This is a genomic window from Streptomyces sp. JH14, from assembly GCF_029428675.1.
In the GTDB taxonomy this organism is placed as follows: Bacteria; Actinomycetota; Actinomycetes; order Streptomycetales; family Streptomycetaceae; genus Streptomyces.
Genome location: NZ_JAJNEL010000001.1, coordinates 1,202,901 through 1,260,571, shown reverse-complemented (window position 1 = coordinate 1,260,571; position 57,671 = coordinate 1,202,901). Strand labels below are relative to the sequence as shown.

Annotated in this window: 49 protein-coding genes and 3 rRNA genes (2 of these 52 cut by a window edge); 38 read left to right on the top strand and 14 right to left on the bottom strand. The window is 69.8% G+C overall.

The genetic code is table 11. The annotated features are described in order from the left end of the window. The 4 genes from LRD69_RS05670 to LRD69_RS05655 form a co-directional block, all read left to right on the top strand. Window positions 1-1,130: the 3' portion of an MFS transporter gene (locus tag LRD69_RS05670; protein WP_277325450.1), read on the top strand. Its footprint begins 178 nt before the window's first position; only the last 1,130 of its 1,308 coding nucleotides appear in the window; its start codon lies beyond the left edge, outside the window; it ends in the stop codon at window positions 1,128-1,130. 17 nt (window positions 1,131-1,147) lie between these two features. Continuing rightward, window positions 1,148-1,264, top strand: coding sequence for an SGM_5486 family transporter-associated protein (locus tag LRD69_RS05665; protein WP_277325449.1), 117 nt, complete (start codon window positions 1,148-1,150; stop codon window positions 1,262-1,264). 179 nt (window positions 1,265-1,443) lie between these two features. Further along, entirely contained in the window at window positions 1,444-1,650 is a 207-nt protein-coding gene (locus LRD69_RS05660) for a hypothetical protein (RefSeq protein ID WP_277325448.1), read from the top strand. 74 nt (window positions 1,651-1,724) lie between these two features. Then, complete coding sequence (locus LRD69_RS05655; RefSeq protein WP_277325447.1) at window positions 1,725-2,243, top strand: histidine phosphatase family protein; 519 nt, start codon at window positions 1,725-1,727, stop codon at window positions 2,241-2,243. 93 nt (window positions 2,244-2,336) lie between these two features. Here LRD69_RS05655 and serB read toward each other — a convergent pair whose 3' ends face one another. Further along, on the bottom strand, window positions 2,337-3,593 hold the full coding sequence (gene serB / locus LRD69_RS05650) for a phosphoserine phosphatase SerB (RefSeq protein ID WP_277325446.1): 1,257 nt from the start codon (window positions 3,591-3,593) through the stop codon (window positions 2,337-2,339). A 165-nt stretch (window positions 3,594-3,758) separates the two neighbouring features. Further along, the gene (locus tag LRD69_RS05645) at window positions 3,759-5,402 is read right to left on the bottom strand and encodes a streptophobe family protein (protein ID WP_346771898.1); all 1,644 of its coding nucleotides are present in this window, start codon (window positions 5,400-5,402) and stop codon (window positions 3,759-3,761) included. A 307-nt stretch (window positions 5,403-5,709) separates the two neighbouring features. Between LRD69_RS05645 and LRD69_RS05640 the strand changes: the two genes are divergently transcribed. Further along, window positions 5,710-8,247, top strand: a complete 2,538-nt coding sequence (locus LRD69_RS05640) for an FHA domain-containing protein (protein ID WP_277325444.1) — start codon at window positions 5,710-5,712, stop codon at window positions 8,245-8,247. Window positions 8,248-8,345: 98 nt separating this feature from the next. On the opposite strand, the gene LRD69_RS05635 is transcribed toward LRD69_RS05640, so the two are convergent. The 3 genes from LRD69_RS05635 to LRD69_RS05625 all read right to left on the bottom strand — a co-directional run bounded on the left by LRD69_RS05635 (window position 8,346) and on the right by LRD69_RS05625 (window position 11,235). Next, entirely contained in the window at window positions 8,346-9,122 is a 777-nt protein-coding gene (locus LRD69_RS05635; RefSeq protein WP_277325443.1) for a transglycosylase SLT domain-containing protein, read from the bottom strand. 299 nt (window positions 9,123-9,421) lie between these two features. After that, window positions 9,422-10,525, bottom strand: coding sequence for an S-adenosylmethionine:tRNA ribosyltransferase-isomerase (locus tag LRD69_RS05630; RefSeq protein ID WP_277325442.1), 1,104 nt, complete (start codon window positions 10,523-10,525; stop codon window positions 9,422-9,424). Continuing rightward, entirely contained in the window at window positions 10,522-11,235 is a 714-nt protein-coding gene (locus LRD69_RS05625; RefSeq protein WP_277325441.1) for an SDR family oxidoreductase, read from the bottom strand. Before LRD69_RS05625 ends, LRD69_RS05630 begins: the two co-directional genes overlap by 4 nt. A gap of 205 nt (window positions 11,236-11,440) precedes the next feature. Here LRD69_RS05625 and LRD69_RS05620 point away from each other — a divergent pair, with 205 nt between their 5' ends. The 3 genes from LRD69_RS05620 to LRD69_RS05610 all read left to right on the top strand — a co-directional run bounded on the left by LRD69_RS05620 (window position 11,441) and on the right by LRD69_RS05610 (window position 13,626). Beyond that, window positions 11,441-12,586, top strand: coding sequence for a GAF domain-containing sensor histidine kinase (locus tag LRD69_RS05620; protein ID WP_277325440.1), 1,146 nt, complete (start codon window positions 11,441-11,443; stop codon window positions 12,584-12,586). Continuing rightward, entirely contained in the window at window positions 12,579-13,223 is a 645-nt protein-coding gene (locus LRD69_RS05615; protein WP_277325439.1) for a response regulator transcription factor, read from the top strand. The genes LRD69_RS05620 and LRD69_RS05615 overlap by 8 nt, the downstream gene beginning before the upstream one ends. Window positions 13,224-13,371: 148 nt before the next feature. Continuing rightward, window positions 13,372-13,626: a chaplin family protein gene (locus LRD69_RS05610; RefSeq protein WP_277325438.1), complete on the top strand. Its 255-nt coding sequence runs from the start codon at window positions 13,372-13,374 to the stop codon at window positions 13,624-13,626. A gap of 100 nt (window positions 13,627-13,726) precedes the next feature. Here LRD69_RS05610 and LRD69_RS05605 read toward each other — a convergent pair whose 3' ends face one another. Next, on the bottom strand, window positions 13,727-14,509 hold the full coding sequence (locus LRD69_RS05605; RefSeq protein ID WP_277325437.1) for a hypothetical protein: 783 nt from the start codon (window positions 14,507-14,509) through the stop codon (window positions 13,727-13,729). A 123-nt stretch (window positions 14,510-14,632) separates the two neighbouring features. Here LRD69_RS05605 and LRD69_RS05600 point away from each other — a divergent pair, with 123 nt between their 5' ends. The 3 genes from LRD69_RS05600 to LRD69_RS05590 all read left to right on the top strand — a co-directional run bounded on the left by LRD69_RS05600 (window position 14,633) and on the right by LRD69_RS05590 (window position 16,983). Then, window positions 14,633-15,430, top strand: coding sequence for an ABC transporter ATP-binding protein (locus LRD69_RS05600; protein WP_277325436.1), 798 nt, complete (start codon window positions 14,633-14,635; stop codon window positions 15,428-15,430). A 53-nt stretch (window positions 15,431-15,483) separates the two neighbouring features. Further along, window positions 15,484-15,912 carry an NfeD family protein gene (locus tag LRD69_RS05595; protein WP_277325435.1) on the top strand — a complete coding sequence of 143 codons (429 nt, stop codon included), beginning with the start codon at window positions 15,484-15,486 and terminating at the stop codon, window positions 15,910-15,912. A 141-nt stretch (window positions 15,913-16,053) separates the two neighbouring features. Next, complete coding sequence (locus LRD69_RS05590; RefSeq protein WP_277325434.1) at window positions 16,054-16,983, top strand: SPFH domain-containing protein; 930 nt, start codon at window positions 16,054-16,056, stop codon at window positions 16,981-16,983. Between the two features lie 109 nt (window positions 16,984-17,092). Here the strand turns inward: LRD69_RS05590 and LRD69_RS05585 are convergent, their stop codons facing one another. The 3 genes from LRD69_RS05585 to LRD69_RS05575 all read right to left on the bottom strand — a co-directional run bounded on the left by LRD69_RS05585 (window position 17,093) and on the right by LRD69_RS05575 (window position 19,111). After that, window positions 17,093-17,599: an HNH endonuclease gene (locus LRD69_RS05585; RefSeq protein WP_277325433.1), complete on the bottom strand. Its 507-nt coding sequence runs from the start codon at window positions 17,597-17,599 to the stop codon at window positions 17,093-17,095. Window positions 17,600-17,754: 155 nt separating this feature from the next. Then, a complete protein-coding gene (locus LRD69_RS05580) occupies window positions 17,755-18,285 on the bottom strand; it encodes a YbhB/YbcL family Raf kinase inhibitor-like protein (protein ID WP_277325432.1) in 531 nt (176 codons plus the stop codon). Between the two features lie 43 nt (window positions 18,286-18,328). Further along, window positions 18,329-19,111: a sporulation protein gene (locus LRD69_RS05575; protein ID WP_277325431.1), complete on the bottom strand. Its 783-nt coding sequence runs from the start codon at window positions 19,109-19,111 to the stop codon at window positions 18,329-18,331. Between the two features lie 73 nt (window positions 19,112-19,184). Between LRD69_RS05575 and LRD69_RS05570 the strand changes: the two genes are divergently transcribed. The 6 genes from LRD69_RS05570 to LRD69_RS05545 all read left to right on the top strand — a co-directional run bounded on the left by LRD69_RS05570 (window position 19,185) and on the right by LRD69_RS05545 (window position 27,862). Then, window positions 19,185-19,826: a DNA-3-methyladenine glycosylase gene (locus LRD69_RS05570; RefSeq protein ID WP_277325430.1), complete on the top strand. Its 642-nt coding sequence runs from the start codon at window positions 19,185-19,187 to the stop codon at window positions 19,824-19,826. Between the two features lie 657 nt (window positions 19,827-20,483). Continuing rightward, window positions 20,484-22,009, top strand: a 16S ribosomal RNA gene (locus tag LRD69_RS05565). A 308-nt stretch (window positions 22,010-22,317) separates the two neighbouring features. Next, window positions 22,318-25,440: ribosomal RNA gene (locus tag LRD69_RS05560) — 23S ribosomal RNA — on the top strand. A gap of 108 nt (window positions 25,441-25,548) precedes the next feature. After that, window positions 25,549-25,665 (top strand): 5S ribosomal RNA (rrf, locus tag LRD69_RS05555). The 16S, 23S and 5S rRNA genes sit together here, the layout of an rRNA operon. A gap of 212 nt (window positions 25,666-25,877) precedes the next feature. Beyond that, window positions 25,878-27,191, top strand: a complete 1,314-nt coding sequence (locus LRD69_RS05550; protein WP_277329634.1) for a hypothetical protein — start codon at window positions 25,878-25,880, stop codon at window positions 27,189-27,191. Then, the gene (locus tag LRD69_RS05545) at window positions 27,188-27,862 is read left to right on the top strand and encodes a tetratricopeptide repeat protein (protein WP_346771930.1); all 675 of its coding nucleotides are present in this window, start codon (window positions 27,188-27,190) and stop codon (window positions 27,860-27,862) included. The genes LRD69_RS05550 and LRD69_RS05545 overlap by 4 nt, the downstream gene beginning before the upstream one ends. 63 nt (window positions 27,863-27,925) lie before the next feature. Here LRD69_RS05545 and LRD69_RS05540 read toward each other — a convergent pair whose 3' ends face one another. After that, the gene (locus LRD69_RS05540) at window positions 27,926-29,203 is read right to left on the bottom strand and encodes a DUF1015 domain-containing protein (protein WP_277325429.1); all 1,278 of its coding nucleotides are present in this window, start codon (window positions 29,201-29,203) and stop codon (window positions 27,926-27,928) included. Between the two features lie 73 nt (window positions 29,204-29,276). On the opposite strand from LRD69_RS05540, the gene LRD69_RS05535 reads away from it, so the two are divergent. The 4 genes from LRD69_RS05535 to LRD69_RS05520 all read left to right on the top strand — a co-directional run bounded on the left by LRD69_RS05535 (window position 29,277) and on the right by LRD69_RS05520 (window position 33,485). Continuing rightward, window positions 29,277-30,305, top strand: a complete 1,029-nt coding sequence (locus tag LRD69_RS05535; protein ID WP_277325428.1) for an HAD hydrolase-like protein — start codon at window positions 29,277-29,279, stop codon at window positions 30,303-30,305. Window positions 30,306-30,547: 242 nt separating this feature from the next. After that, complete coding sequence (locus tag LRD69_RS05530; protein ID WP_277325427.1) at window positions 30,548-31,519, top strand: iron chelate uptake ABC transporter family permease subunit; 972 nt, start codon at window positions 30,548-30,550, stop codon at window positions 31,517-31,519. Beyond that, window positions 31,516-32,589 carry an iron chelate uptake ABC transporter family permease subunit gene (locus tag LRD69_RS05525; protein ID WP_277325426.1) on the top strand — a complete coding sequence of 358 codons (1,074 nt, stop codon included), beginning with the start codon at window positions 31,516-31,518 and terminating at the stop codon, window positions 32,587-32,589. Before LRD69_RS05530 ends, LRD69_RS05525 begins: the two co-directional genes overlap by 4 nt. 77 nt (window positions 32,590-32,666) lie before the next feature. Then, window positions 32,667-33,485 carry an ABC transporter ATP-binding protein gene (locus tag LRD69_RS05520; RefSeq protein ID WP_277325425.1) on the top strand — a complete coding sequence of 273 codons (819 nt, stop codon included), beginning with the start codon at window positions 32,667-32,669 and terminating at the stop codon, window positions 33,483-33,485. A 168-nt stretch (window positions 33,486-33,653) separates the two neighbouring features. On the opposite strand, the gene LRD69_RS05515 is transcribed toward LRD69_RS05520, so the two are convergent. Continuing rightward, entirely contained in the window at window positions 33,654-34,001 is a 348-nt protein-coding gene (locus tag LRD69_RS05515; RefSeq protein WP_277325424.1) for an SCP2 sterol-binding domain-containing protein, read from the bottom strand. Between the two features lie 42 nt (window positions 34,002-34,043). Here LRD69_RS05515 and LRD69_RS05510 point away from each other — a divergent pair, with 42 nt between their 5' ends. The 6 genes from LRD69_RS05510 (at window position 34,044) to LRD69_RS05485 (ending at window position 40,038) form a co-directional block, all read left to right on the top strand. Beyond that, window positions 34,044-34,343, top strand: a complete 300-nt coding sequence (locus tag LRD69_RS05510; protein ID WP_277325423.1) for a hypothetical protein — start codon at window positions 34,044-34,046, stop codon at window positions 34,341-34,343. Between the two features lie 7 nt (window positions 34,344-34,350). Continuing rightward, window positions 34,351-35,166, top strand: a complete 816-nt coding sequence (locus tag LRD69_RS05505; RefSeq protein ID WP_277325422.1) for a TlyA family RNA methyltransferase — start codon at window positions 34,351-34,353, stop codon at window positions 35,164-35,166. Further along, entirely contained in the window at window positions 35,163-36,068 is a 906-nt protein-coding gene (locus LRD69_RS05500; RefSeq protein WP_277325421.1) for an NAD kinase, read from the top strand. Before LRD69_RS05505 ends, LRD69_RS05500 begins: the two co-directional genes overlap by 4 nt. A gap of 117 nt (window positions 36,069-36,185) precedes the next feature. Continuing rightward, the gene (gene recN / locus LRD69_RS05495; RefSeq protein ID WP_277325420.1) at window positions 36,186-37,931 is read left to right on the top strand and encodes a DNA repair protein RecN; all 1,746 of its coding nucleotides are present in this window, start codon (window positions 36,186-36,188) and stop codon (window positions 37,929-37,931) included. Window positions 37,932-38,012: 81 nt separating this feature from the next. Next, entirely contained in the window at window positions 38,013-38,774 is a 762-nt protein-coding gene (locus LRD69_RS05490) for a hypothetical protein (RefSeq protein WP_277325419.1), read from the top strand. A gap of 166 nt (window positions 38,775-38,940) precedes the next feature. Further along, window positions 38,941-40,038 carry a glycosyltransferase family 4 protein gene (locus LRD69_RS05485; RefSeq protein WP_277325418.1) on the top strand — a complete coding sequence of 366 codons (1,098 nt, stop codon included), beginning with the start codon at window positions 38,941-38,943 and terminating at the stop codon, window positions 40,036-40,038. 73 nt (window positions 40,039-40,111) lie between these two features. Here the strand turns inward: LRD69_RS05485 and LRD69_RS05480 are convergent, their stop codons facing one another. The 3 genes from LRD69_RS05480 to LRD69_RS05470 form a co-directional block, all read right to left on the bottom strand. Further along, on the bottom strand, window positions 40,112-41,737 hold the full coding sequence (locus LRD69_RS05480; RefSeq protein WP_277325417.1) for a PucR family transcriptional regulator: 1,626 nt from the start codon (window positions 41,735-41,737) through the stop codon (window positions 40,112-40,114). A 95-nt stretch (window positions 41,738-41,832) separates the two neighbouring features. Further along, window positions 41,833-43,242, bottom strand: coding sequence for an FAD-binding oxidoreductase (locus tag LRD69_RS05475; RefSeq protein WP_277325416.1), 1,410 nt, complete (start codon window positions 43,240-43,242; stop codon window positions 41,833-41,835). Between the two features lie 156 nt (window positions 43,243-43,398). Then, complete coding sequence (locus LRD69_RS05470; RefSeq protein WP_277329632.1) at window positions 43,399-45,201, bottom strand: glycoside hydrolase family 15 protein; 1,803 nt, start codon at window positions 45,199-45,201, stop codon at window positions 43,399-43,401. Window positions 45,202-45,600: 399 nt separating this feature from the next. On the opposite strand from LRD69_RS05470, the gene LRD69_RS05465 reads away from it, so the two are divergent. The 11 genes from LRD69_RS05465 to LRD69_RS05415 all read left to right on the top strand — a co-directional run. Then, entirely contained in the window at window positions 45,601-47,274 is a 1,674-nt protein-coding gene (locus tag LRD69_RS05465) for a CTP synthase (RefSeq protein ID WP_277325415.1), read from the top strand. A gap of 88 nt (window positions 47,275-47,362) precedes the next feature. Next, on the top strand, window positions 47,363-47,989 hold the full coding sequence (locus tag LRD69_RS05460; RefSeq protein ID WP_277325414.1) for an NUDIX hydrolase: 627 nt from the start codon (window positions 47,363-47,365) through the stop codon (window positions 47,987-47,989). A 213-nt stretch (window positions 47,990-48,202) separates the two neighbouring features. Next, on the top strand, window positions 48,203-50,266 hold the full coding sequence (locus LRD69_RS05455) for a tetratricopeptide repeat protein (protein WP_277325413.1): 2,064 nt from the start codon (window positions 48,203-48,205) through the stop codon (window positions 50,264-50,266). 144 nt (window positions 50,267-50,410) lie between these two features. Beyond that, the gene (ald, locus tag LRD69_RS05450) at window positions 50,411-51,526 is read left to right on the top strand and encodes an alanine dehydrogenase (RefSeq protein WP_277329630.1); all 1,116 of its coding nucleotides are present in this window, start codon (window positions 50,411-50,413) and stop codon (window positions 51,524-51,526) included. A gap of 369 nt (window positions 51,527-51,895) precedes the next feature. Continuing rightward, window positions 51,896-53,014: a ParA family protein gene (locus LRD69_RS05445; RefSeq protein WP_277325412.1), complete on the top strand. Its 1,119-nt coding sequence runs from the start codon at window positions 51,896-51,898 to the stop codon at window positions 53,012-53,014. Next, the gene (locus LRD69_RS05440) at window positions 53,011-53,616 is read left to right on the top strand and encodes a hypothetical protein (protein WP_277329629.1); all 606 of its coding nucleotides are present in this window, start codon (window positions 53,011-53,013) and stop codon (window positions 53,614-53,616) included. The genes LRD69_RS05445 and LRD69_RS05440 overlap by 4 nt, the downstream gene beginning before the upstream one ends. Window positions 53,617-53,723: 107 nt before the next feature. Beyond that, window positions 53,724-54,908, top strand: coding sequence for a segregation/condensation protein A (locus LRD69_RS05435; protein WP_277325411.1), 1,185 nt, complete (start codon window positions 53,724-53,726; stop codon window positions 54,906-54,908). Further along, on the top strand, window positions 54,905-55,555 hold the full coding sequence (gene scpB, locus LRD69_RS05430) for an SMC-Scp complex subunit ScpB (RefSeq protein WP_277325410.1): 651 nt from the start codon (window positions 54,905-54,907) through the stop codon (window positions 55,553-55,555). The genes LRD69_RS05435 and scpB overlap by 4 nt, the downstream gene beginning before the upstream one ends. Continuing rightward, complete coding sequence (locus LRD69_RS05425) at window positions 55,555-56,670, top strand: pseudouridine synthase (RefSeq protein WP_277325409.1); 1,116 nt, start codon at window positions 55,555-55,557, stop codon at window positions 56,668-56,670. Before scpB ends, LRD69_RS05425 begins: the two co-directional genes overlap by 1 nt. Before the next feature lie 130 nt (window positions 56,671-56,800). Beyond that, the gene (gene pnuC / locus LRD69_RS05420) at window positions 56,801-57,454 is read left to right on the top strand and encodes a nicotinamide riboside transporter PnuC (protein WP_277325408.1); all 654 of its coding nucleotides are present in this window, start codon (window positions 56,801-56,803) and stop codon (window positions 57,452-57,454) included. Beyond that, window positions 57,451-57,671 carry the beginning of an AAA family ATPase gene (locus LRD69_RS05415; protein ID WP_277325407.1) on the top strand. It continues 859 nt past the right edge of the window, so the window shows 221 of its 1,080 coding nt (coding positions 1-221); the start codon lies at window positions 57,451-57,453; its stop codon lies off the right edge, out of view. Before pnuC ends, LRD69_RS05415 begins: the two co-directional genes overlap by 4 nt.

Genomic DNA, 57,671 nt, shown 5'->3' with positions numbered 1-57,671 from the left:
GCCCCGCCATCACCAGCCTCGGCGCCCTCCTCGAAGACGTACGGGACGGGCTGCACATGAGCGGCAGCGTCGCAGGCGTCCTCACCTCCGTACCGCCGCTCTGTTTCGCGATCTTCGGCATCATGGCGCCGCGCCTCGCGCGCCGCTTCGGCCCCGGCGCGGTCGTCTGCGCCGGCATGGCCGCCATCGCGGCCGGCCTGGTGATCCGGCCGCTCGTCGGCTCCACGGCAGGCTTCCTCGCAGCCAGTGCGCTCGCCCTCATGGGCATAGCCGTCAGCAACGTCCTGATGCCCGTGATCGTCAAGCGCTGGTTCCCGGACCGGGTCGGTTCCATGACCGGCCTCTACTCGATGGCGCTCGCCCTCGGCACCGCACTCGCCGCAGCGGTCACCGTGCCCATGACCGACGCCCTCGGCGGCAACTGGAAGGCCGGCCTCGGCATCTGGGCCGCGCTCGCCGCCGCCGCGGTCCTGCCCTGGATCCCGCAGGTACGGGACCGGAAGAACGCCCCCGGACGGGCCGCCGCCCCGCAGCAGGGGGACGCCCCGGTCCTGCGGATCACCCGCAGCCGCACCGCCTGGGGTCTTGCCTGCTTCTTCGGCCTGCAGGCCACCGCCGCGTACATCACCATGGGATGGCTGCCGCAGATCTTCCGCGACGCCGGGGTCTCGGCCGGCACGGCGGGTGTCCTGCTCGCCGTGACCATGGCCATGGGCGTGCCGCTCGCCTTCGTCATCCCCCGGGTCGCCGGCCGGATGAAGAGCCAGGGCCCGATCGTCGTCCTCCTCAGTGCCTGCGGCCTCGTCGGCTACGCGGGCCTCTACCTCGCACCGGTCGGCGGCGCCTGGGCCTGGGCGCTGCTCCTCGGCATCGCCAACTGCGCCTTCCCGCTCGCCCTCACCATGATCGGCATGCGGACCCGCAGCGGCGCCGGGGTGGTCCGGCTCTCCGCGTTCGCCCAGTCCACCGGCTATCTGATCTCGATCCCCGGCCCGCTGCTCGTCGGCGTGCTGTACCAGCACAGCGGCGGCTGGGGGCTGCCCATCGCGCTGATGGCCGGGCTGATGGTGCCGCAGACGGTGGCAGGCATCCTCGCCGGACGGGACCGGACGATCGAGGACGAATGCTGAGATGCGAGACTGGCTCCATGCCAGTCCTTGACCCGAATCCGCAGAACGGACAGAAGAAGCTTCTCCTCGTGCTCGGGGCGATGCTCTTGATCTCGGTGATCATCGGAGTGATCGCCTCGATCGCTTCCCCCTGACACCTCGCGCGCAACCGACACCTCGCGCGCAACGCCGCCTCCGGGGCCGATGGTGGGGCCAGCACCACCTTCCCCTAGGGGGCCAGGGTCAGGGTGAAGTGGGTGGGTCACCGGATGGGACCGGCGCCCCCGTATCCGTAGGTTCTGGGTATCAGCACCGATGACCCACGGAGGCGGACATGGCGGCCCGTACGCACACCCGATCCCCCCGCCCGGCCTCGGCCGGTGTCGAGGTCAGGCTGCCGTGGTGGGCCATCGCGCTGCCCGCGGTCGCGTTCGCCGCGCTGCTGCTGCTGATCTCGGGTTCCGGCGAGGCGCACGCCGCGACGACCGATCCGGCGATCGGTCAGTTGCTCGCGCGCATCGTCGACCTGCTGACCCTCTGACGTCGTTCACCCTCGGTGGGGAAGCCCTCCAACACCCTGCGCCGGGCGGCACATTTCGTGCGAAGCTGAGGTGTATGAGCGTCGATACACCTCGCAGGATCGTCCTACTCAGGCATGCAAAGGCGGAATGGTCGCAGGACTCCGACCATGAGAGGCCGCTCGCGGAGCGCGGCCGCAAGGATGCGCCGGTAGCCGGCCGCAAACTCGTCGATTCCGGCGTCACCATCGATCTGGCCCTCTGCTCGACCGCCGCCAGGACGCGCGAGACCTGGAAGCTGGCGGTGCACGAGATGCCTCACCGGCCCAGGACCGTGTACGAGGAGCGGCTGTACGAGGCCTCCCTCGGCGAGCTGATCGCCCTGCTCAACGAAACCCCCGACGACGTACGCAATCTCCTGCTCATCGGCCACAACCCCGGCATGCACGCCGTCGCGGACGCCCTCGCCGGATCGGCGGAGGGCGACGCCCTGGCCCGGATGAGCCGCGGCGGCTTCCCGACCGCGGCGTTCGCCGTGATCGAGTTTTCCGGCTCCTGGAAGGGCGTGGAGCACGGGGTGGGCAAGCTCGTCGAGTACTGGACGCCGAACGACTGACGCGCCGCCGTACAGAGAAAGACCCCGGCACCGGGACGCTTCGGTCACGAGTGCCGGGGCCTGTGCCGTGCGCACGGGCACGAGGCCGGTCGGTCAGACCTGGTGACCGTCGGCGGCCTCGACCTCCTCGCGGGTGATCCCGAGCAGATACAGCACGGTGTCCAGGAACGGCACGTTCACCGCGGTGTGCGCGGCCTTGCGGACGACCGGCTTCGCATTGAAGGCGACCCCGAGGCCGGCCGTGTTCAGCATGTCCAGGTCGTTCGCACCGTCACCGATCGCGACGGTCTGCGCCAGCGGCACCCCGGCCTGCTCGGCGAAGCTGCGCAGCAGCCTGGCCTTGCCCGCCCGGTCCACGATGTCGCCGACGACCCGGCCGGTGAGCTTGCCGTCGACCACCTCCAGGGTGTTGGCGGAGGCGAAGTCGAGCCCGAGCCGTTCCTTGAGATCGTCGGTGACCTGGGTGAACCCGCCGGAGACCACGCCCACTTGGTAGCCGAGCCGCTTCAGCGTACGGATCAGCGTGCGGGCACCGGGGGTCAGCCGCACCTCGGCGCGCACCTTGTCCACCACCGACGCATCGAGCCCCGCCAGCAGCGCCACCCGTGCGTGCAGCGACTGCTCGAAGTCGAGCTCGCCGCGCATCGCCTGCTCGGTCACCTCGGCGACCTTGTCCTCGCAGCCGGCGTGGGCCGCGAACAGCTCGATCACCTCGTCCTGGATGAGCGTCGAGTCGACATCCATGACGACCAGCCGCTGCGCACGGCGGCTCAGTCCGGCCGATACGACGGCCACGTCGACCCCGATTCCTGCGGCCTCGGTCGCCAGCGCGGTCCGCAGTTCCTCGGTCCCGGTGCCGGACACGGCGAACTCGACGGCCGTGACCGGGTACTTCGCCAGCCGGAAGATCCGGTCGATGTTGCCGCCCGTCGACGTGATCCTGGCCGCTATGGCAGCCGTCGACTCGGCGGTCAGCGGGTGCCCGAGCACGGTCACATGGGAGCGCCCGTATCCGCGGGGCCGGTTGTCACCGGTGCCGGAGATGATCTCGGCCTGCAGCTTCAGCGATTCGGCCCAGCTGTGCACGGTCGCCCGCAGATCGCCCTCGGTGGTACCGCCCGCGGTCGGGGTGGTGACCAGCGCGCACAGGACGATGCGGCCACGGGTGACGACCTGCTCGATGTCGACGACGTCGACCGAGTAGGCGGCGAGTGTGTCGAAGAGCCCGGCGGTGATTCCGGGACGGTCCTTCCCGAAGATCTTGACGAGAAGGGTGGGGGTGTCGGTGCCCTGAGGAGGCTCAGGGTGCTCAGGAGACAGGGGAGACTGAGGGGGCTGAGATGCGCTCATGGTGCCTCCACCGTATCGGTACGCCTCTTGCCTCCGAAGCCCGTCCCGCGGACCGGACACCGGCAGCGGATCCCCGACCGGCGCGTTTCCCGGCAGGTCCGGTGCGTGGGGGCGAAAAGTTCACGCGGTGTTCCCGCAGCCATCGGTGTCAGGGAGGACGAACGTTCATTCTCGCGCGGGGGGCCGGTCCGACGGCGCCGGCCCCTCCCGGCCGCCGTTCTCCGGCGCCGGTCCGGGCCCCGGGGGCGGCACCGTCGGCGGGGCGAGCGGACCGATCGGCCCCACCACCGTCGGCGCCCCATGGATCGCGTCGGACGGATGCGGACGCAGATACGGGTTGGTCTCCTCGTGCGGCGGCCGGTAGGGCCGCGACGGCGCATACGGACCGGGCACCCCACCGGCTCCGCTCCCGCCGGCACCGTCGGCCCCACCACCGTTCCGGCCCGCCGCCCCCGGCGCGAGCGCCGCGGCCGCGGGCATCGCGGGAGTCGCCCCCGCCGCGCACGCCACCAGCGCACCCACCCCACCCGCACCCGCGCCCCACACCGCACCCAGCGCCGCTGCCGTCCCCATCTCCCCGTGCAGTTCGATCCCGGCCCCGAACGCGTCGAAGCCCAGCACCGACAGCGAGGCGCCCGCCGACACCTGCGTCAGCCACACCAGCAGAGGGAGCGCCACCGCCGATACGCCCGCGAGCCGCAGCGCACACCGCCCCGCGAACGCGGCGACGGTAGCCTCCCCCCGGTCGGTACGTGTGGCGGCCAGCACTCCCGCGTACAGCATCATCACCGCGGCGGCGACCGCCAACAACCAGACCCGGGCGTCCAGTTCGGCCAGCCGCCCGACCGTCACCGGCTCGTCGGCGGAGATCCGCAGCAGTTCGTCCAGCGGATCGGGAAGCAGCTTCGCCAGCTCGCCGGTCGCCTGTCCCTGCCACGGCACGAAGAGGCCGATCGGTATCCCGAGCCACGCCCCGTTCGGCGCCCCGAGCAGCGCGGCACCCGCGATCCGCTTCGGGTGGTCGTCGCCGGCCGCCGCGTACGCCGCGGCCGCGCACCCGGCGACCACCGCCACCAGCAGGACCGACACCAGCGCGGACACCGCCGGGCGTACGGTCCGGTGGAGCCTCGCCGGAGCGGACGGCAGCGGTGTGCGACGCGAGGCCAGCACCGCGATCACCAGCACGCCGAGCACCCAGCAGGCCCCGCCCACCAGCGACTTCAACGGGTCGACCGTGAACCCGACATGGGCCTGCGCCCGCGCGAGATCCGCCAGCCGGTCCGGCAGCAGCCCGCCGAGGTCGCCCAGATCACCGAGCCCGTCCGGCAGCAGGTCGCCGATGCCTCCCGCCCCACCGGGCCCGTCGCCACCCGCCCCCGGCACGCGGTCCAGTCCCAGCGATCCGCCGTCGATCGTCACGACGTCGTGCCCCGCCCAGGCGAGCCCACCGAGCACGGCGACGAACATCGCCACCACCGCCCCTGCGCGGACCGCGAGTTCGGCACCGGAGAGAACCGGCCCCGCCCCGCGCAGCGACCGCAGGAAGAAGAAGGAGAGGAACAGCGCACCGGCCAGCCCCACCCCCAGCGGCGTGACCGACAGCGCGGTGTGCGCCTCGGCCGCGTCCAGTCCGAACGCCGACACATCGCCCGACGGAGAGACCGATCCGCCCGCCCCCAGCACCACCACGGCCGCGGTCATCGGCCCCAGCGCCCCCGCCGAGTCGGCGCCGAGCAGATGCAGTCCGAGGGCAGCCGTCCCCGCCATCGCGACCATCGCCCAGCTCACCGAGGCGATGGCTGCCAGCACTGCATCTCCCCAAGGGATGTGTCCCGTACCGCCGTCGCCGCCCCCGCGCACGTCCCTGGCCATGAGGCCCCCCTCAATCCGCGCCGAGATGACCCGAGTTGACCTGTTCGCTCATGATCCGTACGTACTCATGGGCGCTTACCACTCTCCGAGCCCGTATCTCCCGAGTCAACGGCGCGTACCGGGAGGTCTCGTCACGGTCCTGTCCCCGCCCGACTTTCGTATCGAGGACTGCTCCTGGAATAGTTCCCCACGATGTTCAGCATCCCTAGACTCCCTGTGATGGGGGTAACTCGGGGGACAACTAGTGGGGCGCGGAGTGCCGGAACTCGTACTGGAATTGAATGGAAGAACCTGGACGCTCGATCCGTCCAGGCCGTACACCCTCGGGCGCGATCCGCAGGGCGACCTGTCGATCGACGACGCCAGGGTGTCGTGGCGGCATGCCACGATCAGCTGGGGGGGCCGCAGTTGGTTCATCGAGGACCACGGCTCGACCAACGGCACGTATGTGCAGGGCCGGCGCATCCACCAGATGGAAATCGGGCCCGGCTCGTCCGTGCACCTGGGGAACGCCACTGACGGGCCGCGGCTGAACTTCAGCGGCGCCGATGTGTACAGCGGCCAGGGTGCGGGCGCGCAGCAGCCGCAGCAGGGCGGCGCCGGCTGGCCGGGCCAGCCGGACCCTGCGCCGCAACAGCCCCAGCAACAGCAGCAGGCCTGGCAGCAGGGCGGGCAGCCGCAGCAGCCGCATGTGCCGCAGCAGCAGGGCGCGGCGAAGACACCCGGTGCGGGAGCGCCCGGCGGCGCCGCGGGGGCTCCGCCGGTCTACGGCGACCGCAGCCCGACCACGTTCCACCAGCTGGACCTCGGCCGTGTGATGCGCATCGGCCGTGCGCTGGAGAACGAGCTCGTGGTCTCCGATCTCCAGGTCTCGCGCCACCACGCCGAGTTCCATGCGACCCCCGACGGCCGCTTCGAGATCCGCGACCTCGGTTCCCACAACGGCACGTACGTCAACGGTCAGCCGCTCCACAAGTCGGGCTCCGCGCTGATCGGCCCGAACGACATCGTCGGTGTCGGCCACTCGACGTTCCGCCTGGTCGGCGACCGGCTCGAGGAGTTCGTCGACACCGGTGAGGTCTCCTTCTCCGCCCGCCACCTCACGGTGACCGTCGACGGCGGGAAGCAGATCCTCAAGGACGTCTCGTTCGGCGTCCCGGAGAAGTCGCTCATCGCGGTCATCGGCCCGTCCGGCTCCGGCAAGTCGACCCTGCTCAAGGCGCTCACCGGCTACCGGCCCGCCAACCAGGGCGATGTCCTCTACGACAACCGGAACCTGTACAAGCAGTTCGCCGAGCTGCGCCAGCGCATCGGTCTGGTCCCGCAGGACGACATCCTGCACAAGGAACTCACGGTCACCAAGGCCCTCAAGTACGCGGCCAAGCTCCGCTTCCCCGCGGACACCACCGAGGCCGAGCGGCAGGCCCGGATCCATGAGGTCCTCGCCGAGCTCAAGCTCGACATCCACAAGGACAAGAAGGTCACCTCGCTCTCCGGTGGCCAGCGCAAGCGTGTCTCCGTCGCCCTCGAACTGCTCACCAAGCCGTCACTGATCTTCCTGGACGAGCCGACCTCCGGCCTCGACCCGGGCATGGACCGCGACGTCATGCAGCTGCTGCGCGGCCTCGCCGACGACGGCCGTACGGTCCTCGTCGTCACGCACTCGGTGGCCGAGCTGGCGATCTGCGACAAGCTGCTCGTGATGGCGCCCGGCGGCTCCGTCGCCTACTTCGGTCCGCCGGAGGAAGCGCTCAACTTCTTCGGCTACACCACCTGGGCCGACGTCTTCTCCGCGTTCGAGAACTACCGCGACTACGACTGGGCGGGCCGCTGGCGCGGCTCGCAGCACTACCAGATGTACGCCGCGGACATCGACGCCGTCGCCGCACAGTCCGTACACATGCCGCCGCCGCAGCAGATGCGTCCGCCGAAGCCGCAGGGCTGGATGGCGCAGCTGTGGACGCTCATCCGTCGATATGTGTCGGTGATCGCGTCCGACAAGGGCTTCATGGGTCTGATGGTGATCCTGCCCGCGGTGCTCGGCATCGTCAGCGTGGTCATCCCGGCCGACTTCGGCCTGGCCCCGCCGAAGCCGCCGTCGAAGTTCAACGCAGACGCCGGAACGATCATGCTGATCCTCGCGGTCGGCATGTGCTTCTCCGGTGCGGCCAACTCCGTACGAGAGCTGATCAAGGAACGCGTCATCTACGAACGGGAACGGGCCACCGGTCTCTCCCGCTCCGCCTATCTGATGTCCAAGGTGATCGTCCTCGGTCTGATCACGGCCATCCAGGGCGTCATCATCTGCGGCATCGGCTTCGCCTCCCGCGATCTGCCCGAAGAGGGCCTGATCATGCCGCCGGCCGTCGAGCTCTGCGTCACGATCACCGCCCTCGGCTTCACCTCGATGATGTTCGGCCTGGTGATCTCCTCACTGGTGAAGACCGCCGAGAAGACCATGCCGCTGCTGGTCATGTTCGCGATCGTCCAGGTCGTCTTCACCGGCATCCTCTTCCAGGTGTACGGATCGCCCGGCCTGGAGCAGTTCGCCTGGCTGATGCCGTCCCGCTGGGCCATCGCCGCCGCGGCCGCGACGCTCGACCTCGCGCACCTGATGCCGCCGTGGGACCAGAAGAACCCGACCGACCTGGACCCGCTGTGGGAGCACACGGCCGGCCAGTGGGGGATGAACATCGCGGTTCTGCTGTTCCTCGGCCTCATCTGCGGCTTCGCGGTCGCGCGGCTGCTGCGGCGCCACGAGCCGGAGGTCATGCGCAAGTAGGGCAGGGGCGCAGCGTGCACGGCATGCACGGAACGCCGAAGGGCGGCACCCGGAATGGGGTGCCGCCCTTCGGCGTTGTCCATGCTGACATGGGTCGGTCAGTACGCGCTGTTGACGTTGTCGATCGAGCCGTACCGGTCGGCGGCGTAGTTGGCCGCGGCGGTGATGTTGGCGACCGGGTCGTAGATGTTCGACGAGGTGCCGGAGACGTGGTACGCGTTGAACGTCGGCTGGATGACCTGCAGCAGGCCGCAGGACGGGGTGCCGTTCTGGGCGTTGACGTCCCAGCTGTTCACCGCGTTCGGGTTGCCGGTGGACTCGCGCATGATGTTGCGGTACAGACCGTTGTACGAACCGGGGATGCCCTTGGCCTTCATGATGTCCAGCGCCTCGGTGATCCAGCCGTTCAGGTTGTTGGCGTAGACCGGGGTACGGGCGGCGGAGCGGCTGGCGGCCTGGGTGGACCGCTTCGCGACGTCGGCCTTCGCCTTGGCGGCGGCCTTGGCCTTGGCCTTCGCGGCGTGCTCGGCCTTCGCCTTGGCCACGGCGGCCTTGGCCTTCGCTTCGGCCTTCGCCTTGGCGGCGGCCTTCTTCGCCTTGACGGCGTCGGCGGCCTTCACCAGCTTCTCGGCGGTGGAGTGCTGCTCGATGATGCTGGCCTGGATGGTCCTGGCCTGCGGAGCGCTGGCGGCGAAGACCACCGGGGCTGCCGAGGGAGCCTGCGGCTCGGTCTGCGGCTTGGCCTGGGTCTCGGCGTGGGCCGGGACGAGGGAGAGCGAGAGAGCGGCGGCGGCGACGGCGGAGACACCCGCGGCGGAGAGCTTCTGCGTCTTGTTCAGACGGTGAAGACGGCTGGTGATGCTGAACCCGGACATACAGTCGTACCTCTTCGAATTGCGGGGTCCTCACGGAGGACGGCGACGGGTGCGACGGGTTCGCATCTCCGTCGGGGACGAGAGCAATTCTTAGCGACCGCAAAATCTTGTGGCAATCATGTGATCTACGACCTCGGGTAGTGGATCACGGTCCCGCCGGCGCAGGGCGGCTCGCGCCCCTCGCCGGTGGTGCGCTGTGCCGCTGCGCCATCGGGTCGTCCACTAGCGCGCCTCGTAAGTGACGTGGGTCCTATGCGCGGCCTCACATCGGCCGCGTAACAATCTCGCCAACCGTTGCTTCAGCAATTCGGAGTGTTACGTTCCAGATCTGGGAGCAGCAGATGTACGTCCCCGAACTCGTGCCAGAGGTACCGGTGGCGCAGCGCCTGGGTGTATCCGCTCTGCAGCGACGCCCGCCCGGCGATCGCCTCCAGCATCAACAGATGCGAGGCCTCGGGCTCGTGCAGCCCGGTCAGCAGCCCGTCCACCACTCGCACGCCGCGCTGCGGCGTCACGACCAGATCCGTCCAGCCCGCGGCCTCCCGCACCACCCCGTCCGCCCCCACCGACGACTCCAGCGCCCGCACCGATGTCGTACCCACCGCGACCACGAGCCCACCCGCCGCCCGCGCCGCATTGACCAGCCAGGCCGTGGTGCGCGGCACCGCGAAGCGCTCCGGGTAGGGCGGCTCGTGCGCCTCCGCCGACGCCACCCCCGTATGCAGCGTCACCGACGCGAACTGCACACCGCGGCTCACCAGCGCGGCCACCATCCGCGCGGTGAACGGCCGGGCGGCGCTCGGCATCTCCGCCGAACCGCTTCCGTCGGGGGAGTCCACCGCGAAGACCGTCTGATACGCGGAGAGCGGCTGGTCCCGCTCCGTGTACCCGTAACGGATCGGCCGCCCGTACCGCCGCAGCAGCCCCGCCACCTCCACCGACACCCGCGCCCACCACAGCCTGGTCCCCGCCGTCGCGCCCAGCGCCCCCGGCCCGTACCCACGCGGGCCGCCCAGCGGCTCCTCCAGCACGAGCCGCGAGCCATCGGGCAGACGGACGACCGCCCCGGCCGGACCACCGCGGCGCGGCACCGTCGCACCCGTACCGTCCGGCCGCCGCAGCTCCACCGCCCACCGCCCGTCCTCACCCCGCGTCGAGAAGTGCACGACTGCGCGCTCACCGCCCACCCGCCCGTTCACCGCGGCGGCCAGCGTCGGTGACGTATTGACGACGAGCACGTCCCCGGCCCGCAGCTGCCCCGGCAGCTCCCGGAACGCATGGTGCGAGACCTCCTGTCCCCGGGACACCAGCAGCCGTACGTCGTCACGCCCCGTACCCCGTTGCTCCGCAGGAACCCGCGCCAAGAGTTCCGCAGGAACCCGCAACGCCTCCAGCGCGGTCACGCTCCCTCCCCGTGCAGCTCCGGCCCGGCCGAACCCGGTGCCGTGTACCGCCCGCTCGGCGGCCGGTGCTCCAGAAGTCGCAGGAACACGGGCACCGCACTCTCCGGAAGCGGCCGCGGAGCGTCGTCCTCAGGTACCGCCGCCGCATAGAGACCGGTCTGCATGTCTCCCGGGTCGACCGCCCACACCCGCAGCCCCGGCTCCTCCACCCCCAGAACGGCGGCCAGCTGGTCGAGCGCCGCCTTCGACGCCCCGTAACCGCCCCAGCTCTCGTACGGCTCCGCCGCCGCGTCCGAACTCACCACCACGACCGTGCCCGCCGCCGCAGCCCGCAGCAGCGGCAGCGCCTCCTGCACCAGACCGAGCGCCGCCACCGCATTGGTCTCCAGCGCCTGCCGCAGCCCGTCCAGCGGCAGCGCATCGAGCCGCACGAGCGGCTCCGCACCCAGCGCACTGGCATTGCTCAACAGCAGATCGAGCCCGCCGAGCTCCCCGGCGGCGGCCACCAGCTCCGCACGGTGCCCGGCATCCGTGACATCGCCGGGAACCGCGACCACCCGCGCCCCGAACCCCGCGAGCTCCTTCGCGGTCTCCTCCAGCGCCGCCGTGGTCCTGGCGTCCAGCACCAGATCCCAGCCCTGCTGAGCGAGCGCCGCGGCCAGCGCACGCCCCAGCCCCTTCGAAGCACCCGTGATCAATGCGACAGGCATGCCAACCGTCTCCTTGCTGCTCACGTCCGATGACGTCGGTCCCTACCGGTGGACCCCGGCACACCCAACGTAGGAACGCCCCCGCTCCCCGCGCCTCGTCCGCGAGCCGCACCCGCACAAGGCACTTCGGCCTAGTCCCAACGCCCTAAGCACCGGCCGTCCACAGGCCGATACGGCCAGGCCACGCCGCCGGTACCGTGAGGCCATGAGCCACAGCCCACCCTCGGGCCTCGCAGCGGTGAGTGCCGCGCTGCTCGCGATGAGCCGGCACCTCGAAATGCGTGACGTCCTGAAGACGATCGTCGTCTCGGCCCGCGAACTGCTGGACGCCGAGTACGCGGCCCTGGGTGTCCCCGACGACCACGGCGGCTTCGCCCAGTTCGTCGTCGACGGTGTCAGCGACGAGCAGTGGAAGGCCATCGGCCCGCTGCCCCGTCAGCACGGCATCCTCGCCGCGATGCTCCACGAGGCGAAGCCCGAGCGCCTCGCCGACGTCCGCAAGGACCCCCGCTTCGAGGGCTGGCCGGCCGCCCACCCCGACATGTCCGACTTCCTCGGACTGCCCATCAGGGACGGCGACGAGATCATCGGTGCGCTCTTCCTCGCCAACAAACGGTGCCCCAAACCACAGGGCAGCTGCGGCTTCACCGCACAGGACGAGGACCTGCTGTCGATACTCGCCCAGCACGCGGCGATCGCCCTCACCAACGCCCGGCTGTACGAGCGCAGCCGCGAGCTCACCATCGCCGAGGAGCGGTCCCGTCTCGCCCACGAGCTGCACGACGCGGTCAGCCAGAAGCTGTTCTCGCTGCGGCTGACGGCCCAGGCCGCCGCCGCCCTGGTCGACCGCGATCCGGCCCGCGCCAAGGGCGAGCTCCAGCAGGTCGCCGCGCTGGCCGCCGAGGCGGTGGACGAGCTGCGGGCGGCCGTCGTCGAACTGCGCCCGGCCGCGCTCGACGAGGACGGACTCGTCGCGACGCTCCGCACCCAGATCCAGGTCCTGGACCGCGCCCACACCGCCCGCGTCACCTTCGAGAGCCTCGGTGTACGGGCCCTGCCCGCCGCCCAGGAGGAGGCACTGCTCCGGGTCTCCCAGGAGGCCCTGCACAACGCGCTGCGCCACTCGGGCGCCGGCCGGGTCGACGTCACACTGGCCCGTCACGGCTCGGGCGCGGTGCTGCGGATCACCGACGACGGCAGCGGATTCGAGCCCGGGGCCACGCGGCAGGCAGGACGCCATCTGGGCCTGGTGTCGATGAGGGACCGGGCGAGCGGCGTCGGCGGAAGGCTCAGCGTTGAATCGGCGCCCGGCAGGGGCACCACGATCGAGATGGAGGTACCCGGTGGCTGACAGGATCATCAGGGTGCTGCTGGTCGACGACCACCAGGTGGTCCGCCGCGGTCTGCGTACGTTCCTGGAGATCCAGGACGACATAGAGGTGGTCGGCGAGGCGGCCGACGGCGCGGAGGGCGTGGCCAGGGCGGAGGAGATGCGCCCCGACGTGGTCCTGATGGACATCAAGATGCCGGGTACGGACGGCATCGAGGCACTCCGCAGGCTCCGGGAGCTGGACAACCCCGCCAAGGTGCTGATCGTCACCAGCTTCACCGAGCAGCGCACGGTGGTGCCCGCCCTGCGCGCGGGCGCCTCCGGTTACGTGTACAAGGACGTCGACCCGGACGCGCTGGCCGGCGCCATCCGCTCGGTGCACGCGGGCCATGTCCTGCTCCAGCCGGAGGTCGCCGGGGCGCTGCTCGCCCAGGAGGACGCGGGCGGCGGTACGGGCCGGGGGAACACCCTCACCGATCGCGAGCGGGAAGTGCTGGGCCTGATCGCCGACGGCCGCTCCAACCGTGAGATCGCCCGGGCGCTGGTCCTCTCCGAGAAGACCGTCAAGACGCATGTCTCGAACATTCTGATGAAGCTGGATCTGGCGGACCGCACCCAGGCGGCCCTCTGGGCCGTCCGGCACGGGGCGGCGGGCTGATCAGCGCCGAATCGGGAGACGGTTCCCTCCAGGCCGAGATTCATACTGTCGGGTGTATGTCACCCATACGGCGCATCCTGCCGGGCCCGGGGGCGTTCTCCATGCATGCTGCGGCGGCCGGCCGCAGCAACGCGAGGAGGATCCTGAAGTGAAGAACCTGAAGAAGGCCGCTGCCGTCACCATGATCGCCGGTGGCATCATCGCCGCAGGCGCGGGCGCGGCCTCTGCCACGGGCCACGGCTCGGGCGCGGGCGCCCACGGTGTGGCGACCCACTCCGGGGGTGTGGTCAGCGGCAACGTCATCCAGGTCCCGGTCCACGTCCCGGTGAACGTCGTCGGTAATACGGTCAACGTGATCGGACTGCTCAACCCGGCCTTCGGCAACTTCGGCCTGAACGGCTGACCGTTCCAGGTCCGCCGACTCCGGACGGGCAGGAAGCCCGTCCGGCGTCGGCGGGGAGACGGGCCACCGGAACGGCCCGGACACTCCGTCCGCCGGCCGGCTACCCCCGTTCCCGGTCCTCCACATACGCGTTGTACGCCGCCACCTGAGCCCGCCGGGCGACCCGCTCGACCGGCCGCAACGCTTCCGCCCGGGCCGCGATCTCCGACGCGCTCACCGCCCCGCCGTGCCCGGTCTCGTACGCCACCGAGATCAGCAGCCCCACCCGCTGGGCCAGTTCCAACACCCGTACCGCCCGCGGCGGATACCCCGGTGCGAGCACTTCGCGCCCCCGCTCCGCCCGTGCCCGGTACGCGTCCACCGCCGCCTCCGCCACCGGTCCCGAGCCGGCCACGTCCAGCCGCGAGAGCACGGCCGTCGCATCCCGCAACGCCTCCGCGAGCTCCCGCTCCGCCTCGCTCAGCGACGGCACATCGGCCGGCGGCGCCTCCCGTACCGGCAGACAGTGCCAGACCACCTCGACGTGGAGGTCCCCGGCCGGTCCCACCTCCCGCACCCCGGGCACCAGTCCGTACGGCACACCGGACGCGACCACCGCCTCCTCGGCCTCCAGCGCCCGCGCGTTGAACTCCGGCGGACCGCTGAGCCCCAGCGGATGCCCCGGCGCCGGCAGCGCGACCCTGAAGCCCGTCGCCCCCAGTCTCCGCAGCCGCCCCAGCGCAAGCGTGAGCCCGACCGGCCCCGTCTCACCCGGCAGCCCCTCGACGCGGTGCACCGCGTCCTCCCCGACAATCGCGTGCGCTGCGTCGTCCGGCGACACAAGTCCGGCCAGAAGCGCGTTTCCCCATGCGGCCAGCAGCCCTGAGCGTGGTTCCGAAAGCATGGGAACAGCCTAGGGAACCGGACCTAAGAGCTGGACCACTCCGCGGGTGGCGTAGGTTTTCCCTGGGAGCTGTGCCCACAGGCACGCGACGATCTCGAGACTGCATGGGGAGACAACGCGCTCATGAGCGATGTACTGGAGCTGGTGGACGTATCCGTGGTCCGCGACGGACGCGCTCTGGTGGACGACGTCTCCTGGTCGGTCAAGGAGGGGGAGCGCTGGGTCATCCTCGGCCCGAACGGCGCCGGCAAGACCACCCTCCTCAACATTGCGTCCAGCTACCTCTTCCCGACCCGGGGCAGCGCCAGGATCCTCGGCGAGCAGCTCGGCGGCGTCGGTACCGACGTCTTCGACCTGCGCCCCCGGATCGGCATCGCGGGCGTCGCCATGGCCGAGAAGCTGCCCAAGCGCCAGACCGTTCTGCAGACGGTGCTCACCGCCGCGTACGGCATGACCGCCACCTGGCACGAGAACTACGACGCCGTCGACGAGGACCGCGCCCGCGCCTTCCTCGACCGGCTCGGCATGACCGAGTACCTCGACCGCAGGTTCGGCACCCTCTCCGAGGGCGAGCGCAAGCGCACGCTGATCGCCCGCGCCATGATGACCGACCCCGAGCTGCTCCTCCTCGACGAGCCCGCCGCCGGTCTCGACCTCGGTGGCCGCGAGGACCTGGTCCGCCGCCTCGGCCGGCTCGCCAGGGACCCCCTCGCCCCCTCCATGATCATGGTCACCCACCATGTCGAGGAGATCGCCCCGGGCTTCACTCACGTCCTCATGATCCGCCAGGGCAAGGTCCTCGCCGCGGGCCCCATGGAGACCGAGCTCACCTCCCGGAACCTCTCCCTCTGCTTCGGTCTGCCGCTCATCGTCGAGCACGCGAGCGACCGCTACACCGCGCACGGCCTTCCGCTGTCCTGAATGTCCTGATCGCTGCCCTGTCGGCGAAGGGGCCGCGGTCCTACCATGACCACGTGGACATCGACGCGTGGGTGTGGTGGCTGATCGGTGCTGTCGGACTGGGTATTCCCCTCGTCCTGACCGCGATGCCCGAGTTCGGGATGTTCGCCGTCGGAGCGGTTGCCGCGGCAGTCGTCGCGGCGCTCGGCGGCGGCATCGTGGCCCAGGTGCTGGTCTTCGTCGTGGTCTCCGTCGCGCTCATCGCGGTGGTCCGCCCGATCGCCGCCAGACACCGCGCCGACCGGCCTCAACTCGCCACCGGTATAGATGCGCTGAAAGGCCGTCAGGCCGTCGTCCTGGAACGGGTCGACGGCGGCGGCGGCCGGATCAAGCTGGCCGGGGAGATCTGGTCGGCCCGCGCGTACGACGGGGGCCAGAGCTTCGAACCCGGCCAGCAGGTGGACGTCGTGGAGATCGACGGGGCTACGGCCGTCGTCATGTGACCGAACCGCACACACGGCGGACCGCGGTCTGCCAGACTCGATGTCGATCATCGTGAAGTCCGGCCCCCGCAGATCCGGACTTCAGGGAATCCGACCTCGATCATCGCGATCCGCCGGCAACCGAAGGGCACGAGGAACACGATGCAACCGATCATCATCGTCCTGATCATTCTGGTGGTGCTCGTCTTCATCGCCCTGATCAAGACGATCCAGGTCATCCCGCAGGCCAGTGCCGCCATCGTGGAGCGCTTCGGCCGCTACACCCGCACGCTCAACGCGGGCCTGAACATCGTCGTTCCGTTCATCGACACCATCCGCAACCGGATCGACCTCCGTGAACAGGTCGTCCCGTTCCCGCCGCAGCCCGTGATCACCCAGGACAACCTGGTCGTCAACATCGACACCGTCATCTACTACCAGGTGACGGACGCGCGGGCCGCGACGTACGAAGTCGCCAGCTACATCCAGGCGATCGAGCAGCTGACCGTCACCACCCTCCGCAACATCATCGGCGGCATGGATCTGGAGCGGACCCTGACCTCCCGCGAGGAGATCAACGCGGCCCTGCGCGGAGTTCTCGACGAGGCCACCGGCAAGTGGGGCATCCGGGTCAACCGCGTCGAGCTCAAGGCGATCGAACCGCCCACCTCCATCCAGGACTCGATGGAGAAGCAGATGCGCGCCGACCGTGACAAGCGCGCCGCGATCCTCCAGGCCGAAGGAACGCGGCAGTCCGCGATCCTCACCGCGGAGGGCGAGAAGCAGTCCGCGATCCTGCGCGCCGAAGGCGAGGCCAAGGCCGCGGCCCTGCGTGCGGAGGGCGAGGCGCAGGCCATCCGTACGGTCTTCGAGTCCATCCACGCCGGCGACCCGGACCAGAAGCTCCTCTCGTACCAGTACCTCCAGATGCTCCCGAAGATCGCCGAGGGCGACGCCAACAAGCTCTGGATCGTGCCCAGCGAGATCGGTGACGCCCTCAAGGGCCTCAGCGGTGCCTTCGGCAACCTCGGCACCGGTGTCCCAGGCTTCAACACCGGCAAGGATCGCCGCGAGGAACCCCCGGTCGACTGACGGCGGACACGCCCCGTGCATGACCGGCGCACCGTGCGCCTGTCATGCACGAAGCCCGCCTTCGTGCGTACGAAGACGGGCTCACGTAGCTGCGAAATGCGCAGAGCGCCTACGCCGCAGACCGGTCCAGCCACTCCGGCAGCGCGGCCCGGTCACCGGCCCCCAGCGCCAGGAGCATCGCCTGCGCGGGCGACGGTACGAACGGCTGCCGCAGCAACGGCATCCCCGCCTGCTCCGGCGTCTGGGCCGCCTTGCGGTGATTGTCCTCGGCGCAGGACGCCACCGTGTTGAGCCAGGTGTCCTGACCACCCTGGGCGCGCGGCACCACGTGGTCGACGGTCGTCGCCCGTCGACCGCAGTACGCGCATCGGTGCTGGTCCCGTATCAGCACACCCTTTCTCGACCACGGCGCCTGTCTTCGGAACGGCACCCGTACGTACCGGCAGAGCCTGATCACCCGGGGCACCGGAATGTCCACCGCGGCACCACGCATACGGAGATCGGGGTGGGACTGCTCGACGACGGCCTTGTCCTGCAGGATCAGCACCACTGCACGGTTAAGCGTCACCGTCGACAGCGGCTCGAAGCTCGCGTTGAGAACCAGCGTGTCCCGCATTTCGCCCACCTCCCGTGTGCCACCCGCCCCCTGGCAGGCCCGGATCAACTCTGGCTGGGCAGGCCGTGATGGACAACGCAATAAAAATGCCCTGCCCTGATCTCTCCAAGACCAGGGCAGGGCAAACAGCAGAGGAACTCTCGGCTCACGGAGTACTACGCGGGACCGGGGTACTCACCGATCAGCTGAGCACGTCCCAGGGTGTGGAACCGCAAATTGAATCCGACGACCGCGGGCGACGCATCGCTGTCGGCCCCCAGCCTTTCGGTGTCCACCGCGTACACGGTGAAGACATAGCGGTGGTTCTCACCGGGCGGCGGCGCGGCCCCGCCGAACTCCTTCGACCCGTAGTCGTTACGGACCTGAACGGCACCCTGGGGCAGCCCGTCGAACTTCCCGCTGCCCGCACCGGCCGGCAGCTCCGTGACGGACGCCGGGATGTCGAAGACGACCCAGTGCCAGAACCCGCTGCCCGTCGGGGCGTCGGGATCGAAGCAGGTCACGGCGAAACTCTTGGTCTCCGCCGGGAAGCCTTCCCACCGCAGCTGCGGGGAGGTGTTCCCGGCCGCGAACACCTGGGTATCCGCCAGCACGGCCCCGGGAGCGAGATCTTCGCTCACCACCGCGAACGACGGCACCTCGGGATGGAAGTCGTGCGGCAGCGACGGCCTCTTCGACTCGGTCACGTCAACACCTCTCCTGATCGGTTCCGGTATCTCGCCACCGACCTTAGAGCCAGTTGCGCTGACCGCCGACCTGGGCGAGCCACTGGTTGAGGTACGCCGCCCAGTCGGTCCCCTGGAAGTCGTGCAGATCCACCTTGAACGACCGGTACGAGTCGCTGCCCTCACTGAAGAGCCCCGGCTTCTTGTCCATCTCCAGCACGACATCCATCTCGCGGTCGTCCGCGACGAACGACAACTCGACCTGGTTCAGCCCCCGGTACTGCTGCGGCGGGAAGAACTCGATCTCCTGGTAGAACGGGAGCCGCTGACGCGTACCGCGAATGTGACCGCGCTCCATGTCCGCGCTGCGGAAGCCGAATCCCAGCCGGCCGAACGCGTCCAGGATCGCCTGCTGCGCCGGCAGCGGGTGCACATTGATCGGGTCGAGGTCGCCCGAGTCCAGCGCCCGCGCGATCTCCAGCTCGGTCGTCACACCGATGTTCATGCCGTGCAGATGCCGGCCGGCGAACATCGTGATCGGCGTCTCCCACGGAATCTCGAGTCCGAACGGCACGACGTGCACCGCACCGGCCTGCACCTCGAACGCGCCACCGAGACGCAGCTTGGCGAACTCGATGTCCTGCTTCATCTCCTGGTCGTTGCCCTCGACCTCGACGCGCGCCTGCAGGCCGACCGACAGTCCCTCGATCTGCTGCGCCACGGAGCCGCCCTGGATCCGCACCTCGCCCTGGACGACCCCGCCCGGTACGACGTTGACCTCGGTCAGCTCCGTCTCCACCGAAGCACCACCGGCACCCATGCTCGCGAGCAGCCGCTTGAAGCCCATATTCACTCCTCCTTGGTCCTGACCCCTACATACGCGCCACGACCGTAGTCGGTTCCCGGTAGCCTCGATCGCCATGATCGAGGGCTTGGACCGTACGCCGCTGAATCGCGACTTCTTCGACCGCCCCGTCCTGGACGTGGCCCCCGACCTCCTGGGCCGCACCCTGGTACGGAACACCGCCGACGGCCCCATCGAGCTCCGCCTCACCGAGGTGGAGGCGTACGCAGGCGAGATCGACCCCGGCTCCCACGCCTTCCGCGGCCGCACCCACCGCAACAGCGTGATGTACGGACCACCCGGCCATGCGTATGTCTACTTCACCTACGGCATGTGGCACTGCCTCAATCTGGTGTGCGGTCCCGAGGGCATGGCGAGCGGTGTTCTGCTCCGGGCCGGCGAGATCCGCGTGGGCGCGGACCTCAGTCGCAAACGTCGGTTCTCGGCCCGCAATGACCGAGAACTGGCCAAAGGGCCGGCCCGTCTGGCGACCGCACTGGACATCGACAAAGCCCTGAACGGTGCCGACGCCATCGCCCACCCGGGTGCATCACTGTCCGTACTGCACGGCACCCCGCCCCCCTTCGACCAGGTACGCAACGGTCCCCGCACCGGCGTGGGCGGCGATGGCGCCGCGCATCCCTGGCGCTTCTGGATCGACGGCGACCCCACCGTCAGCCCGTACCGACCCCATGCGCCACGCCGCCGCACAACTTGACTCGCCCCTACGGGCCGCCTAATGTAGCCCGAGCCGCTTGAACGGGTACTGCTGTCGGCACGGTCCATCGGACCGGGCTCGAGCACCCGGAAACGGCCAACCACTACCTTCGACTCACCCTGGCGGGTGCAATTTCGGCATGCCGAAATTCGAGCCCATCGGCTCGATTATGGGCCGCCAAGGAAATCGACTAACGTAGCGGACACGCCGAAAGGCAAGGCCACTCCAAAGGCCGCCGGAATCAAATTCGAACCGGAAACGGTGGCGAAAAAGAGTCTGGTAACGTTGGACTCGCCGGAAAGGGAAACGCGAAAGCGGAAACCTGGAAAGCGGAACCCGCTTCGACCGGGAATCGGACACGAAAGAGTCTGATACAGTCGGAGACGCAAGACCGAAGGGAAAAGCCCGGAGGAAAGCCCGCGAGGGTGAGTACGAAGGAAGCGTCCGTTCCTTGAGAACTCAACAGCGTGCCAAAAGTCAACGCCAGATATGTTGATACCCCGGCCTGTTTCGGCAGGTTGGTGGTTCCTTTGAAAGTCCTGCCGGGCCCTGTGGCTCCGGTGGGCAATTTTACACAGCGAGGACGCTGTGGACGACCGGTCCTATTCCGACCGGTTGTTCCGCTCTCGTGTGTGTCGTCCCGATTACGGGAAAACATTCACGGAGAGTTTGATCCTGGCTCAGGACGAACGCTGGCGGCGTGCTTAACACATGCAAGTCGAACGATGAAGCCCTTCGGGGTGGATTAGTGGCGAACGGGTGAGTAACACGTGGGCAATCTGCCCTTCACTCTGGGACAAGCCCTGGAAACGGGGTCTAATACCGGATAACACTCTGTCCCGCATGGGACGGGGTTGAAAGCTCCGGCGGTGAAGGATGAGCCCGCGGCCTATCAGCTTGTTGGTGGGGTGATGGCCTACCAAGGCGACGACGGGTAGCCGGCCTGAGAGGGCGACCGGCCACACTGGGACTGAGACACGGCCCAGACTCCTACGGGAGGCAGCAGTGGGGAATATTGCACAATGGGCGAAAGCCTGATGCAGCGACGCCGCGTGAGGGATGACGGCCTTCGGGTTGTAAACCTCTTTCAGCAGGGAAGAAGCGAGAGTGACGGTACCTGCAGAAGAAGCGCCGGCTAACTACGTGCCAGCAGCCGCGGTAATACGTAGGGCGCAAGCGTTGTCCGGAATTATTGGGCGTAAAGAGCTCGTAGGCGGCTTGTTGCGTCGGTTGTGAAAGCCCGGGGCTTAACCCCGGGTCTGCAGTCGATACGGGCAGGCTAGAGTGTGGTAGGGGAGATCGGAATTCCTGGTGTAGCGGTGAAATGCGCAGATATCAGGAGGAACACCGGTGGCGAAGGCGGATCTCTGGGCCATTACTGACGCTGAGGAGCGAAAGCGTGGGGAGCGAACAGGATTAGATACCCTGGTAGTCCACGCCGTAAACGTTGGGAACTAGGTGTTGGCGACATTCCACGTCGTCGGTGCCGCAGCTAACGCATTAAGTTCCCCGCCTGGGGAGTACGGCCGCAAGGCTAAAACTCAAAGGAATTGACGGGGGCCCGCACAAGCAGCGGAGCATGTGGCTTAATTCGACGCAACGCGAAGAACCTTACCAAGGCTTGACATATACCGGAAAGCATCAGAGATGGTGCCCCCCTTGTGGTCGGTATACAGGTGGTGCATGGCTGTCGTCAGCTCGTGTCGTGAGATGTTGGGTTAAGTCCCGCAACGAGCGCAACCCTTGTTCTGTGTTGCCAGCATGCCCTTCGGGGTGATGGGGACTCACAGGAGACTGCCGGGGTCAACTCGGAGGAAGGTGGGGACGACGTCAAGTCATCATGCCCCTTATGTCTTGGGCTGCACACGTGCTACAATGGCCGGTACAATGAGCTGCGATGCCGCGAGGCGGAGCGAATCTCAAAAAGCCGGTCTCAGTTCGGATTGGGGTCTGCAACTCGACCCCATGAAGTCGGAGTTGCTAGTAATCGCAGATCAGCATTGCTGCGGTGAATACGTTCCCGGGCCTTGTACACACCGCCCGTCACGTCACGAAAGTCGGTAACACCCGAAGCCGGTGGCCCAACCCCTTGTGGGAGGGAGCTGTCGAAGGTGGGACTGGCGATTGGGACGAAGTCGTAACAAGGTAGCCGTACCGGAAGGTGCGGCTGGATCACCTCCTTTCTAAGGAGCACTTCTTACCGAGCTTGCTTGGTCAGAGGCCACTACGTCGGCAAATGTTCGACGGTGGTTGCTCATGGGTGGAACGTTGACTATTCAGTACCTGGTGGTTCAGCCGGGTCGTGAGTACTGCTCCTCGGAGCGTGGAAAGCGGACCGATGAACTGCAGGTACTGGGCGCGCTGTTGGGTGTCTGAAGGTATGGCCGCAAGGTTGCCTTCAAACGCCGGCCCCAGTGAACTCACCGATAACGGTGGGGTGATGGGTGGCTGGTCGTTGCTTGAGAACTGCACAGTGGACGCGAGCATCTGTGGCCAAGTTTTTAAGGGCGCACGGTGGATGCCTTGGCACCAGGAACCGATGAAGGACGTGGGAGGCCACGATAGGCCCCGGGGAGCTGTCAACCGAGCTTTGATCCGGGGGTGTCCGAATGGGGAAACCCGGCAGTCGTCATGGGCTGTCACCCGCTGCTGAACACATAGGCAGTGTGGAGGGAACGAGGGGAAGTGAAACATCTCAGTACCCTCAGGAAGAGAAAACAACCGTGATTCCGGGAGTAGTGGCGAGCGAAACCGGATGAGGCCAAACCGTATGCGTGTGATACCCGGCAGGGGTTGCGCATGCGGGGTTGTGGGATCTCTCTTTTGCGGTCTGCCGGCCGTGAGACGAGTCAGAAACCGTTGATGTAGGCGAAGGACATGCGAAAGGTCCGGCGTAGAGGGTAAGACCCCCGTAGCTGAAACATTGACGGCTCGTTTGAGAGACACCCAAGTAGCACGGGGCCCGAGAAATCCCGTGTGAATCTGGCGGGACCACCCGCTAAGCCTAAATATTCCCTGGTGACCGATAGCGGATAGTACCGTGAGGGAATGGTGAAAAGTACCGCGGGAGCGGAGTGAAATAGTACCTGAAACCGTGTGCCTACAAGCCGTGGGAGCGTCGCTCACATCTTCGGATGTGGGTCGTGACTGCGTGCCTTTTGAAGAATGAGCCTGCGAGTTTGCGGTGTGTTGCGAGGTTAACCCGTGTGGGGAAGCCGTAGCGAAAGCGAGTCCGAATAGGGCGTTTTAGTAGCACGCTCAAGACCCGAAGCGGAGTGATCTAGCCATGGGCAGGTTGAAGCGGAGGTAAGACTTCGTGGAGGACCGAACCCACCAGGGTTGAAAACCTGGGGGATGACCTGTGGTTAGGGGTGAAAGGCCAATCAAACTCCGTGATAGCTGGTTCTCCCCGAAATGCATTTAGGTGCAGCGTCGTGTGTTTCTTGCCGGAGGTAGAGCACTGGATAGGCGATGGGCCCTACCGGGTTACTGACCTTAGCCAAACTCCGAATGCCGGTAAGTGAGAGCACGGCAGTGAGACTGTGGGGGATAAGCTCCATGGTCGAGAGGGAAACAGCCCAGAGCATCGACTAAGGCCCCTAAGCGTACGCTAAGTGGGAAAGGATGTGGAGTCGCAGAGACAACCAGGAGGTTGGCTTAGAAGCAGCCACCCTTGAAAGAGTGCGTAATAGCTCACTGGTCAAGTGATTCCGCGCCGACAATGTAGCGGGGCTCAAGCGTACCGCCGAAGTCGTGTCATTCGTACATGTATCCCCAACGGGAGTACGGATGGGTAGGGGAGCGTCGTGTGCCGGGTGAAGCAGCCGCGGAAGCGAGTTGTGGACGGTTCACGAGTGAGAATGCAGGCATGAGTAGCGATACACACGTGAGAAACGTGTGCGCCGATTGACTAAGGGTTCCTGGGTCAAGCTGATCTGCCCAGGGTAAGTCGGGACCTAAGGCGAGGCCGACAGGCGTAGTCGATGGACAACCGGTTGATATTCCGGTACCCGCTTTGAAACGCCCAATACTGAATCAGGCGATGCTAAGTCCGTGAAGCCGGCCCGATCTCTTCGGAGTTGAGGGTAGTGGTGGAGCCGACGAACCAGACTTGTACTAGGTAAGCGATGGGGTGACGCAGGAAGGTAGTCCAGCCCGGGCGGTGGTTGTCCCGGGGTAAGGGTGTAGGGCGTGTGATAGGCAAATCCGTCACACATTAAGTCTGAGACCTGATGCCGAGCCGATTGTGGCGAAGTGGATGATCCTATGCTGTCGAGAAAAGCCTCTAGCGAGTTTCATGGCGGCCCGTACCCTAAACCGACTCAGGTGGTCAGGTAGAGAATACCGAGGCGTTCGGGTGAACTATGGTTAAGGAACTCGGCAAAATGCCCCCGTAACTTCGGGAGAAGGGGGGCCATCACTGGTGATTGGATTTACTCCATGAGCTGGGGGTGGCCGCAGAGACCAGCGAGAAGCGACTGTTTACTAAAAACACAGGTCCGTGCGAAGCCGTAAGGCGATGTATACGGACTGACGCCTGCCCGGTGCTGGAACGTTAAGGGGACCGGTTAGCTGACTTTCGGGTCGGCGAAGCTGAGAACTTAAGCGCCAGTAAACGGCGGTGGTAACTATAACCATCCTAAGGTAGCGAAATTCCTTGTCGGGTAAGTTCCGACCTGCACGAATGGCGTAACGACTTCTCGACTGTCTCAACCATAGGCCCGGTGAAATTGCACTACGAGTAAAGATGCTCGTTTCGCGCAGCAGGACGGAAAGACCCCGGGACCTTTACTACAGTTTGATATTGGTGTTCGGTTCGGCTTGTGTAGGATAGGTGGGAGACTTTGAAGCAGCCACGCCAGTGGTTGTGGAGTCGCCGTTGAAATACCACTCTGGTCGTGCTGGATGTCTAACCTGGGTCCGTGATCCGGATCAGGGACAGTGTCTGATGGGTAGTTTAACTGGGGCGGTTGCCTCCTAAAGAGTAACGGAGGCGCCCAAAGGTTCCCTCAGCCTGGTTGGCAATCAGGTGTTGAGTGTAAGTGCACAAGGGAGCTTGACTGTGAGACCGACGGGTCGAGCAGGGACGAAAGTCGGGACTAGTGATCCGGCAGTGGCTTGTGGAAGCGCTGTCGCTCAACGGATAAAAGGTACCCCGGGGATAACAGGCTGATCTTCCCCAAGAGTCCATATCGACGGGATGGTTTGGCACCTCGATGTCGGCTCGTCGCATCCTGGGGCTGGAGTCGGTCCCAAGGGTTGGGCTGTTCGCCCATTAAAGCGGTACGCGAGCTGGGTTTAGAACGTCGTGAGACAGTTCGGTCCCTATCCGCTGCGCGCGTAGGAATATTGAGAAGGGCTGTCCCTAGTACGAGAGGACCGGGACGGACGAACCTCTGGTGTGCCAGTTGTTCTGCCAAGGGCATGGCTGGTTGGCTACGTTCGGAAAGGATAACCGCTGAAAGCATCTAAGCGGGAAGCCTGCTTCGAGATGAGTATTCCCACCCCCTTGAGGGGTTAAGGCTCCCAGTAGACGACTGGGTTGATAGGCCAGATGTGGAAGCCCGGTAACGGGTGGAGCTGACTGGTACTAATAGGCCGAGGGCTTGTCCTCAGTTGCTCGCGTCCACTGTGTTGTTCCCGGGTTGCGAACAGTCGCACCGGTTGAACAGCTTCACTACTTAATTGAAAAGTGTGCTTGTTCGCTAGAACCCGATAGGGTTTCGGTGGTCATTGCGTTAGGGAAACGCCCGGTTACATTCCGAACCCGGAAGCTAAGCCTTTCAGCGCCGATGGTACTGCAGGGGGGACCCTGTGGGAGAGTAGGACGCCGCCGAACAATCTTTCAAGGACCCTTGGTCCCAGCGTTCACGCTGGGACCAAGGGTCCTTTTGTTTTTGCCGAAGCGCGTCGGGTGTCCGGCTGCGCGAGAATGTATGTAGTACCCGAAGACAGGAGTTCCACCCATGTCCACCAACTCTCCCGACGATCGTTCGGAGCGCGAGCCGCGTCGCCGGGACGGTGGTGACCGGGGCGGCTTCCGAGGTGGTCGTGACGACCGGTCCGGTGGACCGCGCCGTGATGACAGCCGCGGTGGTGGCTCCGGTGGTGGCTACCGCCGTGACGACAGCCGGCCGACGAGCAGTGGCGACCGGGGCGGATTCCGTCGCGACGACCGTGACCGTGACCGTGATCGTGGGCCGCGTCGTGACGACAGTCGTGGTGGTGGCTCCGGTGGCGGCTTCCGTCGTGACGACAGTCGTGGTGGTGGCTCCGGTGGCGGCTTCCGTCGTGACGACAGTCGTGGTGGCGGTTCCGGTGGTGGGCCGCGTCGTGATGACAGTCGTGGTGGTGGCTCCGGTGGTGGGCCGCGTCGCGATGACAGTCGTGGTGGCGGTTCCGGTGGCGGCTTCCGTCGTGACGACAGTCGTGGTGGTGGCTCCGGTGGCGGCTTCCGTCGCGATGACAGCCGTGGTGGCTCTGGCGGTGGCGGTTTCCGTCGGGATGATCGTGCGCCGCGTCGTGATGATGAGCGTGGTGGGCGTCCCGGTGGTGGCTTCGAGCGTCGTGACGACCGGCCGCGTGGGCCGCGTCGCGACGACGACAGTCGCGGTGGCGGCTTCCGCCGCGACGACAGCCGTGGCGGCTCCGGCGGTGGCGGTTTCCGTCGGGATGATCGTGCGCCGCGTCGTGATGACGAGCGTGGTGGGTACCGTGGGCCGCGTCGTGATGATGAGCGTGGTGGACGTCCCGGTGGTGGCTTCGAGCGTCGTGACGACCGGCCGCGTGGGCCGCGTCGCGACGACGACAGTCGCGGTGGCGGCTTCCGCCGCGACGACAGTCGTGGTGGCTCCGGTGGTGGCGGCTTCCGCCGCGACGACAGTCGTGGTGGCTCCGGCGGTGGCGGTTTCCGTCGTGACGACAGTCGTGGTGGCTCCGGTGGTGGCGGCTTCCGTCGTGACGACAGCCGGCCCACGAGCGGTGGTGACCGGGGCGGCTTCCGGCGGGACGACCGTTCCGGTGGTTTCCGCCGCGACGACAGCCGTGGTGGCTCCGGTGGTGGCAGGTTCCCCCGCGACGATCGTGCGCCGCGTCGTGATGACGAGCGTGGTGGGCGTCCCGGTGGTGGCTTCGAGCGTCGTGACGACCGGCCGCGTGGGCCGCGTCGCGACGACGACAGCCGTGGCGGCGGTGGCTACCGCGGGCAGCGGGACGACCGTGATCGCGGGGGCTACCGCGGGCGGGACGACCGTGGGGGCTTCGAGCGGCGCGACGACCGGGACCGCGAGCCGATCAAGCGGCTTCCGATCCCCGACGACGTCACTGGCGACGAGATCGACAAGGACGTGCGCCAGGAGCTGCTGAGCCTGCCGAAGACCCTGGCCGAGGACGTTGCCCGGAACCTCGTCATGGTTGCCCGCCTTATCGACGAGGACCCCGAGCAGGCGTATGCGTACTCGCGCATCGCGCTGCGGCTGGCCTCGCGGGTGGCTGCCGTGCGTGAGGCGGCCGGCTTTGCCGCGTACGCGACGCAGAAGTACTCGGAGGCCCTGGCCGAGTTCCGGGCGGCGAAGCGGATGACCGGTTCCGTGGAGCTGTGGCCCGTCATGGCCGACTGCGAGCGTGGGCTCGGGCGGCCCGAGCGGGCGATGGCCATGGCCGGCGAGCCCGAGGTGCAGAAGTTGGACAAGGCCGGACAGGTCGAGATGCGGCTCGTGGCAGCCGGGGCCCGTAGGGACATGGGGCAGATCGATGCCGCCATCGTCACCCTGCAGAGCTCCGAGCTGGCCTCGAACGCCGTGCACCCGTGGACGGCGCGACTGCGCTATGCGTACGCGGATGCGCTGCTGGCCGCAGGGCGCGAGGACGAGGCGCGCGAGTGGTTCGCGAAGACCGTGGAGGCCGACAAGGACGGCTCCACCGATGCGTCGGACCGGCTCGCGGAGCTGGACGGTGTCGAGTTCGTCGACGCTCTCGACGACGATGACGCTGCCGATGCTGACGTCGACGGCGAAGGCCCGGCCGACCAGGCGTAAGGCATGAGAAGAGGGCGGCATCCCGGCAGGGGTGCCGCCCTCTTCTTTTTTTGTTCTCCGGCCTCAGTCGAGAGTGAGGCTGCGCAGGACCAGGCCCGTGGCAGGCTTGGGGCCGAACGACGTCGACTTGCGGGGCATGGTGACGCCCTGTTGGGCCAGCTCCCGGACGACTTCTTCGCGCACCGGATGCATCAGGACCGCGGTGGCGTTGTTGCGCTCGGACTGTTCCACGGCTGCCGCCGCGTCGTGTATGTACGCGATGCGCTCCGGGGTGTCGGGGATCTGCCATACGTGCTCGAGAAGGGTCGCGTGCAGGACCGTCGCGTCGAGTGTGCGCCAGGCGAGTGGACGGTCGGCCGGAATCGTTCGGGCCAGCAGCGCTTCGTCGGGGTGGTCGACGAGGTGGAAACGGCCGTCGCCGGCGAGCAGGAACGCGTTGCCTTCGGCGGCCGCCCCGGCGAGGGCGTCGAGCGCGGCGGGGAGCGGTCCCTCGACGTCCTGGACGCGGAAGGCGCCGTTGAGCGCGGCCAGTGCGTCGGCGACCGGGAGACCGTGCAGCAGCCGGTGGATGGCGCGGACCCGGAGCGGGTAGCGCGCCGTGTCGACGAGGAGGACCAGACCGAAGTCCCAGGGGCCGGGGGCGGTGTGTTCCTGCTGGAGCCGGAGGTAGGTGGCCCAGCGGTGGTGACCGTCGGCGATGAGCGCCTGGTGGCGGGCGAGATCGGATGCGATCTCGGACCGGTCGGCCGGGTCGGTGACCGCCCAGAGCCGGTGGCTGTAGCCGTCCTCCGTGGTGGTGGCGAGCAGCGGCGGCCGGTGGATGGTCCGTTCGATGACGGCGGTGACACCCGTCGCACGGCCCTCGCTGCGATAGGTGAGCAGCAGCGGCTCGAGATGGGCCGCCGTGGACCGCATCAGGTTCGCCCGCTCCTCGACGACGTGGGCCATCACGTCCTCGTGCGGCAGGACGATGCCGTCGGCGGGGGCGGAGAGCGCCAGCGCACCGACGATGCCGCGCTGCAGAGTCTCCCCGTTGCGCTGCTCGTACACGTAGAGGGCCGGCTCGGGCTCGGGAGCGAGTATGCCCTCGGCGAGCCACCGGTTCAGGGTCTCGGCGGCCTGCTCGTTGCGTGCGGCGGCCGTGTCGGCCTGCGGCAGTATCAGCCGGACGATGTTGTACGGGTCCGCGGATTCCAGGTGGTGCAGCCCGTCGGGGCGCACGACGACGTCGTACGGCGGTGAGGTCACCGCGGCAAGACTGCCTACCCGCTCGGGGACGTAGCGCAGTCCACGGAACGGGATCAGGCGCAGTCCCTGGCCAGTGGGACCTGGTGTGTTCATTTCTGCATCGTATGTGCGTTGCGGCGATGAGCGATGATCGGGGGAGAAGCATGCAATGAGGAGCGCAGAAAATATGAGTCAGGCGAGCAGGACCAGGCCGAGCGGGAGCAGCACCGCGCTGAGCGAGGCGTACGACACGGCTCTGCTCGACCTCGACGGGGTGGTGTACGCGGGTGGCCTTGCGATCGCCCATGCCGTCGACTCGCTGATTGCCGCGCGGGACGGCGGGATGCATCTCGCGTATGTGACCAACAACGCGCTGCGCACCCCGGCCGCGGTCGCCGAGCACCTGACCGAACTCGGGGTGCCGGCCGAGCCCGCCGATGTGATCACCTCGTCGCAGGCGGTGGCCCGGCTGATGGCGGATCAGCTGCCTGCCGGGGCGCGGGTGCTCGTGGTCGGGGGAGAGGGGCTGAGGGTCGCGCTGGTCGAGCGCGGCCTGGTGCCGGTGGAGTCGGCGGACGACGATCCGGTGGCGGTGGCACAGGGGTACGGCGGTCCCGACATGACCTGGGGACGGTTCGCGGAGGCTTCGTACGCGATTGCCCGTGGGGTGCCGTGGTTCGCGTCCAACACCGATCTCACGATTCCGAGTGCGCGGGGGATCGCGCCGGGCAATGGTGCGGCGGTCGAGGTCGTGCGGCTCGCCACCGGTGCCGAGCCGCAGGTCGCCGGGAAGCCGCTGCCTCCGATGCACCGGGAGACCGTGCTGCGGACCGGCGCGAAGCGGCCGCTGGTGGTGGGGGACCGGCTGGACACGGACATCGAGGGTGCGTTCAACGGCGGCGTGGACTCGCTCCTCGTGCTCACCGGGGTGACGGACGCGGCGCAGCTGGTGGCGGCCGAGCCCAGGCACCGGCCGACCTATGTCGATGCGGACCTGCGGGGACTGCTGACCGGCCAGCCCGCGGTGACCGGATCCGGTGGTGCGTTCGGCTGCGGCGGCTGGACGGCGGCGGTGCGCGGCGATGAGCTGGTGCTGGAGGGCGACGGGGACGTGCTCGACGGGCTGCGGGCGCTGTGCGGGGCCGCCTGGTCGTACGCGGGCGAGGGTGCCTGCGGGCTGGATGCGGGGAAGGCGGTCGCCAGGCTCGGGCTGTAGGACAGCGTCCGGGATCCGCTACTCGGCGGGCGCGTCCGGGAGTTCGCCGGGTGGGCGGATCCGCACGGGACGAATCGGGCGCAACCGGCGCTGTGTTGTGCGTGGGGGATCCGACGGGTCGACAACTTTGGAGGGTAGGCTAACCTAACCTCGTGTTGGTTGAGAGTCCGCCGGAGCCGAGCGCAGGTCCGATAGCCGCGCCGGCGAAATCCGCGTCCCCAGGGCGCCCCGCGATACGTGCCGTGGGGCTGGTGCTCGCCGTCTTCGCGTTGGCGCTGGTCTGTCTCACGAGCATCGCGATCGGCGCCAAGGCGCTGCCGCTCGCCGATGTCTGGCACGGCCTGTTCCATGCCTCGGGGACCCATGGCGACGTCCTCATACAGGACTTGCGCATTCCGCGGACCGTGCTCGGGCTGATCGTCGGCAGCGCGCTCGGCCTCGCCGGTGCGGTGATGCAGGCGCTGACCCGTAACCCGCTGGCCGAACCCGGACTGCTGGGGGTCAACGCGGGTGCGTCGGCGGCCGTCGTGTCCGCCATCAGCTTCCTCGGCGTCACCTCGCTGACCGGGTACGTCTGGTTCGCTTTCCTCGGCGCCGCCGTCGTGTCCGTGGTGGTGTATTTCCTCGGCGGCAGCCGGTCGGCGACGCCGGTCCGGCTCGCGCTGGCCGGGACCGCGGCCAGCGCCGCGCTGTTCGGCTACGTCTACGCCGTGCAACTCCTGGACGCGGCCGCGCTCGACCGGCTGCGGTTCTGGACGGTCGGGTCGCTGGCCTCGGCGAACATGGAGACGGTCGGCAAGGTGTGGCCGTTCATCGCCGTCGGCGTCGTCCTCGCTCTGCTCATCGCCCGGCCGCTGAACGCCCTGGAGATGGGCGACGACACCGCCAGGGCGCTCGGCGCCCACCTGGTCCGTACCCGCGCCCTCGCGATGCTCGCCGTCACCCTGCTGTGCGGAGCCGCGACCGCCGCCTGCGGGCCGATCGTCTTCATCGGGCTGATGGTCCCTCACCTGGTGCGCGCGCTCACCGGGCCCGACCTGCGGTGGATCCTGCCGTACGCGGCTGTGCTGTCGCCGGTGCTGCTGCTCGGCGCGGACGTGGTGGGGCGGGTGATCGCCCGGCCGGCCGAACTGCAGGTCGGCATCGTGACCGCGCTGCTCGGCGGGCCCGTCTTCATCCATCTCGTACGTCGCAAGAGGATGGCCCAGCTGTGAAGGCTTTGAAGCGTGCGGAGAGTGCGGGGGCGGCTCGGTCGGTGCGGGCCGTGCGGACCGGCGGCGGTCTCTCCTTCCGGGTGGATGTCCGGGCTTCCGTGGTGCTCGTGGTGCTTGCCGCGGTGGCGGCCGGGGCCGGGATCGTGCTCATCGGCAGCGGCGACTACACGATGACCCCCGGCGAGGTCGTGAGCACGCTGTTCGGGCACGGCACTTTCCAGCAGGAGTTCATCGTCACCGATCTGCGGCTCCCGCGGGTCCTCGTCGGGCTGCTGGTCGGAGCGTCGCTCGGAATCGGCGGCGCGGTGTTCCAGGCCATCTCCCGCAACCCGCTCGGCAGCCCCGATGTGCTCGGCTTCGGCCAGGGGGCCACGGTCGGCGCCCTGACGGTGATCGTCCTCTTCCAGGGCGGGGCCGCGGCGGTCGCGGGCGGTGCGGTGGCCGGCGGGCTGGTGACCGGGATCGCCGTCTATCTGCTGGCGTGGAAGCGCGGCGTGCACGGCTACCAGCTGGTGCTCGTCGGTATCGGAGCGGCCGCGATGCTCACCGCCGCCGCCCAGTACCTGATCACCAAGGCCAACCTGGTCGACGCGACCCGCGCCGTCGTCTGGATGACCGGCTCGCTGGACGGGCGCGACTGGGCGCAGGTCTGGCCGCTGCTGGCGGTGTGCGGACTGCTCGTTCCCCTGGTGCTCGGGCACGGGCGGGCGCTGCGCATGATGGAGATGGGTGACGACGCCGCGTACGCCCTGGGCGTACGGGTGGAACGCACCCGGTTCGTTCTCATGGTCTGCTCCGTGTTCCTCGTCGCCGTCGCCACGGCCGCCGCGGGACCCATCACCTTCGTCTCGCTGAGCGCCCCGCAGCTGGCCCGCCGGCTCACTCGCTCGCCGGGGCCCAACCTGTTGGCGGCCGCCTTCATGGGCGCGGCGCTGCTGCTCGTGGCCGACTGGATCGCGTTGGACGCCTTCGGCGACCGACAGCTGCCGGTCGGCATCGTCACCGGGGTGCTCGGCGGCTGCTATCTGCTGTGGTTGCTGGTCACCGAGCGCAAGGCGGGGCGGATATGAGGACCCGCCCGGCGGTGGATCCGCCCCATGACGCCAGTACATCGACGACCCTTCCCACCGACTCCGGGAGTACGACCATGCAGCGCCTCACCGCGGACTCGGTGACCCTCGGCTACGACCAGCGGGTCATCGCGGAGAACCTCTCGGTCGAGATCCCCGACAATTCGTTCACCGTGATCGTCGGCCCCAACGCCTGCGGGAAGTCCACGCTGTTGCGGGCGCTGTCCCGGATGCTCAAGCCGAGCCGGGGGCAGGTGCTGCTCGACGGGCAGTCGATCCACGCGATGCCCGCGAAGAAGGTGGCGAAGACCCTGGGGCTGCTGCCGCAGTCCTCGATCGCGCCGGACGGTATTACGGTCGCCGACCTCGTCGCACGCGGCCGGTATCCGCACCAGGGCCTGCTGCGCCAGTGGTCCCCGCAGGACGAACGCATTGTCGAGGAATCGATGGCGTCCACCGGTGTTTCCGAGCTTGCGGATCGCTATGTCGATGAATTGTCCGGTGGGCAGCGGCAGCGTGTCTGGATCGCGATGGCACTTGCCCAGGAGACGCCTCTGCTGCTGCTCGACGAGCCGACGACGTACCTCGACATCCAGCACCAGATCGATGTCCTCGACCTCTGCGCGGAGCTGCACGAGGCGCGGGGACGCACCCTCGTCGCCGTGCTGCACGATCTGAACCACGCCGCGCGCTACGCCACGCATCTGATCGCGATGCGCGAGGGCGAGGTCATTGCCGAGGGCGAGCCGGGGGACGTCGTGACGGCGGAGCTCGTGGAGCGGGTGTTCGGGCTGCGGTGTCAGGTGATCGACGATCCGGAGACGGGGACGCCGTTGGTGGTGCCGGCTGCGCGGGGCGCGCGCCGTGCGCGGGTGGTGGATTCGGTGGGTGCCTGAACGGCGGCGGGCGCGGCCGTGCGGTGGGTTGCGGGGCACCGGGGGCACGCTTCGTCCTCGATCTCCCCATGGCCGCGAGGGCATGCGGGACCCCCTCGACGGGCTCGGGTGTGCTCGGCGTGGGGCTGATTCGGGGGTGCGCCGTGCCCTGGACCACCAGGGCCGGAGTTACAGCAGCGCTCTGAGGCGCAGCAGGTCCCTGAAGCCTGCTTCCAGGCGGACTCGTCCCGAGCCCCAGGCCCTCGCGAAGTTCAGTTCGCCGTTCACCATGGCCACCAGGTCGTCCCCGGTCATCGCGAGACGGATCTCGGCCTTGTCGGCCGGTGGGCCCTCGACCGTGTCCAGCACCTGGATCCGGCCGTCGCTGAGCCTGCCGGTGAAGGTGATCCCGAGGTCCTTGATGTGACAGCTCAGCGAGCGGTCCAGGGCAGCCGCGCTGCGCACGTCGCCCCCGGCCGTCATGAGGTGGTCGGAAAGTCTGTCGAGTGCGCTGCGGCACTCCGCCATGGTCGCCATCGTGATCGACGGTACCTCAGCCCTTCGCGGTAGCGTTTCCGCATGAGCGACTTGACGCCTGAGCCCGGGACGGTGCCCGGGGAGCAGGAGGGGACGGCCGCGCCCGCCCCCGACCCCGCCGCGCCCGCACCCCTCGGCGTCGCGCGCATCCCCACCGGGAACGCCGAGGTGGACGCCCGGCTGGAGCGGCTGGCCGATGCGGACCACCTCCCGGCGGACGGACACATCGCGGTGTACGAGGATGTACACCGCGGGCTGCGCGATGCGCTGACCGCGCTGGACACCCGGCCCGCACCCGCACCGGTACCCGCACCGATGCCCTCGTACAACAACAGGAGCTGAACCGAACGTGGCAGGAGTGGCACGTCGCCGCCTCGACGCCGAGCTGGTACGCCGTAATCTCGCCCGCTCGCGCGAGCACGCGAGCCAGCTGATCGCCGCGGGGCGGGTGACCGTCGGCGGCAACACCGCGACCAAACCCGCCACCCAGGTCGAGACCAGCGCCGCGGTCGTCGTCATCAAGGACGACAGCGACCCCGAGTACGTCTCACGAGGCGGTCACAAGCTGGCGGGCGCCCTCGCCGCCTTCGTACCCCTCGGGCTGGAGGTCGAGGGGCGGCGGGCGCTGGACGCCGGAGCGTCGACGGGGGGCTTCACCGACGTACTGCTGCGGGCCGGAGTCGGCCATGTCGTCGCCGTCGACGTCGGCTACGGGCAACTCGCCTGGTCACTGCAGTCCGATGAACGCGTCACCGTCAAGGACCGTACCAACGTGCGGGAACTGACGCTGGAGGAGATCGACGGGAAGGCGGTGGACCTGGTGGTCGGCGATCTGTCGTTCATCCCGCTGGGTCTCGTGCTGCCCGCTCTGGCGCGCTGCGCCGCCTCCGACGCGGATCTGGTCCTGATGGTCAAGCCGCAGTTCGAGGTCGGCAAGGAGCGGCTCGGCAGCGGTGGTGTGGTGCGCAGCCCGGAGCTGCGTGCCGAAGCGGTGCGGGAGGTGGCGCGCCGGGCCTGGGCGCTGGGGCTGGGAGTGCGCGGGGTGACCGCGAGCCCGCTGCCCGGGCCGTCCGGCAACGTCGAGTACTTTCTGTGGCTGCGGGCCGGAGCACCTGAGCTGGATCCCGCGGATGTCGACCGTGCAGTGGCGGAGGGGCCTCGTTGACGACGAATGCGGCACGAACTGTCTTTCTTTTGGCGCACACCGGCCGGCCGGCCGCGATCCGCAGCGCGGAGCTCGTCGTGCAGGGGCTGCTGCGCAGCGGCCTCGGTGTACGGGTTCTCGCCGCGGAGGCCGCCGATCTGCCACTCCCGCCGTCCGTGGAGACGGTGGAGGACGCCACACCCGGGGCCGTGGACGGCTGTGAGCTGCTGATCGTGCTCGGCGGGGACGGGACGCTGCTGCGCGGCGCCGAGATCTCCCGGGCCTCCGGGGTGCCGATGCTCGGCGTCAACCTCGGCCGGGTCGGCTTCCTCGCCGAGGCCGAGCGCGACGACCTGGACAAGGTGGTCGACCGGGTCGTCACCCGCGCGTACGCGGTCGAGGAGCGCATGACGATCGACGTCCTCGTGCACAGCAACGGCGACGTCGTCCACACCGACTGGGCGCTCAACGAAGCGGCCGTGCAGAAGGTGTCACCCGAGCGGATGCTCGAGGTCGTCCTGGAGATCGACGGCAGGCCGGTCACCGGCTTCGGCTGTGACGGGATCGTCTGTGCGACGCCGACCGGCTCGACGGCGTACGCCTTCTCGGCCGGCGGGCCGGTCGTCTGGCCGGAGGTCGAGGCGCTGCTGATGGTCCCGATCAGCGCCCATGCGCTGTTCGCCAAGCCGCTCGTGACGTCGCCGACCTCGGTGCTCGCCGTCGAGGTCCAGCCGCACACGCCGCACGGTGTGCTGTGGTGCGACGGGCGCAGGACGGTGGAACTGCCGGCCGGTGCACGGGTCGAGGTGCGGCGCGGTGCGGTGCCCGTGCGGCTGGCCCGGCTGCACCACGCCTCGTTCACGGACCGGCTGGTGGCGAAGTTCGCGCTGCCGGTGTCGGGGTGGCGGGGCGCGCCCCACTGACCGCCGTGGGGGCCGGGCGAGCGCGGCGGGGACGCCGGCTCGTGGCCGCGCCGCTCACGGGAGAGTGAATTCGCGGCCGGGGCCCGTCGCACACCGGGGCCCGGACCTCGTAAGGTCGTGTCCGTGTTGGAGGAGATGCGGATACGGTCGCTCGGGGTCATCGACGACGCGGTGGTGGAGCTGTCACCGGGTTTCACCGCGGTGACGGGTGAGACGGGTGCGGGCAAGACCATGGTTGTCACCAGCCTGGGGCTGCTGCTCGGCGGGCGTGCCGACCCCGCGCTGGTGCGGATCGGGGCCAAGGCTGCCGTCGTCGAGGGGCGGATCACGGTGTCCGCCGGTGACGCGGCTGCCGTACGGGCCGAGGAGGCGGGCGCCGAGCTGGACGACGGGGCGCTGCTGATCAGCCGTACCGTTTCCGCCGAGGGACGCTCACGTGCCCATCTCGGCGGCAGGTCGGTGCCGGTGGGTGTGCTCGCCGAACTCGCGGACGAGCTCGTCGCCGTGCACGGCCAGACCGACCAGCAGGGCTTGCTCAAGCCCGCCCGGCAGCGGCAGGCCCTGGACCGGTACGCGGGCGACGGCGTCGCCGTGCCGCACGCCAAGTACGCGGCGGCGTACCGGCGGCTGCGGACCGTGGTCACGGAGCTCGACGAGCTGACCACGCGCGCCCGGGAGCGTGCCCAGGAAGCGGATCTGCTGCGTTTCGGGCTCGACGAGATCGCCGCGGTCGAACCGCTCCCCGGCGAGGACACCGACCTGGCCGCCGAAGCCGAACGGCTCGGCCACGCGGAAGCGCTCGCCTCCGCCGCCGCCCTCGCGCACGCCGCGCTCGCGGGCAACCCGGAGGACCAGGAGGACGTCGACGCCACGACCGTCGTCGCGGCCGCCGGGCGGTCGCTGGACGCCGTCCGCGCCCACGACCCGGCGCTCGCCGCGCTCGCCGACCGGATCGGTGAGATCTCCATCCTGCTCGCCGATGTGGCGGGTGAACTCGCCGGATACGCCGACCAGCTGGACGCCGACCCGCTGCGGCTGGCCGCGGTCGAGGAACGGCGCGCCGCGCTCACCGGGCTCACCCGCAAGTACGGCGAGGACATCGCCGCCGTGCTCGCCTGGGCCGAGGACGGGGCCGCCCGGCTCACCGAGCTGGAGGGCGACGACGACCGGATCGGCGAGCTGACGGCCGAGCGGGACGCGTTGCGGGCCGAACTCTCCGGTCTCGGGCAGGCGCTGACCGACGCGCGGAGCGCGGCGGCGGCGCTCTTCGCCGATGCGGTGACCGCGGAACTGGCCTCGCTCGCCATGCCGCACGCCCGGGTCTCCTTCGACATCCGGCAGACCGACGCGGCGGACGAGGCGTCCGGTATCGACATCGGCGGGCGGAGCGTGGTCTACGGGCCGTCCGGCGCCGATGAGGTCGAACTGCTGCTGGCCCCGCACCCCGGCGCCCAGCCCCGGCCGATCGCCAAGGGCGCCTCGGGCGGTGAGCTGTCCCGGGTGATGCTCGCCGTCGAGGTGGTCTTCGCGGGCTCCGACCCCGTGCCCACGTACCTCTTCGACGAGGTCGACGCGGGTGTCGGCGGCAAGGCGGCCGTCGAGGTCGGGCGGCGGCTGGCGAAGCTGGCCAGGTCCGCGCAGGTCGTCGTCGTCACGCACCTGCCGCAGGTGGCGGCGTTCGCCGACCGGCAGTTGCTGGTCGAGAAGACGGTCGACGGATCGGTGACCAGCAGTGGTGTCACGGTTCTGGAGGGCGAGGACCGGGTACGGGAGCTGTCCCGGATGCTCGCGGGCCAGGAGGACTCGGAGACGGCCCGGGCGCATGCGGAGGAGCTGCTGGCCGCGGCGCGGGCGGACGGGTAGGGACGGGCCCGGGCCTGCTGTGGCGCCGCGCCCAGGTGCCCCCCGCGCTTCGGTCCGGGGCCGGGTTCGTAGCCTGGCCCGATGCGAGCAGTGATCAGCAGGACCGCCGCCGGCGCCGTCGCCGCGGGGATCGCCGGTGCGGCCTACCGGATACTTCGGGCCCGGCCGCAGCCGCAGTGGCAGCGCACCAACCACGCGGGCCGCACCGTCGACCTGTACGCCGGCCCGGCGGCCGTGGCCGGTGCAGTCGCCGGAGCCGCCGTTCTCCCGTTGCCGCCCCGGACCCGGACCGCTGTCGCGCTCGCCGTGCTGGCCGCCGGGGGCTGCGGCGCATACGACGACTTCGCCGGGACCGGCGATCCGCGCCGCGGGTTCCGAGCCCATCTGACCGCGTTGCGCCACGGCGAGGTGACCAGCGGCGCCGTCAAACTCTTCGGTATCGGGGCCGCCGGGCTCGCCGCCGGTGCGCTGCTCGAGGACCGGCCCGTCGACCGCCTCCTCGCCGGTGTCGTGATCGCCGGAGCCGCTCATCTCGTCAACCTCACCGACGTGCGGCCCGGAGCCGCGACCGCCACCGTGCTCGCGCTCGGGGCTCCGGGGCTGGCCCGGGGCGCGCTCGCGGCCGCGCCGATGGGAGCCGTGGCGGCCCTCGCCGCGGACGAGCGGGCGGAACGCACCATGATCGGCGACACCGGGGCGCACGCCCTGGGCGCGGCCGTCGGTGTCGCGATCGTCGCGGGCAACGGCCGGGCCGGACTCGTCGCCCACGCGGCGGGGTTGGTGGCAGCAGCCGTGTACGGCGAACGGGTCAGTGGACTCGCCCGGGTGCTGTCGGGGCGTTGACGCGGCAATATCGCACCGTTGTCCTCACCCGTCCGGGTGATGGCGCGCGTCCGGTTGTCCCCGCGCACACCGGTACCACGGCTCGAGCGTCCCGGAACGTGCGTACGGACTGGCATCCTTGTCGGTGCACACACCGCCGAGTCCGGAGCTCCGGGAGCCATTCAACGTGTCACAGCTGCGTACGGTCCAAGTCCTGGGCGGCGGCAGCGCGGGCAGCAGCGCTCACGTCGGTTCGCTGGCCGCAGGGCTGGTGGCACGAGGGGTGCAGGTCACCGTCTGCGCCCCGGCGGAACTGGACCATGCGTACGACTTCGCCGGTACGGGAGCCCGCTTCGTCCCCGTGCCGCGACGCAGCGACCCGGCCGCCGTCGCCGCGCTGCGGGCCGCGTGCGCGGGGGCGGACGTGGTGCATGCGCACGGACTGCACGCCGCCGTACGCAGCGGTCTTGCGCTCGGCGGGCGGCGCACACCGCTGGTCCTCACCTGGCACACCCGGGCGCACGCCGAGGGTGCCCGCCGCCGGTTGCTGCATCTACTGGAGCGAAGGGCCGCCCGTGCAGCGGCCGTTGTGCTCGGCGCGTCGTCGGATCTGGTCGACCGGGCCCGTCGCCGGGGGGCACGTGACGCTCGTCTCGCGCCGGTCGCCGTTCCCGCGCCGGGGAGTCCCGTTCTGCTCCACGACAGCAAGGTGCGTGCCGAACTCGGTGTGGTGGAACGCCCGTTAATCGTCTCCGTCGGCAGTCTCGTACCGCACCACGGGTACGGCACACTGCTCGACGCGGCACGGATGTGGCGTCAACTCGACCCCGTACCCCTGCTGGTCATCGCGGGGGAGGGCCGCGAACGTGGCGCTCTGCAGCGGCGGATCCGGGACGAGGATCTGCCCGTGAGGCTGATCGGCAGCCGTGACGACATCGCCGAACTCCTCGCCGTCGCCGACCTGGCCGTGCTGGCCAGCCGCTGGGAGGCGCGGTCGGTGCTTGCGCAGGAGGCGCTGCGGCTGGGGGTGCCGTTGGTCGCCACCGCGGTGGGCGGGGTGCCCGAACTCGTCGGGGATGCGGCCGAACTCGTGCCGTACGGGAACGCGGAGGCGACGGCGCGGGTTGTCGCGCGGCTGCTGGCGGATCCGGCGGCACGGGAGCGGCTGGCCGCCGCGGGGCGGATGCAGGCGGCGGGCTGGCCTTCTGAGGACGACACGATCGCGCAAGTGCTCAGTGTGTACGACGAGTTGGTCCAGCCGTCGGCGGCGGCGCGGGGCCGGTGACGGCGAGGCGACGCCGGGCGCGGCCGGCGGGTGCTCCGTTCTCACCCGCCGGACCGGCTCGACAGTGCCGGTGTCACGGGATGTGGCGGCGGGCTCGCAGGGCCAGGCTCAGGGCCAGGACCGTCTGCGGGTCGTCCAGGTCCGTGCCCAGCAGCTCGCCGATGCGGGCCAGGCGGTTGTAGAGCGTCTGGCGGTTCAGATGCAGTTCGCGTGCCGTCTCCGCCTTGCGGCCCGCGTGGGCGAGGTACGACTCCAGCGTGGGCAGCAGCGGGGGGCGCGCGGTGCGGTCGTGCTCGCGGAGCGGGCCGATCGCCCGGTCCACGAACGCCGCCAGGTCCGGATGGTCCCGCAGCCGCCACAGCAACAGGTCGATGTCCAGGCGCCGGGCGTCGTACCAGGGCCGGTCGCCGAGCCCCTGCGCGGCCGTTGCCGTCTCCGCCGCGTGCCGCAGGCCCGCTCCGGCCGCCGCCCAGCTGCCCGCGACGCCGACCACCACGACCGGCGGATACGAGCCGGCCCGTTCCAGTCCGGCCCGCTCCACGCCCGCCCGCAGTGCCGCGGCGACCCGGTCGGCCACCGCCGTGCGCTCCGTCTCGGACCGCAGGCCCAGCAGCAGCGGCACCCGGCCCTCCACGGGCCGCACACCGAGCAGTACCGGCACCCCCACCGACGACAGCTCCTCCAGGACCGCCCGTGCCAGCAGCGCCCAGTTGCCCGACGGGGACAGTTCGGGGGCCAGCCGCATCACCACGGGCAGCAAGGGTGCCTCGCCCGGTCTGAAACCCAGTACGCGGGCCTGCGCCGGCGCGTCCTCCGGTGTGATCCTTCCCTCCGCGAGGTCCGTCAGGAAGTCGCCGCGGCCACGCGCGGCGAGCTCCTCCTCCTGGCGGGCCTGCATCAGCACCACGGCGAGAATGCCCGCCGCCCGCTCCGCCGCCATCCGGTGCACGGTCACCAGCGGTCCGGACACGGCGAGCAGCACCAGCCTGGCCCGTACCGAACCGGACCCCGGCCCGCCACCCGGCACATCCACCAGCACCGCGCCCGCGGGCGGCGTTGCCCGGGCCTCACGGCCGCCGCGCATCCCGTCCCAGATCTGGAGCGGATCGGCCGAGGCCGGGGCGGCGCCGGTGCCCGCCGCGTACAGGAGCTGGCCGTCCGCCGTCTCCAGGAACACCGGGTTTGCGGTGAAGTCCGCCAGGATGCCGAGCACCTGTGGGACCCCGCCACCGCCGAGCAGCGCCTCCGTGCACCGCCGGTGCACGTCCTCGGCCTGCCGCAGCAGGGCGTAATGGCCGTTGACGATCTCGGTGTGGATCTCCTCGGTCACCGTCACGAACGGCACCTCGCGGTGCAGCTGGACGAGCGGGAGACCGGCGGCCCGCGCGGCGTCCACGATCGAGGCGGGCAGCCTGCTGAAGCGCGGCCCGAGCTCCACCACCAGGGCGGCGATGCCGCGGTCCGCGAGCCTGCGGACGAAGGCGCGCTGTTCGGCGGGCCGGGTGCCGAGCCCCAGGCCGGTGGTGAGCAGCAGCTCGCCGCCCTTGAGCAGCGAGGCGATGTTCGGGACCTCGCCCGCGTGCACCCAGCGCACCGTACGGCTGAGCCGGTCCGCGCCCGCCATGACCTCGGGGAGTCCGCTGCGCAGTCCCGGCAGCTCCAAGGCGCGCTGCACGGTGATTCCGCCTTGGTTCTCCACTGGTTCAGGCCTCGTGCTTCCGTTCGGCTCGGCCGGGCTGTCGCCCTGACCAGGAAGGTACCGGCCGGATGGCGTGCGGGCGTCGTCGGGGGAGTTCATGGGCCGGCTGCGGCCGGCGCGACGTTGTGGTTGAGGCGGAACACGTTGTCGGGATCGTACGCGGCCTTGACCGCGGCGAGGCGGGCGTAGTTCTCGGCGCCGAGTCCGGCGACGACGCGGTCCTCGCCCTCGCGTCCGATGAAGTTGAGGTAGACGGCGCCGCCGGACCAGGGACGGACGTCGGCGCGCACATGGTGTACCCACTGCCTGCCGCGCTCGTCGTCGGACGGGCTCTCCCAGATGCCGAAGGGGTGCACCGCCCAGGGGGCGGCGCGCCACGGCAGCGGGTAGTCGGCGGGGCCCCGCGCCACCGCGCCGCCCATCGGGAAGAGGACGTGCTGCGAGTTGGAGGGGACCGGCATGTCGGGGGCGCGTGCGCAGAACAGGTCCACCGCCTCGTCCGGGAGGCTGTCGAGATGCTCGGCGGACCAGTAGTTCCGCAGTCCCGGCGGGTCGTCGAGCATGCACTGCAGCTCCGCGTAGGGAATGTCGGAGATCGACTCCGCCTCGTGGCCGATGGCGAGGACCGGCCGGGCCACGTCGAGGGCCTCGGCCAGCGGGCCCGTCCAGGTGATCAGGACCGCGCAGACGAGCGTGGAGACCAGGTGCTCCGGTACGAAGTCCTCCGGCGGCCCGGTGAAGTAGAGGAAGGCGCCGCCGGCCGCGTCCGGCGCGGAGGTCATCAAGTCGCGGTAGGTACGCATGACTTCGGGTCCGGCCTCGGGGCGGTACAGCACCATCAGGTAGGACATGGCGGGCAGCTCGTACAGATTCAGCGTGAGGGCCGTGACGACGCCGAAGTTCCCGCCGCCGCCGTGCAGTGCCCAGAACAGTTCCGGATTCTCGTCGAGGCTCGCGTGGACGGCGCTGCCGTCCGCCGTCACCAGTTCGGCGGCCAGCAGGTTGTCGCAGGCCAGGCCGAAGCTGCGCTCCAGCCAGCCGGAGCCGCCGCCGAGCACGAAGCCGCCCACGCCGGTGGTGGAGACCCGGCCCCCGGTGGTCGCCAGACCGTACGGCTGGGTGGCCCGGTCCAGATCCCTCATGAGGGCGCCGCCGCCGATACGTGCCGCCTGGTCGGCCGGTGCGACGGTCACGCCGTTCATGCGGCGCAGGTCGACCACCAGGCCGCCGTCGGTGGACGACATGCCCGCGACGCTGTGGCCGCCGCCACGGACCGCGATCTCCAGACCGTGCTCACGTGCGAAGCGCACGGACCGTGCCACGTCGGTCTGCGACGCGCACTGGGCGACCACCGCGGGACGCCGGTCGATCATGCTGTTGAAGACCGTGCGCGCCTCGTCGTATCCGGCGTCACCGGGGGCGAAGGCCGCGCCGGCGAAGTCCCGGCGCAGACCGTCCAGGGCGCCGGCCGTCGTGCTGCTGATGCCGGTGGTGCGGGGCGTCATGATGCCCCCTTCCGAGGGCGTGACAGGTCGCTTCCATCGTAGGCAGCGTCGCGAAGTCTCGCCCTGGCCGGCCCGGGCCGGGCGGTGAACACGGTCCTGCCACGCCATCCACCGGCGTGCCGTTGCGGCCTCGCGGGCCGGGATCCCGCACGCCGGTCAGCCGACGTAGGCCCCGCTCGCGGTCAGCCGCAGCGCCGTGTCGATCAGCGGGACGTGGCTGAACGCCTGCGGGAAGTTCCCCACCTGGCGCTGCAGCCTCGCGTCCCACTCCTCCGCCAGCAGCCCCAGATCGTTGCGCAGCGACAGCAGCCGCTCGAACAGTTGCCGGGCCTCGTCGACCCGCCCGATCATCGCCAGGTCGTCCGCCAGCCAGAACGAACACGCCAGGAACGCGCCCTCGTCGCCCTCCAGGCCGTCGACGCCCGCCTCCTCGCCCGCTGTGGGGTAGCGCAGCACGAACCCATCCTCCGTGGACAGCTCCCGCTGGATCGCCTCGATCGTGCCGATCACCCGCTTGTCGTCCGGCGGCAGGAAGCCCATCTGCGGAATCAGCAGCAGCGACGCGTCCAGCTCCTTGGACCCGTACGACTGGGTGAAGGTGTTGCGCTCCTTGTCGTAGCCCCGGTCGCAGACGTCGCGGTGGATGTCGTCGCGCAGCTCCCGCCAACGCTCCAGCGGCCCGTCGGTGTCGCCGGACTCGATCAGCTTGATGGTGCGGTCGACGGCGACCCAGGCCATCACCTTGGAGTGCACGAAGTGACGGCGCGGCCCGCGCACCTCCCAGATGCCCTCGTCCGGCTCGTCCCAGTGCTTCTCCAGATAGCTGATCAGCTTGAGCTGCAGCCCTGTCGCGTAGTCGTTGCGGGTCAGGCCGGTCATGTGCGCGAGGTGCAGCGCCTCGGTGACCTCGCCGTACACATCGAGCTGGAGCTGGCCCGCCGCGCCGTTGCCGACCCGGACCGGGGCGGAGTTCTCGTAACCGGGCAGCCAGTCCAGCTCGGCCTCGCCGAGCTCGCGCTCACCTGCGATGCCGTACATGATCTGCAGGTTCTCCGGGTCGCCGGCCACGGCCCGCAGCAGCCACTCGCGCCAGGCGCGGGCTTCCTCGCGGTAGCCGGTGCGCAGCAGCGACGAGAGGGTGATCGCGGCGTCGCGCAGCCAGGTGTAGCGGTAGTCCCAGTTGCGCGAGCCGCCGATGTCCTCCGGCAGGGAGGTGGTCGGCGCGGCGACGATGCCGCCGGTCGGGGCGTACGTCAGGGCCTTCAGCGTGATCAGCGAGCGGACCACCGCCTCACGGTAGGGGCCGTGGTACGTGCAGTGCTCGACCCACTCGCGCCAGAACTCCTCGGTCGCGTCCAGCGAGCCCTCGGGGTCCGGCAGCGCGGGCGGCTCCTGGTGCGAGGGCTGCCAGCTGATGGTGAAGGCCATCCGGTCGCCCGGGGCGACGATGAAGTCGGAGTACGTCGTCAGGTTCTCGCCGAAGGTGTCGGCGGGCGTGTCCAGCCAGACGGAGTCCGGGCCGGCCATCGCGACCGTACGGCCGTCGACCTTGTGCACCCACGGGGTCACCCGTCCGTAGCTGAACCGCATGCGCAGCTCGGAGCGCATCGGCACCCGGCCGCTGATCCCCTCCACGATCCGGATCAGCTGCGGTGCGCCGTCACGCGGGGGCATGAAATCGGTCACCCGGACCGTGCCGCGCGGCGTGTCCCACTCCGACTCCAGAATCAGGGAGTCGCCCCGGTAACGCCGACGGTCCGCCGTCGGCGGCTCGGTCCCCTCCGCGTGCGCTGGTCCCAGGCGCCAGAAGCCGTGCTCCTCGGTACCCAGCAGTCCCGCGAAGATGGCATGCGAATCGAAGCGGGGCAGGCACAGCCAGTCGGCCGTACCGTCCCGGCAGACCAGGGCGGCGGTCTGCATGTCTCCGATGAGTGCGTAATCCTCGATGCGCCCGGCCACGTGCATCTCCAGTCGAACGGCCACGTCGCCCCGTGGGGCGCTTACCGCGGGTAAATAGGTCGCTGCAAGGGGTTGTTGTGGGGAGCCGAGGGCTCGATGGGTCGCCCGGCTGCGAGTGTCCGAGCAGGATACGACGCACGTCCATGATCCGCGCGACGGTCCAGGCAACACGTCTGAGCCGAACGGGTGGGGCTCGAACACGGTGCGGTGATCTTGCGCGGCGGGTGTGGCCGGAAGCAGCCTCTCCCAGTCGCTGATACCCTGGTAGCCCGTGGACCGGTGGTCGTCAGCAACCGCGGACGAGGCCCCCGAACCGCAGCGACGGCACCTCCGGAGTCTTCCGGACGGCAACGCCGGTACGCACCTCAAGATCCGCGACCACGGGAGCCCCCTTTGGCTATGCAGCCCACATCCACGACGACCAAGCACATCTTCGTCACCGGGGGTGTCGCCTCCTCCCTCGGCAAGGGTCTGACTGCCTCCAGCCTGGGTGCCCTGCTCAAGGCGCGGGGCCTTCGGGTCACGATGCAGAAGCTCGACCCGTACCTGAACGTCGACCCGGGCACGATGAACCCGTTCCAGCACGGCGAGGTGTTCGTCACCAACGACGGCGCCGAGACCGACCTGGACATCGGCCACTACGAGCGCTTCCTCGACGTCGACCTCGACGGTTCCGCCAACGTCACGACCGGCCAGGTGTACTCGCAGGTCATCGCCAAGGAGCGGCGCGGCGAGTACCTCGGTGACACCGTCCAGGTCATCCCGCACATCACCAACGAGATCAAGCACCGCATCCGCCGCATGGCGACCGACGACGTCGACGTCGTCATCACCGAGGTCGGCGGCACGGTCGGCGACATCGAGTCGCTGCCGTTCCTGGAGACCGTCCGCCAGGTCCGCCACGAGGTCGGCCGGGACAACGTCTTCGTCGTGCACATCTCGCTGCTGCCGTACATCGGCCCGTCCGGCGAGCTGAAGACCAAGCCCACCCAGCACTCGGTCGCGGCGCTGCGGAACATCGGTATTCAGCCGGACGCCATCGTGCTGCGCGCCGACCGCGACGTACCGACCGCGATCAAGCGCAAGATCTCGCTGATGTGCGACGTCGACGAGGCCGCCGTGGTCGCCTGCGTGGACGCCAAGTCGATCTACGACATCCCGAAGGTGCTGCACACCGAGGGCCTGGACGCGTACGTCGTGCGCAAGCTCGACCTGTCGTTCCGCGATGTCGACTGGACCACTTGGGACGACCTGCTGGACCGCGTCCACAACCCCGACCACGAGGTCACCGTCGCGCTCGTCGGCAAGTACATCGACCTGCCCGACGCGTATCTCTCGGTCACCGAGGCCATCCGGGCCGGCGGCTTCGCGAACAAGGCCCGCGTCAAGGTCAAGTGGGTCGCCTCCGACGACTGCAAGACCCCGGCCGGCGCCGCCAAGCAGCTCTCCGACGTCGACGCGATCTGCGTCCCCGGCGGGTTCGGCGACCGCGGTGTCAACGGCAAGATCGGCGCCATCCAGTACGCCCGCGAGAACAAGGTGCCGCTGCTCGGCCTCTGCCTCGGCCTGCAGTGCATCGTGATCGAGGCTGCGCGCAACCTCGCCGAGATCCCCGACGCCAACTCCACGGAGTTCGACGCCGCCACCGCCCACCCCGTCATCTCGACGATGGAGGAGCAGCTCGCGTACGTCGAGGGCGCCGGCGACCTGGGCGGCACCATGCGGCTCGGCCTGTACCCGGCGAAGCTCGCCGAGGGCTCGCTGGTCCGTGAGGCGTACGACGGCCAGCCGTACGTGGAGGAGCGCCACCGCCACCGCTACGAGGTCAACAACGCCTACCGCGCCGAGCTGGAGAAGAAGGCCGGTCTGGTCTTCTCCGGCACCTCCCCGGACAACAAGCTCGTCGAGTACGTCGAGTACCCGCGCGAGATCCACCCCTACCTGGTCGCCACCCAGGCGCACCCGGAGCTCCGGTCCCGCCCGACCCGCCCCCACCCGCTGTTCGCGGGCCTGGTGAAGGCGGCCGTGGAGCGCAAGACCGGCGGCGAGCAGGGCACCACGTCGGGCAAGTAGTCCGACCGTACGCAGGCGTTACCGTTGACCGGGGTACGGATCCACTGAGGATCCGTACCCCGGTTTCGTTTTTTGTGGGAGGACGTAGATGGGTATCCAGGACACGCCCGAGGAGTGGCCGGTCACCGCGACCGAGACCCCCTTCACGGGCAACAAGACCAGCGTCCGCACGGACGACGTGGTGATGCCCGACGGCTCCGTCGTGCGCCGCGACTACCAGGTCCACCCCGGGTCGGTCGCCGTGCTCGCGCTCGACGACGCGGGCCGGGTCCTCGTGCTGCGGCAGTACCGGCACCCTGTGCGGCACAAGCTCTGGGAGATCCCGGCCGGACTGCTCGATGTTCCCGGGGAGAACCCGCTGCACGCGGCGCAGCGGGAGCTCTACGAGGAGGCGTACGTCAAGGCCGAGGACTGGCGGGTGCTGACCGATGTGTACACCACGCCCGGCGGCTGCGACGAGGCCGTGCGGATCTTCCTCGCCCGGAATCTCTCCGAGGCCGACGGCGAGCGCTTCGCGGTCTCCGAGGAGGAGGCCGACATGGAGCTGGCCCGGGTGGAGCTGAAGGAGCTCGTGCGGGGGGCGCTCGCAGGGGAACTGCACAACAACTGCCTCGTGGTGGGCGTCCTCTCGCTCGCGGCGGCGCTTGCGGGCGACGGGATCGACTCCTTGCGGCCGGCTCAGGCGCCGTGGCCGGCCAGGCCGTTCGAGGTCTGACGGCACATCGACCCGATGGCCCGACCATGTGACGGTCCGTCGGAATGACGGTTCCCGGGCGATGAGAGATCCCCCGATCGGACAATCTGCTGATCCGATCGGGGGATGTCCCCGCCGCGCTCCACCGTGACCACGCACCCGCCTGAACTACGCTCGGAATGCCCTGACCGGAGTCCCGGTGGGCAACGCGTGCAGCGAAGTGGAGCGTGGCCCGTGACGGATCAGGTGGTGGACGCCAGCGGCCCGGCGACGGCAGCGGGGACCGAGGGGCCGTCCGGCGCCACCCCACCCCAATTCTTCGGCCGCACACGCGAGTTGAAGGAGCTGAAGGCCGATGTCGAACGGGCCGGACTGGACACCCTGGCCGGCCGCAAAGCGGCCCGTGCCCGGGTGCTGCTGATCGCCGGACGCCCCGGCTCCGGGCGCACCGCGCTCGCCGAGGAACTCACCCGCGCCCTGCTGGACACCGGCGACTACCCCGACGGGCTGCTCCGGGCCCGCCTCACCGACCTCGGCGGCGTCCCCGTCCCCACCGAACGCACCGCCCGGGACCTCCTCGACCAGCTGGAGGTCGCCGGCCCGCCCGGCGCGGACGGGGACGAACTGTCCGAGTCGCTCCGCGAGGCCCTCACCGACCGCCGGGTCCTGCTGCTGCTCGACGATGCGTCCGACGCCGAACAGGTCGACCCGCTGCTGCCGGACAACCCGGACTGCCTGGTCGTCGCCACCGCCCAGGGCCCGCTCACCGGCATCCCCGGCGTCCGCCCGTGCACCCTCGGCGGCCTCGACGCGGAATCCGCCGTACAGCTGCTGGCCCGCATCATCGGCGAGGTCAGGATCACCGTGGACCCCCGGACCGCCGAGAGGCTCGCCGAGGAGTGCGGCGGACAGCCCGCCGCCCTGGTCATGATCGGCGGCTGGCTCGCCGCCCACCCCCTGGTGTCGGTCGCCGACGCCGCCAAGCAGCTGCGCGAGCTGCCGGACGACGCCGAGCAGCCCACCGGCGCCCGCCCGCTGGCCCGCGCCTTCCGGCTCGTCCACGAGTCCCTGCCGCAGCCCGCCGCCCGGATACTGCGACTGCTCGCGCTCGCCCCCGCGGGGCTCGCCGACGCCCACACCGCGTCCGCGCTGGCCGGCTGCTCGGTCTCGGCCGCCCAGTCGACCCTCGACGACTTCGTCGGTCTCGGCCTGCTGCGGACCAATGGCGCGGAGCTGCCGCAGTACGAGGTGCCCGGCTGCCTCGCCCCGCTGCTGAGCGCCCTGCTGGCCGACCGGGACCGGCCGGCCGAGATCCAGCTGGCCAGGGCCCGGATGCTGGAGCGGACCGTGCGGCAGCTCCAGTCCTGCCGGGCGGTCACCGAACCGGAGGGTTCCCCGGCCTTCGGCAAGCTCGCCGGGCTGCCGCGCTCGCTGCGCTTTCCGCACCCCGAGGCGGCCGCCGCCTGGCTGCGGATCCGCCGGCCGGCCCTGCTCGCCTCTGCCCGGATGGCTGTCGAGGACGGTGAACTCGACACCCTGGCGCGGCGGTTGGTGGCCGCACTGGTGCGGGCGCTGGCCGTGCACCAGGGCACCGAGGCCGCCGCACCGGATCTGTACGGACTGCACGGACTGGTACTGGCCGTCGCCGAGCGGCGCGAGCTGCACCGCGAGCAGGCGGCCGCGCTGCTCAATCTCGCCGATCTGGACGCCAGGACCGGCCGTACCCGGGAGGCGCTGACCCGCTACCGGGCCGCGCTGGACGCCGGACGGGCGGCGAAGGACCCGTATGCGACGGGCAGGGCGATGGAATCCGTAGGGGGCGCCTACGCCGAGCTGGGGGACTTCCACCGGGCCTCCGACTGGTACGGCCGGGCGCTCGCCCATCGGCTCACCCAGGGCGAGCGTGCCGACGAGGCGAGGCTGTACGGGCGGCTCGGCGCCGTCCACACCTATGCCGGGCAGTACGGCGAGGCGCTGCGGAACTGGCGGGCCGCGGCGGCCGGGTACCGCAGGCTCGGCGACCTGCCCGCCCAGGCGCGGGCGCTCAGCGAGGCCGCACGGGTGCAGGAGTACGCCGGGCGGCCGCAGGAGTCGCTGCACACCTGCCAGGAGGCCGTCGAGTGGGCCCGCCGGGCCAAGGACGTACGGCTGCAGGCCGCGCTGGAGCTCCGGCTGGCCGACACGCTCGACAGGCTCGGCGACCCGGCTGCGGCCCGGTTGCACCGGGGTGTGGCGGAGAGACTCCTGGCCAAGGAAGGTCCAGCCTGCGAAATCCGCAGTGGGTCGACTGAAAATTAATGCTTTGTAAGGCTAGACAGTGTGAAGTCCTTCATTAAACTGGCTCTGCCGCGTTGGTTCGCGGTGTCTCCACTTACACTGTGTGTATCCGGGTATGTACCGCTATGCCTGGAGTAACCCTCTGAGCCAAGGACCGTGATCGACGTGAAGGTCGGCATCCCCCGCGAAGTCAAGAACAACGAGTTCCGCGTGGCCATCACGCCTGCCGGTGTGCATGAGCTCGTCCGCAACGGCCACCAGGTCGTCGTCGAGCAGAACGCCGGCGCCGGATCCTCGATCACGGACGAGGAGTACATCGCCGCAGGGGCGCAGATCCTCCCCACGGCCGACGAGGTCTGGGCCACCGCCGAGCTGCTCCTGAAGGTCAAGGAGCCGGTTGCCGAGGAGTACCACCGCCTCCGCAAGGACCAGACGCTCTTCACGTACCTGCACCTCGCCGCCTCCCGCGAGTGCACAGACGCGCTGCTGGAGTCCGGCACCACCGCCATCGCGTACGAGACCGTCGAGACCGCGAACCGCGCTCTGCCGCTGCTCGCCCCGATGTCCGAGGTCGCGGGCCGGCTGGCCCCGCAGGTCGGCGCCTACCACCTGATGCGCTCGGTCGGCGGCCGCGGTGTGCTGCCGGGCGGCGTTCCGGGCACCGCGCCCGCCGAGGCCGTCGTCATCGGCGGCGGCGTCTCCGGCTGGAACGCCACGCAGATCGCCGTGGGTCTCGGCTTCCACGTCACGCTGCTCGACCGGGACATCAACAAGCTGCGCGAGGCCGACAAGGTCTTCGGCACCAAGGTGAAGACCGTCGTCTCCAACTCCTTCGAGCTGGAGAAGGCCGTCATCGAGGCCGACCTCGTCATCGGCGCCGTGCTGATCCCCGGCGCGAAGGCCCCGAAGCTGGTCACCAACGAGCTCGTCGCCAAGATGAAGCCCGGAAGTGTACTTGTCGACATTGCGATCGACCAGGGTGGCTGCTTCGAGGACTCGCACCCGACGACGCACGCCGAGCCGACCTTCATGGTCCACAACTCGGTTTTCTACTGCGTCGCCAACATGCCGGGCGCGGTGCCCAACACCTCCACGTACGCGCTCACCAACGCCACGCTGCCGTACATCCTGGAGCTCGCCAACCGCGGCTGGGTCGAGGCGCTGCGCCGTGACGCCGCACTCGCCAAGGGCCTCAACACCCATGAGGGCCAGGTCGTTTACCCCGAGGTCGCGCAGGCGCACGGGCTGGACCACGTCGAGCTGAGCACGCTTCTCGGCTGACGAGTCAACATCTTTCGTCAACCTCATGCGTCCGGCCGGACCTTGCCGAGCAAGGTCCGGCCGGACGCATGTCGGGCCACTGCGAGCGGCCTGTCCAACTCGCGTCGAACGTAACCGTTTACCCGTTTCGTGCACCGGTGAAAGGTGCGCCGGAGCGACCGCGCGCCCTTGACACAGGGGTGTTCGATTGCCGACACATCGGGCCGGGTCCGGCGGATTGTGTTGCTGCGAACCGGTGACACGCCATAGAGTCGCCAATCGTCGGCATGGTGTCACGCTGACCTATCGATAAGTTTCCTGGTCACGTCCAAGGAGGTAAGACGACTTGTGAATGAGTCGACATTTACTCCCGGGGGTGTTCAACCAGGGATGCCTGCACGGGGCCAGAGCCCGATCGGGCTGGAGGCTGTCGGCTCCGTCGCTGTCCGCACCTTCGCCACCCACCAGCACATGACGACAGCCCCCCAGATGATGGACGGCCTACACGTGAACGCCATGGCCGGCAACGAGAGTGGCCGGGAGACCGCCCACTTCGCCGACTTCGAGGAAGTGTCCCAGGGGCACTTCTACGACCCCGACGCCGAGTACGAGCCCGATCCGGAGTACGCGGCCACCCTCGCGCCCGACGCTGCCCGTCAGCGCCGCGAGCGGATCGGCCCGACCGGTCGGCCCCTGCCCTACTTCCCGATCCCGGGCCCGCTCACCGATCACGGTCCCGCGAAGATCATCGCGATGTGCAACCAGAAGGGCGGCGTGGGCAAGACCACGTCCACCATCAACCTGGGTGCCGCCCTCGCGGAGTACGGACGCCGTGTCCTGCTCGTCGACTTCGACCCGCAGGGCGCCCTGTCGGTCGGTCTCGGCGTCAACCCGATGGAGCTCGACCTCACGGTCTACAACCTGCTCATGGAGCGGGGCATGTCGGCCGACGAGGTCCTCCTGAAGACCGCCGTGCCCAACATGGACCTGCTGCCGAGCAACATCGACCTGTCGGCCGCCGAGGTGCAGCTGGTCAGTGAGGTGGCCCGGGAGTCCACGCTGCAGCGCGCCCTGAAGCCGCTGATGGCCGACTACGACTACATCGTGATCGACTGTCAGCCGTCGCTGGGCCTGCTCACGGTGAACGCCCTGACGGCGGCTCACAAGGTGATAGTGCCGCTCGAGTGCGAGTTCTTCGCACTGCGCGGTGTCGCGCTGCTCACCGAGACCATCGAGAAGGTGCAGGAGCGGCTCAACCCCGAGCTGGAGCTCGACGGCATCCTCGCCACCATGTACGACTCCCGTACGGTGCACAGCCGTGAGGTCCTCGCGCGGGTCGTCGAGGCCTTCGACGAGCACGTCTACCACACGGTGATCGGGCGAACGGTGCGCTTCCCGGAGACCACGGTCGCCGGTGAGCCCATCACGACGTACGCCTCCAACTCGGTCGGTGCCGCCGCCTATCGCCAGCTCGCCAGGGAGGTGCTCGCCCGGTGTCACGCCGAGTGAGTCTGCCCGGGGCCGACGAACTGTTCCGTACCACCGGGGGGATGGGGCTGCAGTCCTCGTCCCCCGCGGAGCGGCGGCGCAAGGCGAACGGCGAGCCGCGGGTGCCGGCTCCGGCCGGTGAGAGCGATTCCGCGGCGGACGGATCCGGTGGCGCCGAAACCGGTGGAGCCGGCAGCGCGCGGTCCGGGGAGGAGCACTCGGCGGCGGACGCCGACGCGGGGGATTCGCGCAGCCGCGGCGGGGAGAACGACCGGGCGGCAGTCGCCGAGACGGGCCGCCGGCCCCAGCCCCCGGGTGTGGCACCGTCCGCCGCTCAGCAGCAGGAGGCGGCTGCCGCCGTCCAGCAGCAGCGCCGACGCGGAGGCGGGCGCGGGGCGAACCGCAGGCCCAGCGGCCGGGAACGCCACGACGAGAAGATCACCGTCTACGTCTCGGCCGAGGAACTGATGGATCTCGAGCACGCGCGGCTCGTGCTGCGCGGCGAGCACGGACTCGCCGTCGACCGCGGGCGCATCGTCCGTGAGGCGGTCGCGGTGGTTCTCGCGGACCTGGAGTCGCGGGGCGACGCGAGCATTCTTGTACGGCGGCTGCGCGGCCGCTGACCGGCACGGCGGGCCGGTAGCCTGCCCAGGAGGGCCGCCGCCGAGCAGCCCGGCCCTCTCCGCAGGGCCCACCTCCCGCCCGTATCCGCGCCGCACCCTGGACCCCCATGCCGACGACCGACGAGCCCGCCCGCACGCCCCGGCGCCCCTTGGGGCGCGGTCCGGGGGGCCGGCCTTCGCCGGGCGCGGGGGCGCCGGCCGCGGATCTTGCCGCGGGAGAGCGGGAGGCCGCCGGTGCGGCGTCACCCGCCACCCCCCTTGCCGACGCCGCGGCGGTGGCTCCGGACGCCGTGGAACCGTCGGTGTCCGACGCGGGCGTCCCGGCCGGAGACGCGGGCGTCCCGGTCACGACGGTGGCCCCGTCGGCCGCCGGGCCAGGCGCCTCGGCCGTCGACCCCGGCCCCTCGGCCGTCGGCCCGGACCCGTCGGACGCCGACGCGGAGTCCGGCCCCGCGTCCGACCGCGCCGCTCCCGCCGACGACGGGCGGTTCACCGTCCGGCTCGCCAACTTCGAGGGGCCGTTCGATCTTCTTCTGCAGCTCATCTCCAAACACAAGCTCGATGTGACCGAAGTCGCACTCTCCAAGGTCACCGACGAGTTCATGGCCCACATCCGGGCCATGGGCGCGGACTGGGACCTCGACCAGACGACGGAGTTCCTCGTCGTCGCCGCGACGCTGCTCGATCTCAAGGCCGCCCGGCTGCTGCCTGCCGCCGAGGTCGAGGACGAGGCCGATCTCGCGCTGCTCGAAGCGCGGGACCTGCTCTTCGCGCGGCTCCTGCAGTACCGCGCCTACAAGCGCATCGCGGAGATCTTCAGCGCTCGCCTGGAGTCCGAGGGGCGGCGCTTTCCCCGGACCGTGGGGCTGGAGCCACACCATGCCGAGCTGCTGCCCGAAGTGGTGATCAGCATCGGCGCCGAGGGGTTCGCCAGGCTGGCCGTGAAGGCGATGCAGCCGAAGCCCAAGCCGCAGGTGTACGTCGACCACATCCACGCCCCGCTGGTCAGCGTGCGCGAGCAGGCCGAGATCGTCGTGGCGCGGCTGCGGGAGGCGGGGGAGATGAGTTTCCGGGGGCTCACCGAGGACGCCACGGACACCCTCACCGTCGTCGCCCGGTTCCTCGCGCTGCTGGAGCTGTACCGGGAGAAGGCCGTCACCCTCGACCAGGAGGAGGCGCTCGGCGAGCTGAGGGTGCGCTGGGCCGGGGGAGAGGGCGCCGAGCCCGCGGTGACGGACGAGTTCGATCAAGAGGTGCAGGACATGGACGTGCAAGAGGATGTGCAGGCATGAGCGAGCAGCGCCCCACCGGTGCGGGCACCGTCGCGGATCTTGAGCTCAAGCCCGCCCTGGAGGCCGTCCTCATGGTCGTCGACGAACCCGCCACCGAGGAGCACCTGGCCAAGGTGCTGGAGCGGCCCCGGCGGGCCGTCGCCGATGCGCTGCGGGAGCTGGCCGACGAGTACACCGTGCAGCGACGGGGATTCGATCTCCGGCTGGTCGCGGGCGGCTGGCGTTTCTACACCCGCCCCGAGTACGCGGAGGCCGTCGAGGGCTTCGTGCTGGACGGCCAGCAGGCCCGGCTCACCCAGGCGGCGCTGGAGACCCTCGCGGTGGTCGCGTACCGCCAGCCGGTCAGCCGGTCGAGGGTCTCCGCGGTGCGCGGTGTGAACTGCGACGGCGTGATGCGGACCCTCCTGCAGAGGGGCCTGGTCGAGGAAGCGGGCGCGGAACCCGAAACAGGTGCGATCCTGTACAGGACGACGAACTACTTTCTGGAGCGGATGGGCCTGCGCGGCCTGGAAGAGCTCCCGGAGCTCGCGCCCTTCCTCCCCGAGGCGGACGCGATCGAGGCTGAGACGCTAGAGGGTGTGCCGTCGTTCGATCCGGACGCACCGGACACCCCGGATACTCACGCAGACGACAAGACGGAATTTTGATGCGAAGCAGTGGCAGGAACAGCGGCAGCGGCAGCGGCAAGAGCGGCGGCGACCGGAACCCCCGGAGTGGCGGCGCCGGACGCGACGACAGGCAGGACAAGCGCCCCCGCCGGCCCCGCCCCGAGGAGCGCCGCTACGACGTGGGCGGCACCGGCGCCGGCGAGAAGAGCGGTGAGGGCCCCCGCAAGGGCCGCGGCGCCGCTGCCCGCGGTGGTGCCAAGGGCGGCCCGAAGCCGCCGCAGGGCGGAGCCAGGAGCGGCGGCCCGCGGCGTGGACCGCAGGGCGCCCCGTCCCGTCCGCGCGAGCTCGACGCCAAGATCGAGCAGCGCAACCGGGACCGGTACGCGAACAAGCCCGACATCAGGACGCCCAAGACGCACCCCGGTGCCGAGCAGGAGGGCGAGCGTCTGCAGAAGGTCCTGGCCAGGGCCGGCATGGGCTCGCGCCGTGCGTGCGAGGAGCTGATCGAGCAGTCCCGCGTCGAGGTCAACGGCGAGATCGTCGTCGAGCAGGGCATGCGCGTCGATGTGCACAAGGACGAGATCAAGGTCGACGGTCTGACCGTCGCCGCGCAGTCGTACCTCTTCTTCGCGCTGAACAAGCCCGCCGGTGTCGTCTCCTCGATGGAGGACCCGGACGGCCGTCAGTGCCTCGGCGACTACGTCACCAACCGTGAGACGCGGCTCTTCCACGTCGGCCGGCTGGACACCGAGACCGAGGGCATCATCCTGCTCACCAACCACGGCGAGCTCGCCCACCGGCTGACCCACCCGAAGTACGGCGTGAAGAAGACCTACCTGGCAGCCATCCAGGGGCCGCTCCCGCGCGACCTGGGCAAGCAGCTCAAGGACGGCATCCAGCTGGAGGACGGGTACGCCCGCGCCGACCACTTCCGGGTCGTCGAGAACACCGGCAAGAACTACCTGGTCGAGGTGACCCTCCACGAGGGCCGCAAGCACATCGTCCGCCGGATGCTGGCCGAGGCCGGCTTCCCCGTCGAGCGCCTCGTGCGGACGTCCTTCGGGCCGATCCCGCTGGGCGACCAGAAGTCCGGCTGGCTGCGCCGCCTCACCAACACCGAGGTGGGCATGCTGATGCGCGAGGTCGGTCTGTAACCCGCGACGGCGTCCGCTCTTCGGCCCGCGGCCGGTTCCTGGTTTCGATTTTCGAACAGGAAACCGGCCGCGGGCCTTTTGCTGCCACCGGATCGCCTTTATAGTCAAGTTGACTATTAAGGAGGCGGGTGTGAGTCTCGCGGACATCCTCGATCCCCTGCAGCAACCCCTGGCGACCGTCCTGGACACCCCGGTCAGCTGGACCGAGGTGCTCGGTTTCGGCAGCGGCGCGCTGTGCGTCTGGCTCGTGGCCCGCCAGCACCTCGCCAACTGGCCGATCGGCATTGCCAACAACCTCTTCTTCATCCTGCTGTTCACCGAGTCCGGTCTGTACGCCGACGCCGGCCTGCAGATCGTCTTCATCGCCCTTGCCGTGTACGGATGGTGGACCTGGACCCACGGGGGTGGACCGGGCTCCCCGGACCTGCCGGTGCGGAGTACCACCCGCACCGAATGGATGCGGCTGTGCGCGGCAGGGGTGGCGGGGACCGCCGCTCTGACCGTCCTTCTCGGCCACGCCACCGACTCCACCGTGCCGTTCTGGGACGCCCTGACGACCGCGCTCTCCCTGGCGGCGACGTACGGGCAGTGCCGGAAGCTCGTCGAGTCGTGGTGGCTGTGGATCGCCGCCGATGTGGTGTACATCCCGCTCTACGCGTACAAGGAGCTCTACCTGACATCCCTGCTGTACGCCGGCTTCCTGACGCTGTGCCTGATCGGGCTGCGCAACTGGAAGCGTGATCTCTTCGTCCCCCAGCGGGAGTTGGCGGAGGTGGCGGGGTGATCCGGTTCAGGCACGGGCTCGTGCTCGGGAAGTTCTATCCGCCGCACGCCGGTCATCACCACCTCGTCCGCACCGCCCAGGACCGCTGCGAGCGGCTCACCGTTCTGGTCTGCGCCGCCTCCGTTGAGTCGGTCCCGCTCGCCGACCGGGTCGCCTGGATGCGGGAGGTGCACCCGGACGTACGCGTCGTGGGCACCGTCGACGACAACCGGATGGA

What these genes read in the sequence shown, in the direction of transcription:
- LRD69_RS05510 (WP_277325423.1), top strand. Translation starts at nt 34,044, where the DNA reads ATGAGCGACTTGACGCCTGAGCCCGGGACGGTGCCCGGGGAGCAGGAG.
- LRD69_RS05635 (WP_277325443.1), bottom strand. Translation starts at nt 9,122, where the DNA reads ATGTCCGGGTTCAGCATCACCAGCCGTCTTCACCGTCTGAACAAGACG.
- LRD69_RS05445 (WP_277325412.1), top strand. Translation starts at nt 51,896, where the DNA reads ATGCCTGCACGGGGCCAGAGCCCGATCGGGCTGGAGGCTGTCGGCTCC.
- LRD69_RS05665 (WP_277325449.1), top strand. Translation starts at nt 1,148, where the DNA reads ATGCCAGTCCTTGACCCGAATCCGCAGAACGGACAGAAGAAGCTTCTC.
- LRD69_RS05460 (WP_277325414.1), top strand. Translation starts at nt 47,363, where the DNA reads ATGGGTATCCAGGACACGCCCGAGGAGTGGCCGGTCACCGCGACCGAG.
- LRD69_RS05655 (WP_277325447.1), top strand. Translation starts at nt 1,725, where the DNA reads ATGAGCGTCGATACACCTCGCAGGATCGTCCTACTCAGGCATGCAAAG.
- LRD69_RS05620 (WP_277325440.1), top strand. Translation starts at nt 11,441, where the DNA reads ATGAGCCACAGCCCACCCTCGGGCCTCGCAGCGGTGAGTGCCGCGCTG.
- LRD69_RS05570 (WP_277325430.1), top strand. Translation starts at nt 19,185, where the DNA reads ATGATCGAGGGCTTGGACCGTACGCCGCTGAATCGCGACTTCTTCGAC.
- LRD69_RS05600 (WP_277325436.1), top strand. Translation starts at nt 14,633, where the DNA reads ATGAGCGATGTACTGGAGCTGGTGGACGTATCCGTGGTCCGCGACGGA.
- LRD69_RS05540 (WP_277325429.1), bottom strand. Translation starts at nt 29,203, where the DNA reads ATGAACACACCAGGTCCCACTGGCCAGGGACTGCGCCTGATCCCGTTC.
- LRD69_RS05590 (WP_277325434.1), top strand. Translation starts at nt 16,054, where the DNA reads ATGCAACCGATCATCATCGTCCTGATCATTCTGGTGGTGCTCGTCTTC.
- LRD69_RS05490 (WP_277325419.1), top strand. Translation starts at nt 38,013, where the DNA reads ATGCGAGCAGTGATCAGCAGGACCGCCGCCGGCGCCGTCGCCGCGGGG.
- LRD69_RS05435 (WP_277325411.1), top strand. Translation starts at nt 53,724, where the DNA reads ATGCCGACGACCGACGAGCCCGCCCGCACGCCCCGGCGCCCCTTGGGG.
- LRD69_RS05575 (WP_277325431.1), bottom strand. Translation starts at nt 19,111, where the DNA reads ATGGGCTTCAAGCGGCTGCTCGCGAGCATGGGTGCCGGTGGTGCTTCG.
- scpB (WP_277325410.1), top strand. Translation starts at nt 54,905, where the DNA reads ATGAGCGAGCAGCGCCCCACCGGTGCGGGCACCGTCGCGGATCTTGAG.
- LRD69_RS05605 (WP_277325437.1), bottom strand. Translation starts at nt 14,509, where the DNA reads ATGCTTTCGGAACCACGCTCAGGGCTGCTGGCCGCATGGGGAAACGCG.
- LRD69_RS05465 (WP_277325415.1), top strand. Translation starts at nt 45,601, where the DNA reads ATGCAGCCCACATCCACGACGACCAAGCACATCTTCGTCACCGGGGGT.
- LRD69_RS05535 (WP_277325428.1), top strand. Translation starts at nt 29,277, where the DNA reads ATGAGTCAGGCGAGCAGGACCAGGCCGAGCGGGAGCAGCACCGCGCTG.
- LRD69_RS05520 (WP_277325425.1), top strand. Translation starts at nt 32,667, where the DNA reads ATGCAGCGCCTCACCGCGGACTCGGTGACCCTCGGCTACGACCAGCGG.
- serB (WP_277325446.1), bottom strand. Translation starts at nt 3,593, where the DNA reads ATGAGCGCATCTCAGCCCCCTCAGTCTCCCCTGTCTCCTGAGCACCCT.
- LRD69_RS05625 (WP_277325441.1), bottom strand. Translation starts at nt 11,235, where the DNA reads ATGCCTGTCGCATTGATCACGGGTGCTTCGAAGGGGCTGGGGCGTGCG.
- LRD69_RS05515 (WP_277325424.1), bottom strand. Translation starts at nt 34,001, where the DNA reads ATGGCGACCATGGCGGAGTGCCGCAGCGCACTCGACAGACTTTCCGAC.
- LRD69_RS05425 (WP_277325409.1), top strand. Translation starts at nt 55,555, where the DNA reads ATGCGAAGCAGTGGCAGGAACAGCGGCAGCGGCAGCGGCAAGAGCGGC.
- LRD69_RS05585 (WP_277325433.1), bottom strand. Translation starts at nt 17,599, where the DNA reads ATGCGGGACACGCTGGTTCTCAACGCGAGCTTCGAGCCGCTGTCGACG.
- LRD69_RS05660 (WP_277325448.1), top strand. Translation starts at nt 1,444, where the DNA reads ATGGCGGCCCGTACGCACACCCGATCCCCCCGCCCGGCCTCGGCCGGT.
- LRD69_RS05475 (WP_277325416.1), bottom strand. Translation starts at nt 43,242, where the DNA reads ATGACGCCCCGCACCACCGGCATCAGCAGCACGACGGCCGGCGCCCTG.